The sequence below is a fragment of the Clostridium sp. FP1 genome (genome assembly GCF_011065975.2).
Taxonomy (GTDB): domain Bacteria; phylum Bacillota; class Clostridia; order Clostridiales; family Clostridiaceae; genus Clostridium_AD; species Clostridium_AD tagluense.
Map to the genome: position 1 here is coordinate 3887502 of NZ_JAAMNJ020000001.1, position 57671 is coordinate 3945172.

The 57671-nt window shown below is 32.9% G+C and carries 51 protein-coding genes, 3 rRNA genes and 1 pseudogene (2 of these 55 cut by a window edge); 14 read left to right on the top strand and 41 right to left on the bottom strand.

What is annotated here, in order from left to right; all coding sequences use genetic code 11:
- A pseudogene (locus G9F70_RS18865) lies at positions 1-115 on the top strand (peptide ABC transporter ATP-binding protein) (its annotated part extends 133 nt beyond the left edge of the window); the annotation flags it as partial.
- Positions 116-254: 139 nt separating this feature from the next.
- On the opposite strand, the gene rrf reads toward G9F70_RS18865, so the two are convergent.
- From rrf to G9F70_RS18895, 5 genes are all read right to left on the bottom strand, one after another.
- Positions 255-371, bottom strand: a 5S ribosomal RNA gene (gene rrf / locus G9F70_RS18875).
- Between the two features lie 114 nt (positions 372-485).
- Positions 486-3427, bottom strand: a 23S ribosomal RNA gene (locus G9F70_RS18880).
- 310 nt (positions 3428-3737) lie between these two features.
- Positions 3738-5256, bottom strand: a 16S ribosomal RNA gene (locus G9F70_RS18885).
- The 16S, 23S and 5S rRNA genes sit together here, the layout of an rRNA operon.
- 554 nt (positions 5257-5810) lie before the next feature.
- Entirely contained in the window at positions 5811-6608 is a 798-nt protein-coding gene (locus G9F70_RS18890; protein ID WP_164947604.1) for an endonuclease/exonuclease/phosphatase family protein, read from the bottom strand.
- 1 nt (position 6609) lies between these two features.
- Positions 6610-8277, bottom strand: a complete 1668-nt coding sequence (locus G9F70_RS18895; RefSeq protein ID WP_164947605.1) for a PTS transporter subunit IIBC — start codon at positions 8275-8277, stop codon at positions 6610-6612.
- Positions 8278-8701: 424 nt separating this feature from the next.
- Here G9F70_RS18895 and G9F70_RS27330 point away from each other — a divergent pair, with 424 nt between their 5' ends.
- Complete coding sequence (locus G9F70_RS27330) at positions 8702-9172, top strand: GreA/GreB family elongation factor (RefSeq protein WP_224617870.1); 471 nt, start codon at positions 8702-8704, stop codon at positions 9170-9172.
- Between the two features lie 169 nt (positions 9173-9341).
- On the opposite strand, the gene G9F70_RS18905 is transcribed toward G9F70_RS27330, so the two are convergent.
- Entirely contained in the window at positions 9342-9542 is a 201-nt protein-coding gene (locus G9F70_RS18905; RefSeq protein ID WP_125004432.1) for a cold-shock protein, read from the bottom strand.
- 235 nt (positions 9543-9777) lie between these two features.
- Complete coding sequence (locus G9F70_RS18910; RefSeq protein ID WP_224617686.1) at positions 9778-9969, bottom strand: hypothetical protein; 192 nt, start codon at positions 9967-9969, stop codon at positions 9778-9780.
- A 227-nt stretch (positions 9970-10196) separates the two neighbouring features.
- On the opposite strand from G9F70_RS18910, the gene G9F70_RS18915 reads away from it, so the two are divergent.
- Positions 10197-11330: an aldo/keto reductase gene (locus G9F70_RS18915; protein WP_164947607.1), complete on the top strand. Its 1134-nt coding sequence runs from the start codon at positions 10197-10199 to the stop codon at positions 11328-11330.
- Positions 11331-11446: 116 nt separating this feature from the next.
- Here G9F70_RS18915 and G9F70_RS18920 read toward each other — a convergent pair whose 3' ends face one another.
- Positions 11447-13174: an oleate hydratase gene (locus G9F70_RS18920; protein WP_164947608.1), complete on the bottom strand. Its 1728-nt coding sequence runs from the start codon at positions 13172-13174 to the stop codon at positions 11447-11449.
- A 332-nt stretch (positions 13175-13506) separates the two neighbouring features.
- Here G9F70_RS18920 and G9F70_RS18925 point away from each other — a divergent pair, with 332 nt between their 5' ends.
- A complete protein-coding gene (locus tag G9F70_RS18925) occupies positions 13507-14100 on the top strand; it encodes an HAD family hydrolase (protein ID WP_164947609.1) in 594 nt (197 codons plus the stop codon).
- Between the two features lie 108 nt (positions 14101-14208).
- Here the strand turns inward: G9F70_RS18925 and G9F70_RS18930 are convergent, their stop codons facing one another.
- The gene (locus G9F70_RS18930) at positions 14209-14457 is read right to left on the bottom strand and encodes a hypothetical protein (protein WP_125004424.1); all 249 of its coding nucleotides are present in this window, start codon (positions 14455-14457) and stop codon (positions 14209-14211) included.
- Between the two features lie 427 nt (positions 14458-14884).
- Here G9F70_RS18930 and G9F70_RS27095 point away from each other — a divergent pair, with 427 nt between their 5' ends.
- Together G9F70_RS27095 and G9F70_RS18935 are read left to right on the top strand one after the other, a co-directional pair.
- Positions 14885-15007, top strand: a complete 123-nt coding sequence (locus G9F70_RS27095) for a hypothetical protein (protein WP_258881004.1) — start codon at positions 14885-14887, stop codon at positions 15005-15007.
- 139 nt (positions 15008-15146) lie between these two features.
- Positions 15147-15413, top strand: a complete 267-nt coding sequence (locus G9F70_RS18935; protein WP_164947610.1) for a hypothetical protein — start codon at positions 15147-15149, stop codon at positions 15411-15413.
- A gap of 138 nt (positions 15414-15551) precedes the next feature.
- Here the strand turns inward: G9F70_RS18935 and G9F70_RS18940 are convergent, their stop codons facing one another.
- Positions 15552-15818, bottom strand: coding sequence for a hypothetical protein (locus G9F70_RS18940; RefSeq protein ID WP_164947611.1), 267 nt, complete (start codon positions 15816-15818; stop codon positions 15552-15554).
- Positions 15819-15969: 151 nt separating this feature from the next.
- Here G9F70_RS18940 and G9F70_RS18945 point away from each other — a divergent pair, with 151 nt between their 5' ends.
- Genes G9F70_RS18945 through G9F70_RS18960 form a run of 4 tightly spaced genes read left to right on the top strand, consistent with a single transcriptional unit; the run spans position 15970 to position 18735 of the window.
- Positions 15970-16356, top strand: coding sequence for a GntR family transcriptional regulator (locus G9F70_RS18945; RefSeq protein ID WP_202882664.1), 387 nt, complete (start codon positions 15970-15972; stop codon positions 16354-16356).
- On the top strand, positions 16346-17200 hold the full coding sequence (locus G9F70_RS18950) for an ABC transporter ATP-binding protein (protein ID WP_164947613.1): 855 nt from the start codon (positions 16346-16348) through the stop codon (positions 17198-17200). Before G9F70_RS18945 ends, G9F70_RS18950 begins: the two co-directional genes overlap by 11 nt.
- Positions 17201-17248: 48 nt before the next feature.
- A complete protein-coding gene (locus G9F70_RS18955) occupies positions 17249-17971 on the top strand; it encodes a hypothetical protein (protein ID WP_164947614.1) in 723 nt (240 codons plus the stop codon).
- The gene (locus G9F70_RS18960; RefSeq protein WP_164947615.1) at positions 17965-18735 is read left to right on the top strand and encodes a hypothetical protein; all 771 of its coding nucleotides are present in this window, start codon (positions 17965-17967) and stop codon (positions 18733-18735) included. Before G9F70_RS18955 ends, G9F70_RS18960 begins: the two co-directional genes overlap by 7 nt.
- 56 nt (positions 18736-18791) lie before the next feature.
- On the opposite strand, the gene G9F70_RS18965 is transcribed toward G9F70_RS18960, so the two are convergent.
- The 4 genes from G9F70_RS18965 to G9F70_RS18980 form a co-directional block, all read right to left on the bottom strand.
- Positions 18792-19625 carry a deoxyribonuclease IV gene (locus tag G9F70_RS18965; RefSeq protein ID WP_164947616.1) on the bottom strand — a complete coding sequence of 278 codons (834 nt, stop codon included), beginning with the start codon at positions 19623-19625 and terminating at the stop codon, positions 18792-18794.
- Between the two features lie 45 nt (positions 19626-19670).
- Positions 19671-21089 (bottom strand): glycoside hydrolase family 1 protein, encoded by a 1419-nt coding sequence (locus G9F70_RS18970; protein WP_164947617.1) that lies wholly within the window; start codon positions 21087-21089, stop codon positions 19671-19673.
- A gap of 350 nt (positions 21090-21439) precedes the next feature.
- Positions 21440-22516 (bottom strand): M24 family metallopeptidase, encoded by a 1077-nt coding sequence (locus tag G9F70_RS18975; protein WP_164947618.1) that lies wholly within the window; start codon positions 22514-22516, stop codon positions 21440-21442.
- 65 nt (positions 22517-22581) lie between these two features.
- Complete coding sequence (locus tag G9F70_RS18980; RefSeq protein WP_164947621.1) at positions 22582-23991, bottom strand: APC family permease; 1410 nt, start codon at positions 23989-23991, stop codon at positions 22582-22584.
- Between the two features lie 359 nt (positions 23992-24350).
- Between G9F70_RS18980 and G9F70_RS18985 the strand changes: the two genes are divergently transcribed.
- Positions 24351-24896, top strand: coding sequence for a helix-turn-helix domain-containing protein (locus G9F70_RS18985; RefSeq protein WP_164947619.1), 546 nt, complete (start codon positions 24351-24353; stop codon positions 24894-24896).
- 44 nt (positions 24897-24940) lie between these two features.
- Here the strand turns inward: G9F70_RS18985 and G9F70_RS18990 are convergent, their stop codons facing one another.
- The 6 genes from G9F70_RS18990 to G9F70_RS19015 all read right to left on the bottom strand — a co-directional run bounded on the left by G9F70_RS18990 (position 24941) and on the right by G9F70_RS19015 (position 30592).
- Complete coding sequence (locus G9F70_RS18990) at positions 24941-25351, bottom strand: DUF6465 family protein (protein WP_224617873.1); 411 nt, start codon at positions 25349-25351, stop codon at positions 24941-24943.
- Between the two features lie 268 nt (positions 25352-25619).
- Entirely contained in the window at positions 25620-25874 is a 255-nt protein-coding gene (locus G9F70_RS18995; protein ID WP_224617360.1) for a hypothetical protein, read from the bottom strand.
- Positions 25843-27066, bottom strand: a complete 1224-nt coding sequence (locus tag G9F70_RS19000; protein WP_224617359.1) for a transposase — start codon at positions 27064-27066, stop codon at positions 25843-25845. Before G9F70_RS19000 ends, G9F70_RS18995 begins: the two co-directional genes overlap by 32 nt.
- A 206-nt stretch (positions 27067-27272) precedes the next feature.
- The gene (locus tag G9F70_RS19005; RefSeq protein WP_164946504.1) at positions 27273-29729 is read right to left on the bottom strand and encodes a heavy metal translocating P-type ATPase; all 2457 of its coding nucleotides are present in this window, start codon (positions 29727-29729) and stop codon (positions 27273-27275) included.
- A 35-nt stretch (positions 29730-29764) separates the two neighbouring features.
- Positions 29765-30031 (bottom strand): metal-sensing transcriptional repressor, encoded by a 267-nt coding sequence (locus G9F70_RS19010; RefSeq protein ID WP_164946505.1) that lies wholly within the window; start codon positions 30029-30031, stop codon positions 29765-29767.
- 93 nt (positions 30032-30124) lie between these two features.
- Positions 30125-30592 carry a hypothetical protein gene (locus G9F70_RS19015; protein ID WP_164946506.1) on the bottom strand — a complete coding sequence of 156 codons (468 nt, stop codon included), beginning with the start codon at positions 30590-30592 and terminating at the stop codon, positions 30125-30127.
- Positions 30593-30989: 397 nt separating this feature from the next.
- Here G9F70_RS19015 and G9F70_RS19020 point away from each other — a divergent pair, with 397 nt between their 5' ends.
- Entirely contained in the window at positions 30990-31244 is a 255-nt protein-coding gene (locus G9F70_RS19020) for a ground-like protein (RefSeq protein ID WP_164946507.1), read from the top strand.
- Positions 31245-31293: 49 nt separating this feature from the next.
- On the opposite strand, the gene G9F70_RS19025 is transcribed toward G9F70_RS19020, so the two are convergent.
- The 6 genes from G9F70_RS19025 to G9F70_RS19050 form a co-directional block, all read right to left on the bottom strand.
- On the bottom strand, positions 31294-32910 hold the full coding sequence (locus G9F70_RS19025) for an ABC-F family ATP-binding cassette domain-containing protein (protein ID WP_164946508.1): 1617 nt from the start codon (positions 32908-32910) through the stop codon (positions 31294-31296).
- A 103-nt stretch (positions 32911-33013) separates the two neighbouring features.
- Positions 33014-34231, bottom strand: a complete 1218-nt coding sequence (locus G9F70_RS19030) for a DEAD/DEAH box helicase (protein WP_164946509.1) — start codon at positions 34229-34231, stop codon at positions 33014-33016.
- Between the two features lie 15 nt (positions 34232-34246).
- Complete coding sequence (recQ, locus tag G9F70_RS19035) at positions 34247-36421, bottom strand: DNA helicase RecQ (RefSeq protein WP_164946510.1); 2175 nt, start codon at positions 36419-36421, stop codon at positions 34247-34249.
- 258 nt (positions 36422-36679) lie between these two features.
- Complete coding sequence (locus G9F70_RS19040) at positions 36680-37063, bottom strand: response regulator (protein WP_202882649.1); 384 nt, start codon at positions 37061-37063, stop codon at positions 36680-36682.
- Between the two features lie 21 nt (positions 37064-37084).
- Positions 37085-37843, bottom strand: coding sequence for a LytR/AlgR family response regulator transcription factor (locus tag G9F70_RS19045; RefSeq protein ID WP_164946512.1), 759 nt, complete (start codon positions 37841-37843; stop codon positions 37085-37087).
- A 47-nt stretch (positions 37844-37890) separates the two neighbouring features.
- Positions 37891-38538 carry a sensor histidine kinase gene (locus G9F70_RS19050; RefSeq protein WP_164946513.1) on the bottom strand — a complete coding sequence of 216 codons (648 nt, stop codon included), beginning with the start codon at positions 38536-38538 and terminating at the stop codon, positions 37891-37893.
- A gap of 251 nt (positions 38539-38789) precedes the next feature.
- On the opposite strand from G9F70_RS19050, the gene G9F70_RS19055 reads away from it, so the two are divergent.
- Positions 38790-39281: a YajQ family cyclic di-GMP-binding protein gene (locus G9F70_RS19055; protein ID WP_125004373.1), complete on the top strand. Its 492-nt coding sequence runs from the start codon at positions 38790-38792 to the stop codon at positions 39279-39281.
- 325 nt (positions 39282-39606) lie between these two features.
- On the top strand, positions 39607-39852 hold the full coding sequence (locus tag G9F70_RS19060; RefSeq protein ID WP_125004371.1) for an AbrB/MazE/SpoVT family DNA-binding domain-containing protein: 246 nt from the start codon (positions 39607-39609) through the stop codon (positions 39850-39852).
- A gap of 94 nt (positions 39853-39946) precedes the next feature.
- Here the strand turns inward: G9F70_RS19060 and G9F70_RS19065 are convergent, their stop codons facing one another.
- The 15 genes from G9F70_RS19065 to pheT all read right to left on the bottom strand — a co-directional run.
- On the bottom strand, positions 39947-40390 hold the full coding sequence (locus G9F70_RS19065; protein ID WP_164946514.1) for a hypothetical protein: 444 nt from the start codon (positions 40388-40390) through the stop codon (positions 39947-39949).
- A 607-nt stretch (positions 40391-40997) separates the two neighbouring features.
- The gene (locus G9F70_RS19070; RefSeq protein ID WP_164946515.1) at positions 40998-43364 is read right to left on the bottom strand and encodes an ATP-dependent DNA helicase; all 2367 of its coding nucleotides are present in this window, start codon (positions 43362-43364) and stop codon (positions 40998-41000) included.
- A 23-nt stretch (positions 43365-43387) separates the two neighbouring features.
- Positions 43388-45319, bottom strand: coding sequence for an ABC-F family ATP-binding cassette domain-containing protein (locus G9F70_RS19075; protein WP_164946516.1), 1932 nt, complete (start codon positions 45317-45319; stop codon positions 43388-43390).
- 158 nt (positions 45320-45477) lie between these two features.
- Complete coding sequence (locus G9F70_RS19080) at positions 45478-45681, bottom strand: hypothetical protein (protein WP_164946517.1); 204 nt, start codon at positions 45679-45681, stop codon at positions 45478-45480.
- Between the two features lie 23 nt (positions 45682-45704).
- Entirely contained in the window at positions 45705-46670 is a 966-nt protein-coding gene (locus tag G9F70_RS19085; RefSeq protein WP_164946518.1) for an ABC transporter ATP-binding protein, read from the bottom strand.
- A complete protein-coding gene (locus G9F70_RS19090; RefSeq protein WP_125004360.1) occupies positions 46671-47648 on the bottom strand; it encodes an ABC transporter ATP-binding protein in 978 nt (325 codons plus the stop codon).
- Between the two features lie 10 nt (positions 47649-47658).
- Positions 47659-48576 carry an oligopeptide ABC transporter permease gene (opp4C, locus tag G9F70_RS19095; RefSeq protein WP_164946519.1) on the bottom strand — a complete coding sequence of 306 codons (918 nt, stop codon included), beginning with the start codon at positions 48574-48576 and terminating at the stop codon, positions 47659-47661.
- 11 nt (positions 48577-48587) lie between these two features.
- Positions 48588-49550, bottom strand: coding sequence for an ABC transporter permease (locus tag G9F70_RS19100; protein WP_164946520.1), 963 nt, complete (start codon positions 49548-49550; stop codon positions 48588-48590).
- Between the two features lie 70 nt (positions 49551-49620).
- Positions 49621-51336 carry an ABC transporter substrate-binding protein gene (locus tag G9F70_RS19105; protein WP_164946521.1) on the bottom strand — a complete coding sequence of 572 codons (1716 nt, stop codon included), beginning with the start codon at positions 51334-51336 and terminating at the stop codon, positions 49621-49623.
- Positions 51337-51989: 653 nt separating this feature from the next.
- Positions 51990-53624 carry a S41 family peptidase gene (locus tag G9F70_RS19110; protein WP_164946522.1) on the bottom strand — a complete coding sequence of 545 codons (1635 nt, stop codon included), beginning with the start codon at positions 53622-53624 and terminating at the stop codon, positions 51990-51992.
- Positions 53625-53884: 260 nt separating this feature from the next.
- A complete protein-coding gene (locus G9F70_RS19115) occupies positions 53885-54607 on the bottom strand; it encodes an amino acid ABC transporter ATP-binding protein (protein ID WP_164946523.1) in 723 nt (240 codons plus the stop codon).
- The gene (locus G9F70_RS19120) at positions 54600-55250 is read right to left on the bottom strand and encodes an amino acid ABC transporter permease (RefSeq protein WP_164946524.1); all 651 of its coding nucleotides are present in this window, start codon (positions 55248-55250) and stop codon (positions 54600-54602) included. Before G9F70_RS19120 ends, G9F70_RS19115 begins: the two co-directional genes overlap by 8 nt.
- Before the next feature lie 34 nt (positions 55251-55284).
- The gene (locus G9F70_RS19125; protein ID WP_164946525.1) at positions 55285-56103 is read right to left on the bottom strand and encodes a transporter substrate-binding domain-containing protein; all 819 of its coding nucleotides are present in this window, start codon (positions 56101-56103) and stop codon (positions 55285-55287) included.
- 255 nt (positions 56104-56358) lie between these two features.
- Positions 56359-56958, bottom strand: coding sequence for a cell division protein ZapA (locus G9F70_RS19130; RefSeq protein WP_164946526.1), 600 nt, complete (start codon positions 56956-56958; stop codon positions 56359-56361).
- Positions 56959-57115: 157 nt separating this feature from the next.
- Positions 57116-57671, bottom strand: the end of a protein-coding gene (gene pheT / locus G9F70_RS19135) for a phenylalanine--tRNA ligase subunit beta (RefSeq protein ID WP_164946527.1). Its footprint extends 1823 nt past the window's final position; the window shows 556 of its 2379 coding nt (coding positions 1824-2379); the start codon falls outside the window, past its right edge; it ends in the stop codon at positions 57116-57118.

Sequence of the window (57671 nt, forward strand, 5' to 3'; positions counted from 1 at the left end):
CTATACTTATTAATAAGTAACAAGTTAAAAAACTTCTATTATATTTATAACTCACGATTTAGATGTAATAGCGGAAATAGCCGATAAAGTGGCTGTAGGTTTCGTGCAAGATGTTCCTATGCTAAGCCTATATGCAGTGAACAAGTTCCAGAATATAAAGAGATATGTACAAACCACTTTGTAGCTTGCCATTTAAACTAATTATATTTACGCAAAATAAAAACCTCTAAGTTAGACTTAGTGGTTTTTTGTTTACCTGGCGACGACCTACTCTCCCACAAAGTTACCCCTGCAGTACCATTGGCGCATTGAAGCTTAACCGACCTGTTCGGTATGGGAAGGGGTGTTACCTTCATGCCATAATCACCAGATTGAGAAAATATATATTCTCTCAAAATTGCACAGTGAAATAGTCTTTTCGCTTACGCTCAAAGCCTTCGCTTCTTTTTACAAAAGAAGTATATCGCATTATTTTTACTTATATTAAGGTCAAGCCCTCGACTTATTAGTATTAGTCAGCTGAACATGTTACCATGCTTACACCTCTAACCTATCAACCTGGTGTTCTTCCAGGAGTCTTACTAACACCGTGCTTACGCACGAGTTATGGGAAATCTCATCTCAGGGTGGGCTTCACGCTTAGATGCTTTCAGCGTTTATCCCTTCCAAACATAGCTACCCAGCGATGCCACTGGCGTGACAACTGGTGCACCAGAGGTTTGTCCATCCCGGTCCTCTCGTACTAAGGACAGCTCCCTTCAAATTTCCTACGCCCGCGACGGATAGGGACCGAACTGTCTCACGACGTTCTGAACCCAGCTCGCGTGCCGCTTTAATGGGCGAACAGCCCAACCCTTGGGACCTACTTCAGCCCCAGGATGCGACGAGCCGACATCGAGGTGCCAAACCTCCCCGTCGATGTGGACTCTTGGGGGAGATCAGCCTGTTATCCCCGAGGTAGCTTTTATCCGTTGAGCGATGGCCCTCCCACGAGGTACCACCGGATCACTAAGTCCGACTTTCGTCCCTGCTCCACTTGTAGGTGTCGCAGTCAGGCTCCCTTCTGCCTTTGCACTCTTCGCGCGATTTCCAACCGCGCTGAGGGAACCTTTGAGCGCCTCCGTTACTTTTTTGGAGGCGACCGCCCCAGTCAAACTGCCCACCTAACAATGTCCTGTGACCAGATTCATGGCCTCCAGTTAGAACCTCAGTACTGTCAGGGTGGTATCCCAAGGATGACTCCACACAGGCTGACGCCCATGTTTCTCAGTCTCCCACCTATCCTGTACAGACAATACCGAAATTCAATGCTAAGCTACAGTAAAGCTCTACGGGGTCTTTCCGTCCAATCGCGGGTAGCCAGCATCTTCACTGGCACTACAATTTCGCCGGATGTGCTGTTGAGACAGTGCCCAAATCATTACGCCATTCGTGCGGGTCGGAACTTACCCGACAAGGAATTTCGCTACCTTAGGACCGTTATAGTTACGGCCGCCGTTTACTGGGGCTTAAGTTCATACCTTCGCTTGCGCTAAGTAATCCCCTTAACCTTCCAGCACCGGGCAGGCGTCAGCCCCTATACATCAGCTTTCGCTTTAGCAGAGACCTGTGTTTTTGCTAAACAGTTGCTTGGGCCTATTCTCTGCGACCTACTTTCGTAGGCACCCCTTCTCCCGAAGTTACGGGGTCAATTTGCCGAGTTCCTTAACAGCAATTCTTCCGATGGTCTTAGGATTCTCTCCTCACCTACCTGTGTCGGTTTGCGGTACGGGCACCAATATCCTCGATAGAGACTTTTCTTGGCAGCGTGGAATCAGATACTTCAGGAATAAATTCCCTTCCCCATAACATCTCAACGTTCCGAGCAAACGGATTTGCCTGCTTGCTCCGCCTAAATGCTTAGACACACATCCAATAGTGTGCACATCTTATCCTCCTGCGTCATCCCATTTCTAATAACGTCCATTGGTGGTATCGGAATATCAACCGATTGTCCATCACCTACGCCTTTCGGCCTCGGCTTAGGTCCCGACTAACCCTGAGAGGACGAGCCTTCCTCAGGAAACCTTAGGTTTTCGACCGTTAAGATTCTCACTTAACTCTCGCTACTTATGCCAACATTCTCACTTCTGTACCGTCCACCACTCCTTACGGTATGACTTCAGCCAGTACAGAAAGCTCCTCTACCGCGTACACATAGTGTACACCCATAGCTTCGGTGGTAAGTTTTAGCCCCGGACATCTTCGGCGCAGGATCTCTTGACTAGTGAGCTATTACGCACTCTTTGAATGAGTGGCTGCTTCTGAGCCAACATCCTAGTTGTCTTAGAAATCCCACATCCTTTTCCACTTAACTTACACTTTGGGACCTTAGCTGATGGTCTGGGCTGTTTCCCTTTTGACTACGGATCTTATCATTCGCAGTCTGACTGCCGAAATAAAAGTATATGGCATTCGGAGTTTGATAGGGTTCAGTAACTGTTGTCAGCCCCTAGCCCATTCAGTGCTCTACCTCCATTACTCAATTAATCGACGCTAGCCCTAAAGCTATTTCGAGGAGAACCAGCTATCTCCGAGTTCGATTGGAATTTCTCCGCTATCCACAGCTCATCCCATGGTTTTTCAACACCAACGTGGTTCGGACCTCCACGGAATTTTACTTCCGCTTCATCCTGGCCATGGATAGGTCACCCGGTTTCGGGTCTACGACATGCAACTTCGTGAACTTACGTTCACAGCGCCCTATTCAGACTTGGTTTCCCTTCGGCTCCGTACCTTAAGTACTTAACCTTGCTACATATCGTAACTCGTTGGCTCGTTCTACAAAAAGCACGCCGTCACACATAAAAAGTGCTCCGACCGGTTGTAGGCACACGGTTTCAGGTTCTATTTCACTCCCCTTCCGGGGTTCTTTTCACCTTTCCCTCACGGTACTTCTTCACTATCGGTCACTAGGTAGTATTTAGCCTTGGGAGGTGGTCCTCCCTGCTTCCCACAAGGTTTCACGTGTCTCGTGGTACTCTGGATTAGATCTGACTGTTTTTCCTTTTCATTTACAGGCCTATTACCTTCTGCGGAGCAGCTTTCCAGCTATCTTCAATTAAGGAATTGCAGTATTTATGATCTATCCTCAACCCCTAGGTCAAAGACCTAGGTTTGGGCTCTTTCCCTTTCGCTCGCCGCTACTTAGGAAATCGATGTTTCTTTCTCTTCCTCCGGGTACTTAGATGTTTCAGTTCCCCGGGTCTACCTCTGCATACCTATTTATTCAGTATGCAGTACATAGTTGTTACTATGTGGGTTCCCCCATTCGGAAATCTTTGGATCACTGGCTATTTGCGCCTACCCAAAGCTTATCGCAGCTTAACGCGTCCTTCTTCGGCTCCTAGTGCCAAGGCATTCGCCATGCGCCCTTTGTAGCTTAACCTTTATCTTTATCTACTTGCGTAGATAATTTCGTCTATTTACATAAACGTTTTAATTCATTTTGCGAAATTGTATTAAATTCATCTATACACCACTTACATGGCTTTAACTTATTAAAACAACTTTAATTTCACTGTGCAATTTTCAAAGAACATTTTTAGAAAAACTATCTATTAGTCAACTCCAAAGAGTTAACTAAAATTAGTCTCTCAAAATTAAACAGAGAATAGGTTACGAGTAATTACAGTAGACATTTTGAAGAATAAATTCTTCTTGTTGCATTGACCGAAGTCTTTGCATCTACTCCCTAGAAAGGAGGTGATCCAGCCGCAGGTTCTCCTACGGCTACCTTGTTACGACTTCACCCCAATCATCAATCCCACCTTCGGCCGCTGGCTCCTTACGGTTACCTCACGGACTTCGGGTGTTACCAACTCTCATGGTGTGACGGGCGGTGTGTACAAGGCCCGGGAACGTATTCACCGCGACATGCTGATTCGCGATTACTAGCAACTCCGGCTTCATGTAGGCGAGTTGCAGCCTACAATCCGAACTGGGATGAGTTTTTGAGTTTGGCTCCACCTTGCGGTCTTGCATCTCTTTGTACTCACCATTGTAGCACGTGTGTAGCCCTAGACATAAGGGGCATGATGATTTGACGTCATCCCCACCTTCCTCCCGGTTAACCCGGGCAGTCTCACTAGAGTGCTCAACTAAATGGTAGCAACTAATGATAAGGGTTGCGCTCGTTGCGGGACTTAACCCAACATCTCACGACACGAGCTGACGACAACCATGCACCACCTGTCACCCTGTCCCGAAGGACTTCGCCCATCTCTGGGTTATGCAGGGGATGTCAAGTCTAGGTAAGGTTCTTCGCGTTGCTTCGAATTAAACCACATGCTCCGCTGCTTGTGCGGGCCCCCGTCAATTCCTTTGAGTTTTAATCTTGCGATCGTACTCCCCAGGCGGAATACTTATTGTGTTAACTGCGGCACCGAGGTTCGACCCCCGACACCTAGTATTCATCGTTTACGGCGTGGACTACCAGGGTATCTAATCCTGTTTGCTCCCCACGCTTTCATGCCTCAGCGTCAGTTACAGTCCAGTAAGTCGCCTTCGCCACTGGTGTTCTTCCTAATCTCTACGCATTTCACCGCTACACTAGGAATTCCACTTACCTCTCCTGCACTCTAGACACCCAGTTTCAAATGCAGCACCCAAGTTAAGCTCGGGTATTTCACATCTGACTTAAATGTCCGCCTACGCATCCTTTACGCCCAGTAAATCCGGACAACGCTTGCCACCTACGTATTACCGCGGCTGCTGGCACGTAGTTAGCCGTGGCTTCCTCCTCTGGTACCGTCATTATCGTCCCAGAAGACAGAACTTTACAACCCGAAGGCCTTCATCATTCACGCGGCGTTGCTGCGTCAGGGTTTCCCCCATTGCGCAATATTCCCCACTGCTGCCTCCCGTAGGAGTCTGGACCGTGTCTCAGTTCCAATGTGGCCGATCACCCTCTCAGGTCGGCTACGCATCGTTGCCTTGGTGGGCCGTTACCTCACCAACTAGCTAATGCGCCGCGGGTCCATCTCAAAGTGGAATTTTCTAAAAGAAAAATCCTTTGATGTTTCAATCATGCGACCAAAACATATTATGCGGTATTAATCTCCCTTTCGGGAGGCTATTCCCCTCTTTGAGGCAGGTTACCCACGTGTTACTCACCCGTCCGCCGCTAATCCACCCCGAAGGGTTTCATCGCTCGACTTGCATGTGTTAGGCACGCCGCCAGCGTTCGTCCTGAGCCAGGATCAAACTCTCAATTTAAAAGTTTACACTTTTTATTTGAAATGAATAATCTGCGACAACTGTTAAGTTGTTACGCAAGCTCATTACATACTTTTTTATCTAAAGTAATTAACTGGTCAAGCGAAATATTATTTCGCTATTTTACCTATTTCTCTGTTTAATTTTCAAAGACCAATTTGCTTTGTCATCATGTGACGACTTCTACTACTTTACTTTGTATTGCTTGCTTTGTCAATAACTTTTTAAAATTAATTTTCATATAAAAATTTATTAAATTGCAATTAACATTTAGCTTTTTGCGCCACTGCTTCGTGACTACAAGGAGTATTCTATCACATAAATAAGTGCACAATTCCAGCGAATATACACTCTAGCTAGATTATCTTCATAATCCTACCTATATGTTTCATTGATTCAATATATCTCATTCCGATACGCATGGCTAATTATCATTATTGCTTTCATACATATTTAGTTTAGCCTTAGAAGTACCACAATGGTTTTATACTTTCAGAGCTATATAATGAAAAAATAAGAATACCAAATTAGGTATTCTTATTTTTGGAATTTTCCTATAAGGACGAATCTATTTCCACTCCATAATGATCTGATACTACTGAACCATTTTCGTCGTTAAATATTACTTTAGAATATTTAACATCTACATCTTTATTTGCTAAAATGAGGTCTAGTCTTAAATCATTTTTATTTAAATCCCATCCATCTATTTTACCCTTTACAGTTACCCCACAATCTTTTTCACTAGCAAGTGTAAAAGTATCTCTTATTCCTTTTCCCATTAAATAATCATAGCCCTCATTTCTTATAAAAGCATTATTATTAAAATCTCCCATAAAAAACGTTAGTCTATCTTTTTTTATATTATTAAGTAATTTACCTGCTTGTTCTCTAAAAGGTTCCTCTTCATCCTGCCACCATCCTAAATGACAGGAGTAAAAATCTACTATTTCACTATTTATTTTAATTGAGGCTCCTACAACCACTCTAGTTTTCCAGAACTCCCGATTCTTGCTGTTACTTATAAAAATTGAGTGTGCACCACCTTCTTCTATTTTATGTTTAGTTATAATGCTTACTCCTTCTTCGTATATGTCATAACCTATATGTGAAAATCCCCACAACATTGCGTATTCTTTACATCCTAATTTCTCTAACTCTTTTAGCAAAATCAAAGCAAAGTTATCTTTTTTTATGTTATCATAAGCTAACTTTTCGTTTATAGATTGACTTACTTCCTGTAGTGCAATTACATCATATTTTTTTTCTTTTATGGTATTTGCAATAATTTTTATCTTTTCATATTGATTTTCTTCCATCCAGGAATGACAATTCAAAGTTAATAATTTCATATTAAACTCCTAGTATATCTATAATATCTGATTTTAAAACGTCTGCCTTTGGTCCATATATAGCCTGTACACCATTTCCTTTAATTATTAAAGCTAATGCTTGGTTGTTTTTCCATTCCTTTTCTTCCTTTACCAATAAGCTATCTTTAACCGTTACGCGAAGACGGGTCATACATGCATCTACATCTACAATATTCTCTTTCCCGCCAAGTAATTCAATAATAGCTACAGCTTGACTCCCTTTTTTACTAGCATTAACCTCTTGATTTTCAGTTGACTCTGTTGAATTTTCTCCCATGTCAATTTCATTTCCATTACGACCCGGAGTTGCTATATTAAATTTACTAATCATAAATTTAAATACGAAATAGTTTATGCAGAAAAATATAGCTGTAACTAATACATATCTTATCAAATCACCTATAATTCCTGCTTTTACAATCATAGGTATACGTGCCACAAGCTCTATAACACCAAAACTATGAACTCTTAAATTAAATATATCTGCGCACATAAATGCAAATCCTTGTATAACTGCATAAGTGGCATATAATATTGGTGAAACAAACATAAACATAAATTCTAAAGGTTCAGTTACACCTGTTAAGAAAACTGCGATGGCTGCTGAAAAAAACACTGATTTATATTTTGCTCGTTTTTCCTTAGCTACACTTTTATACATAGCAAGCGCAACACCCATTAATGATCCAGCTCCTCCAATCATTTGTCCAACCTTGAACCTTGCTGGATGAACTGTTGCAAGTAAGTTACTATATGTGCTCATATCTCCAGCCGCTTTTAAGTTACCTAAGTCAGTAACCCAAGCAAGCCAAAGTGGATCTTGTCCAAGTATATGCTTACCTATATTAGCACCAGTTAATACTTTATATGACCCACCAAGATCTGTATAATTTATTGGTATTGTAATCATATGATGAAGCCCAAAAGGTAATAATAGACGCTCAAGTGTACCATATATAAATGGTGAAATAAATGGTGCAGTATCTTGTGATGTTGCAATCCACATGCCAAATCCATTTATAACTGATTGAGCAAATGGCCAAATTATAACAAATGCAAATGCAGTAACTGCGGATCCTGCAATAACCACAAATGGTACAAAACGTTTACCATTAAAAAATGCAAGCGCATTTGGTAATTTATTATAATTATAATATTTATTAAATAAAATCGCCCCAAGAAAACCTGAAATAATACCAACAAATACTCCCATATTTAATGCTGGAGATCCAAGAACAGAAATAAAGTAATCCTTAACCAAAAGTTGTTGACCGGTTAACGAGGTTACCGTTGCATGTACATCTGTGAGCATCTCATTTGTAATATTAAATACATTGCCAGTAATTTTATTTATTAAAATGAATGCAATAAGTGCTGCAAACGCTCCACCAGCACGTTCTTTAGCCCAAGATCCACCGATAGCTACAGCAAATAATAGGCCCAAATTAACTATTATTGCCCAACCTATACCTCCTACAACTTGTGATAAGGTTTGCATAAATGAGGAATTAGGTGCCACTATTCCTATAACTGCTCCTAATGAAATCATTAATCCACCTGCTGGCATAACTGCAACTACTACTAATAGTGCCTTACCAAATTTTTGCCAAAAATCAAACGAAATTATTTTTGATTTACTCTTAACCATATTTGAATTACCTCCATTATTAATTTAACAGTTCTTTATCACTTCAATTTTTAAATTTATAATCATAAAACATATATTTTAAATATATTGTATGATGATTTTACTCAACTATGAAGCAATGCATCTATATTAAATTTTCTTTAGTTAAAAATGATTCATTGGATAATTTTATACTTATTTTAGTTTATGCAAACGTTTGCCCTGATAATTAAATTATATTTCATAGTTAAAATATTGTCAAGGCAATAAATTTATCTAATGCTGGTGTAGCTATAAATTAGTACTACATGGAATATAAATATGACTTGTTTTACACTTAGTAATGGTCTAATATTATAATAAAACTTATTTTCATATAGTGGCATGATTCAAAGATTATCTAATAACTAACTCGGTAATACTATAAATAAAAGGTGGTGATAAAATTAATAATAAGCTTACTAAAAAAGATGTTGAAGAACTTCAAAAAGAATTTGATTATCGCAAAGGTCCTTTAACAATGGAAATTGCCCATGAAAAAATGATAGCTGCAGCTCATGGTGATAGAAGTGAAAATGCTGAATATAAAGCTGCCAAAACAAATATGTACGAGAACTACAGAAGAATGGGCTACTTAATAAAAATGATTAGAACTGCTGAAATTATAGATGATGTTATTGTTAATACTAGCGGTGCAAATGTAGGTGATAAATTACTGATAAAATTTGTTGGCACTGATGACATAGAAGAAATTGAACTTGTAACAACATTGCAAGTGGATATAGCAAATGGAAAGTTTAGTATAGAGTCTCCAATAGGGCGAGTATTGTTTGGGATGTCCATTGGAGCTATAGTGGAGGTAGACTCTCCTGATGAAAATTACAAAATAGAGTTACTAAACATAACTAAAGTTTAATTGCATTCTTATTGACCTCTAGTATTTTAAAGTTTAAGAAATAACCACTTTATTAACTTGCCCCCTTCTGCATTTTTTAGGTATTTGCAATATTACTAACAATTATAATCTAATTCCCTTTAATAAAAAAAAACACCAAGTAGCTAAGCTACTTGGTGTTTAAATATTATTATTTTACAATAGTAATATTTTCTGCTTGTGGTCCTTTTGGTCCTTCAACGATGCTGTAAGAAACCTTTTGTCCTTCTTCAAGTGATTTATAACCATCTGAATTTATTTGAGAGAAATGTGCGAAAACATCTACTCCGTCTTCTCCTGTAATAAAACCAAATCCTTTTTCTGAATTAAACCATTTAACTGTACCATTCATATATGTGTACCTCCGAAATTTTATTCTTAAACACTTTGTAATACCACACCTATAAAATTTCGATATAAAAATACTATATTTAAAGAGTACTAATTAATTGAAATATATCTGTGTTGCTTTATTTACTATTCATTTAAGTTATGGCTTAATAATATCACAGTTTATTATATAATGCAATAGCTACTCTCATATTAATATCTATATCCTTATTAATTTATAGCATAAGCCCTATCAATTAAGACTTTTTCCTTTCAAAATCATCTTTGGATTTAATACTTATTTGTAAATATCCGGTCCCAAGATGCCCTATACCACGTATAAACCCTTCTTCCACAAGGACAATATCAATGTCTACTCCTAAGCGAAATAAAATTTGCTTTTGATATATTTCTACACAAACTATATTTTTTATTTTCCTAAAAGCCACATATAACTTTGATTGATCTTCAACAATACTAGTACATTTTATATAATATTACAAATAGAATTAAATTTCATCCACTTTACTTTTAGTATTATAACCCATAAAAACATTTTTTTAGGTCATAATAAAATAGCTTTTCTTTTAGATAAACAGTATAATTATACCTATATAGTAAAAAACACAGCTCTAATTTCAACAAATATTACTGGCTATAAAGGAGGATGAAAATAATGAAGTATCGAAATTATGGTAATACAGGAGAAATGGTTTCAACTTTAGGCTTTGGTTGTATGAGGTTACCTGAGGTCGAAATAAATGGAAAATGGTATATTGATGAGGAAAAAGCTTTACCTATGCTTTTTAGTGGTTACGCAAGTGGTATAAATTACTTTGACTCAGCACCCTATTACTGTCACAAAAATAGTGAGCATGCAGTTGGGAAAGCTTTAAAAAGTGTCCGAGATAGAGTTAAGCTAACTACAAAATTACCTTTAGATGATGTTAAAAAGCCTTCTGATATGAGGAGAATTCTTGAGAACAGTTTAAAAAACATGGATACACCTTATATAGATTTCTACCATTTTTGGGGAATAAACAAAGGTTCTCTTGAGAATATTAAAACCAATGACCTTTTTAATGAAGCACGAAAAGCAAAAGAAGAAGGATTAATAAGACATTTGAGCTTTTCTTTCCATGATGATTCTGAAAATATGATTGATATTATAGATGCTGGTGACGGAATCTTTGAATCTGTTTTGTGCCAATATAATCTTCTTGACAGGGCAAATGAAAAGTCTATTGCCTATGCCAGAAAAAAAGGGCTAGGAGTAGCAGCTATGGGCCCTGTAGCAGGTGGTAGACTTGCCTCACCTACAGAACTTTATAAAAAGCTTACTGGTAAAGAATCTATAGCCACCTATGAGCTTGCATTAAGATTTGTTTTAGGAAACGAGGATATAAGTCTTGCTCTATCAGGCATGGAGAATATGGATATGTTAGAAAAAAATCTTGCTATAGCAAATGTTGAGACTTATATGAATAATTCAGAAAGATACAAAGTTGGTATAGCTATGGAAGAGATTAAGCAGTTTTCAGAATTATATTGCACTGGATGCAATTACTGCCAACCATGTCCTAAGAACATAATTATCCCTAAGATATTTAATATGTATACTTACCACAATGTTTATGGCTTAACAGAAGTAGCTAAGAAGGATTTTGAAGCCTATAAAAAGAACCCAGAAAAGGGTGCAATGCCAGAATCCTGCATAGATTGTGGTATCTGCGAATCAAAATGTCCACAACACCTTAAAATTAGGGAAGAATTAAAGAGAGTAGTTAATGTTTTAGAACAAATAAAATAACCACCGATGCTGCCTTCAGGAGGATATATATATAAAAACAGTGGATAGCTTTCCTATATAAGGATGCTATCCACTGTTTTTTTATTTGATTACAATATTTATAACAATTAAATTTTTTATCTAAATGAAGTTTTTAATGCTTCTTTTATTATCCTAGGCTTCTTTTTATAAGGAGTTACAGGACAAATTTCCTTATCTTTTACATTAAATAGATTATATATAGCAATTTTTGCTCCTCGAACAGAATACTCTTCGGTAAATACCATATCCTCTGGGATTTCAACAAACTGGCTAACCATAGCAAAGTTTGTGGAGTTCTCTGGTACAACACTCGGACGATCAGTCATCTTACGTGGCTGAAACTGTGAATCTATATAAGGCATCATACATGGAATTACATTAATTACTGTATCCATAATTTCCTCTTTTTTGTCTAGCATATGCATATGGTATAAAAGTTCCATTAACATTTCCTCTCCTGTACAATCACGCATTGCTTTCTTTACAAAATCACCAATTTTATCAGTATATATGCTATATCCCCAAAACATAGTTGTATCAATTGGCTGATTTTTAAAGTGTGGTTGAGCTGCAACAACTATGCTCATCAACCAATTTGAATCCTTAAATGTCATCAAGGCTCCACTGCCTGGAATATTAGTGGAGAACTTTTCTATTAAACTCAAGAATTTATTGCCCGTACAAGTCACTGTAAAACTTTCCCAATTAGTTTCATTTGCATGTCCAAAGAAAGGTTCCGGATTTCCAAGGCCTCTTTTCTTTTCAGCTATTTTTGCCCAAAGCTCAGCTGAGATTGGCTTTTCAGGATTATATGCTGCAGGTGTGTACATATCACCAAGTGTTGCACAATCAGTCATACAACCATTTGTCATAATGCAAACGTCATTAGGGTTTAATGTAATAACTCTAGATGCTTCATCTTCTTCAATGTGAAGGGCGGTTACTGTAATTTCCTCTCCTGACTTAAAATCTAAATCAGTTACAGTTGCATTTATACTAAAATCAACTCCAAAATTATCTAAATAAGCCTTTAATGGAAGAATTACTGATTCATATTGATTATAAGGCGTACGTGTAACACCCTCTAAAGTTTCAATACGTGAAAATTCAAAAATCATACGTTCCATGTAACGCTTAAATTCAAAAAGACTGGACCATTTTTGGAAAGCAAAGGTTGTTTGCCACATATACCAGAAATTAGTTTCAAAGAAATGTGGCGTATGATTAAACCACTCCTCAATAGTCTTATAATCTAGTTTTTCTTCTGGTGTAATCATCAATTTGCCAAGAGCCATCCGATCCGCATTATTAAATCCCATGCTAGTCACATCAAGAATTACTCCATCTTTATCAATTAATCGTGCTTGTGCATGGGTTGGATGCAAATGATCAAAATTAAGAATTTCTTCTTTAACACTCTTACCTGGCATATCTAGAGATGGTATATCTGAAAATAACTCCCAAAAATTCTCATATGTTTCTTCATTTAACATTCTACCACCACGACATACATATCCATTTATGGCATCTCCTGCACCATCATTACTGCCTCCTAGAATGTTCATCGCTTCAATGATATGAATATTTTTGCCTTTAAAATTACAATCTCTCAGGAGATAAGCAGCACCTGCCAGGGAAGCTAATCCACCACCAATGAAGTAAACTTGCCTATGATCATTATCTTTATTCTCAGGTAAACTTTTTGCTTTTTTATGTTTTTTATTAAACTCCTTTACACTAATAGTTGCTACAGCAGCGGCTCCAGCAATTGCACCTAGTGTAAGTAATATATTTATATTATTCTTGTTTGATTTTTTAGACATAAAAATTACCTCCATTTTATATTTCATTAATAATAAATACCTTATTCATTATTATAACGCAATTAAAATTAATTGTATTTATACACTTTCCAGTATTTGTCCAAAAAACACTGAATTCATGCTTTATTCATGATTTATTTATGTTAATATTTATTTAACGACATTTCAGAAGGAAGTCTCCCACTTCTATAAGTGGGGGTCACACACTATAATAAAAGGAAAACTTCAGTGGGAGTCTAAATCTCCTTCTGAAGTCGTTAATTACAGCTCCGCAGGAGATGATTTAATAGTTATATTATAAATATAATCACAATTTATTACGGAGGACAATAATGATTAAAAATGTAATCTTCGATATTGGAAATGTATTACTAGAATTTAAACCACTAGATTATCTTAAAAGAACCTTCAACGATGATAACATTGAAAAATTTCTATACAAAGAAATATTTCAAAGTGAAGAATGGCTTGACCTAGATAGAGGAACCTTAACTCAAGAGGAGGCGATAAAAATAATATCTTTAAGAAACCCTAATTATGAGATGCATATTAAGAAGTGCATGCATAATTGGATTGACATATTGATACCTATTGAAGGCACAGTAAAAATACTCAATAAACTAAAAGAAAAGGATTATAAACTATATCTCCTTTCAAATTTTCATTTATTAGCTTTTGAAACTATTTGTTCTAAATATGATTTTTTCAAACATTTTGATGGAGGCATAGTCTCCTATAAAGAAAATCTTTTAAAGCCTGAAGCTGAAATTTACACTAAACTTTTAGATACTTATAAGTTAAATGCACCAGAATGCTTATTTATTGATGATACCTTAGTTAATATTGAAGCTGCCCATAGACTTGGTATTAAAACACTTCATTTTGAAAGTGCCACTCAGATGGCACATAGCATAATTAAATTGTAATACACGCAATCATTACAATTAAAACATTGCCAATACTTACAAGAAGACAAGCCCATAAATAATGACTTGTCTTTTTGTCTATATATAATGAAGCTGTTAATTATATATTCATATTAACATTGTGTTTACTTTTATATCTTCAATCTTACTTAGGTCTTCTTTTAAAGCAGCTATTTCTGTTTCTTCACCACAAAGTTGTAATAAAATTAACCCTCTTTCTGCACATAAATCTTTGGACGTTTCGTGTAGTCCGAGTCTCATGCTAATAATGCAACCATGTTTTGTTAATATTTCTTGTAAATTTGGAGCAAACCTATTTCTTTTTTCTAAGGCAATAGCCATAATTGTAGTATTCATTTTTAATACCTCCTAAATTATTTTATTTTTTAATTTGGTAGATCTTACCCCTTTATAAACTTAAAAGTATACTTTACTATTTGATTTTTATTACAATTCTATACCTTTTTATTCATTATGTATAGTGATACAATTATAAATAATATTCTAGTTTTAATTAATAATAAAACAGATAGATCCTCTCATAACTACAAAGGGTGTTTCAAATAAGTGGAATAAAAAAAATAATGTTTGACTATCCATAGAAGACATCGTAGTCTATTTACCCTAACAGTTATAATTTATTTACACTATTGACACGTAATTTCAACAATTATTTAGTATTATATTAATTGAAGATATTAGTTTCACAAAAAAATCCATTAAGTAAGTCTTAGATTAAATTTTATAGTATGGCCTTTAAAGGCAGAAATGGAGACTGTTTATTATGAAATCTGAATACGGAAATGTTCCTGAAATGTCGAGATTATCTTCTATCTTAATTGCTTTGTGTGTTGGTGCTTCAGTACTATCGTTGGTTGGAATTAAAATACTTTTAACAGCTATGTAACCTATTGATATAAAGTAATATCATCATTTCCTATTGCAGTAGAAGCTGTACATGGTGTGTTTTTTATTTCCACAAAATTTTACATTTGCTAAAACATAGTGTTTAAGTTATAATTATCATTAATAATGGAGGTGTTTTTATGAACGTTGATTTTTCTAATATTAATCTAAATACCATTATTATGTTTGCATTAGCTATATTACTTGCTTATCTTGGTATTGCTGTATTTAAAATGATTGGAAGAATACTAAGTATTTCAGTTGGTATATTCCTTTTAATATATGTCCTTCAACAAATAGGCATTACAATACCTATATTAACGGATATTCTTAGCGCTATTTTACAGCTAATAAAGCCAATTATCGATATTGTAACAAATTTATTTAATTCTACAAAAATTAAATAGTCATAGACTTTTTTATGTTGCAAAAAACACTATACATTTATTATTGTATAGTGTTTTTTTCGTCATAAAAGATTCGTCTTTTACTTTAATAGCATTAACTTTCTTATTTACTAACAATATTATCATTACCACATAAAGCTAATAGTAACTGTGAAGGCTCCACCTTGAAGATTTAAGTTCAAATTTTATTTCATATATTTTTTCAATAGCATCAATACTACTTTGACAAGTAAAAACCTGCATATAATTGCCAGTAAGTTTTTCTAAATCTATTTTTAAAACCCTTCCTATAACTATAGTTTCAAAGCTATTATCATCATTCTCAATTCTAAATCTAACTGGGTGAATTTTGCCTGATTTACCAAACCAAGCTACCACCTCTATTGGTTTTGCAACTACCTTCATTTTAATTCACCTCTAATTATTAATGATATGATTAATTGTACGAATATATGTTCTCATTGTCAAATTAAAAAGAATTAATTGTAATCCAAAGAAATCATTGACAAGCTACTGTGTCTATTGTATAGTAACAGTAGATAAGGAGGTGATGTGCTTGAATATTCTTATATCAACCCTTTCCCAAACCCCCATATATGAACAAATACAAACCCAAATAAAAGAAATGGTACTCAAAGGAAAGTTAAAATCCCAAGAACAACTGCCTTCAATAAGGCTTATGGCAAAGGATTTAAAAGTTGGCATCATAACCGTAAAACGGGCTTATGAAGAACTTGAAAAAGAGGGTATCATCATCAATTTACAAGGACGAGGATGCTTTGTAGCAGATATCGACAAAAATAAAATTAAGGCAATACACATTGATATACTTAGGGAACGGCTTCTTGAAATCAAAGAATTTGCAGACACAACAGATATATCATCTATAGAAATGTTTGAAGTTCTAAATGAAATATACGGAGGTAGTGAAAATGACAAATAAGGCTTTAGAAATCAAAAACTTGAAGGTCAGTATCGGTAATTTTTCTTTAAATGATGTGAGTTTTTCAATAGAAAAAGGAACTATTATGGGGTTTATAGGAAGAAACGGCTCAGGCAAAACCACCCTTATCAACTCAATACTTAATATGATCCCACAAACAAGCGGAAATGTGTTATTCGACGGTATCAGCATGTACGGAAATGAAGACATAGTTAAAGCAACAATAGGGGTCGTATTTGATAGTTTAATCTATCCTCTTAACCTCAAACCTACTAAAATAAAAAATATGATATCACCTTTTTATAAAACCTTTGATCCTAAACGGTTTGAGGAACTTATGAAACGCTTTGAACTTGATAAGAATAAAAAGCTTTCCGCCTATTCAAAGGGTATGCAGATGAAATTTGGAGTTGTAATGGCACTATGTCATAATCCTGATTTAATCATACTTGATGAACCCACAGCAGGACTTGACCCTATTGCAAGAGCTGATGTTATGGATTTACTTTTAGACCTTATGCAAAATGAGCAAAGGTCTATACTGTTCTCAACACATATTACAAGTGACCTTGAAAAAATTGCTGATTATATAACAATGATTGATGATGGTAAAATTGTTTTTTCTAAGGGCAAAGATGAAATGCTTGATATGTACGCCTTGGCACATGTTGATAGAGATGCTATGACAGATACAATTAAATCTGAACTTATAGGAGTAAAAGAAACAACTTTTGGCTATGAGGGATTATGCAAGAAAAATTTAAAGCTTCAAAATGCAGAAGGAGTTAAAATTGCCAGACCTACCATTGAGGACATTATGCTTTATATGGGTGCAAAAAAATGAAGCTGACTGGAAACTACAGCATAATAAATTTTACAGGGAGGCGAAAAAATGTTAAATAGATTTTGGAATTACCAACTACTTTTAAGTGGTTCACTTGGCTTTGTTAATGCAAAAAAAACTTCAAAATTGCATTTTTTTATTCTATTTATTAGTATATTATTTATGGGCATTTTCACTGGTATGCTTGATGGAGGCGGAGTAATATTTTATCCCATAGTTTTTACTTTGTATGCGGATTATCACATTATAAATTCACAAAATAGATTGTTTGAAATTGTACCAGTTTCAAAGTTATATGTGCTTATAAACATTTATTTATATGTCTTTGTCATGAGTTTGTTTTTTACCGGTGGAGCTATAATCGGATTAGTGCCCTTTAAAATTTTGACACTGTTTACTTCTACCTTCACTTTAGTTGATACTATTATAAGTTTATTAGTAAATAATTGGAGAGCTATATTAGTAGCAGGTTGTATATCAACTATAATAGTAAGCATTTTATTGCCCATATTTTTTATAAAGCCTAATTTACTTAGAAAAGCCCTTACAATATCAGCAGTTGCACTTGTTACAATAGCACTTCTATTATTTAGGAACACCTTGCCTGTTATAACTGAACTTGGTGAAATAAACTTTTTAGAAAGCATTACAATAATGCCTCATTATAATGAAATTTTATTGATATTATGCTGTGTATGCATAGTAATAATCCCTATTTCAATATTCATATCCTACAAACTATATAAAGGAAAGAGGTGCTTAGTATGTTAAAAAAATTTATTGCTTATCAAAAACTATTGCTAAATTCAATACCACCAATTGGTATAATACCTGAAAATCCTTCCAAGATGTTATTTTGTTGTTTCGTAATAGTATTTATGGATATACTTATATTTTCCGGAAATAAAATATCTACAAATAGTATTTTACTCATTGGTTTGCCTATTGGAAGTGTATGGATGATTAACAGAATGCTTTACAATGATCACCATCACAAACTATTTCAAAATGTTCCTGTAAGCAGAAAATATACAGTATTAAATATATTCTTACTGTCAATAGTATCTATCTTTATAGTGTATTTACTATATTTGTTATCTGTTACAGCATTAATAGGTATTACCTTTGGGATTATATATCTTGCAAATCCTAAGAGTTTTAGTAATTCACCTCCAGAATCTGCGGTTCATCAAGTAATAGACACAACAAAAGGTAATATGTTAATGTTATGTATATTAGTAATAATCCTTTTTATTGGCGTTGCAATTACTCTTATAAAAAATAAAAAACTCAGACTTTCCAGCTTTGCAGGATTTGCTACTATTGGTTATGTACTTCTATTTTTCCTAAAGTTTAATATGCCAATATCGCCCAGTTCTGACAAGGTTGAATTTCTTGAAAGTTTCTCTGTCATGCCTCAGGGAAATACAATTCTACTTTGTGTAACTATTGCCACAGTTATAATATGCATTGCTTCAGTTTTTGCGGGGTATAAGCTTTATGTTGGTAAATCAAATGATTCCAAGTACTATTAGTTCTCATTAAATAAACAGCTATTTATCTCATAGCTGTTTATTTATTCTTCACCATATTATTCTATATATGCTTCTCGCAATATCTTAATTTCCTGCGCATAACCAGACAACTCATTTGGAGTTTCTAAAAAGAATGGTAAGTGACGTAGTTTTGGGTGATTAATAACTTTAATAATCACATCTTTTCCAATAGAACCTTCACCTATTTTTTCATGACGATCCTTATGGCTTTCAAATGGATTTTTGCTATCATTTAAGTGAATTGCATATAGTTTATCAAGACCGATAATTCTATCAAATTCATCTACGACACCATCTAAATCATTGACAATATCATAACCTGCATCATAAATATGACAAGTATCAAGACATACACCCATTTTGCCTGAAAGTGTAACCCCATCAAGAATTTGTTTTAATTCTTCAAAAGTTCGACCAACCTCCGTTCCCTTACCTGACATTGTTTCAAGAAGTACTGTAGTGGTTTGTTCTGGTTTTAGCACAGCGTTTAGCATATTTATAATATAATCTATCCCCACCTGAGCCCCTTGCTTTACATGACTACCTGGATGGAAGTTATAAAGACTATTAGGCATGTATTCCATTCTTTTCAAATCATCTTTCATAACATTAATTGCAAATTCTCTTGTGTGCTCATCGGCAGAACAAGCATTTAATGTATATGGAGCATGTGCTAAAATTATAGCAAATTTGTTTTCTTTTGTTATTTGTAAAAGTGCTTCTACATCTTTCGGGTCAATTTCTTTTGCTTTACTCCCTCTAGGATTACGGGTGAAAAACTGGAATGTATTTGCTCCTATTTTAAGAGCTTCTTCGCCCATAGCTTTGTAGCCTTTTGATACTGATAAATGACAACCTATATTTAACATAATTTTTCCTCCAATATTGTAGAGATAATGTAAACACTATCGTTTTTATTTTTTTATTAAACTTTCCCCATTTGTTGAAATTACTTCTTTATACCAATTGAAGCTTTTTTTCTTATATCTTTCTAAAGTACCAGTTCCATCATCATTACGATCAACATATATAAATCCATAACGCTTTCTAAGTTCTGCAGTTGTTGCACTAACAAGATCAATACACCCCCAGGAAGTATATCCCATTATATCTACACCGTCTTCTATGGCCTCAGCTACTTGAACCAAATGATCATTTAAATAATTAATTCTATAATCGTCAATTACTGTCTTATTTCCATTTTCATCTGTTATTAATTCATCCACAGCACCTAAACCATTTTCCACAATGAATAGTGGTTTTTCATAACGATCATAGAAAAGATTAAGAATATAACGTAACCCTTGTGGATCTATTTGCCATCCCCACTGAGAAGCTTCTAAATATGGATTTGCAACGCCAGAAATAATATTCCCCTTGGAAATTTTTTTCTTCTTTGGATCTGCTGTTGCACAGGAACTCATATAATAGCTAAAAGAAATAAAGTCCACTGTATTTTTAAGTATCTCTTTATCCCCCGGTTCCCTATGAATTTTAATATTATTATCTTTAAAGTACCTATCCATATATTTAGGATACGCCCCTCTTGCATGAATATCTGCAAAATACAAATTTTCTCTATCTTGCTTCATTGCTTCCATTACATCGCTTGGATGGGGAGTTAATGGATAATTTGGAACACCAAGAATCATACATCCAAATTTTGCACCAGGTATCATTTCATGACCAATTTTAACTGCCATTGCACTTGCTACTAATTCATGATGAATTGCCTGGTACAGATCTTGTTTTGTTAATTTTTCTTTGTCTTTGAATATACCACCACTCATATAGGGTGCATTTAATACTGAATTAATTTCGTTAAATGTAAGCCAATATTTTACCTTATTTTTATATCTGGCAAAAATTGTTCTTACATAATTCTCGAAAAATCCTATTAACTTGCGGTTTACCCAGCCATCGTAGTTCTTAGCAAGAGCAAGTGGAGTCTCATAATGTGAAATTGTAACAAGTGGCTGCATTCCATATTTTAAACATTCATCGAATAAATCATCATAAAACTGTAAGCCTTTCTCATTTGGCTTTGCATCATCGCCATTTGGAAATATTCTAGACCATGCAATAGATGTTCTAAATACTTTAAATCCCATTTCAGCAAATAATTTAATATCTTCTTTATATCTATGGTAAAAATCAATACCTATTAATTTCATATTATCTTTTGTGGGCTCTTCTGTAACTCCCCCCATTATACCTTTTGGTGCAATATCTTGTGTTGACAAGCCTTTGCCATCCTGATTATACGCACCTTCACACTGGTTGGCCGCTACAGCTCCTCCCCATAGAAATCCTTTCGGAAAACCTTTTGTCATTTTACATCGCTCCTTAGTATATCTCGCGCAACATACGCTAAACGAATTAATTTTACTTATTTACTATTTGTGTACCTGAATTTTTTCATCAATCATTTTATTTTGCTTCCACTTAATAAATTCAATTTTGTGGGGTACTAATCCTGCCTATGAATACTTAAACACCGTTAAATTTAAATTTGTAGAATATATTATCAATAACTAGTGTATCCGAAACTTATATATTAATATGTATAAGAGCTTCCATAAAAATTAATTTTATGGAAGCTCTTTAATTTACTGAAATAAGAAAATGGAAGTCTCATTTTTAACTTATGAAACTCCCACTTTATTTAAAATGCATTTTTATGCTATTCTACTATTATTAAATCCTTTGTATAGTGGTTTAATACTTCGCAACCATCCTGTGTCACTATTACTAAATCTTCTATACGTACACCAACATCCCCTGGTATGTATATACCTGGTTCTATTGAGAAACACATTCCTACTTCTACTTTATCTGTATTAACAGAAGAAACATCTCCAAACTCATGATCTTCAATTCCTATAGAATGTCCTAATCTATGAGTAAAGTATTTTCCATAACCTTTTTCTGTAATATAGTCTCTTGCTGCAGCATCAATGTCACAAAATCTAACTCCTGGTTTAACTTTTTCAATGCCTCTTTTATTAGCTTCTCTAACTATGTTGTAAACTTCTCTGCTATGTTCTGATACACTTTTATAAAAAACTGTTCTAGTCATATCTGAGCAATATGAGTCTTTTATACAACCAATATCAATAACTACACTGTCGCCTTCTTTAACAGTTGAGTTATCCATAACATGATGAGGATCTGCTGCATTAGCACCATAACCTACGATTGGGTCAAAGGAATGTCCTTCAGCTCCCATTTCCTCCCACATATCACCAAGTAGTTTCCCCATTTTCTTTTCAGTATATTTTTTAGTAACAAGTTTTATCATCTTTTCAACGGCAATATCATTAAGTTTTGATGATGCCCTCAAAAATTCTTTTTCTTTTTCATCCTTTGAACTTCTTACTTCATCAATAATGCTAGAACCATTAACAAATGCGCTACCACCTTTTAGCTCCATTAATCTTAATAAGAAATGGGCAGCCCAGTTTTTATCTATACCCATTGGCACATCTTTATTAACATGTGTTGAAAGAATCTCTACTGGTTTGTCCGTATCGCTATACCATACCATTTCCAAGCCTAAATCTTCACTTATAGGGAATAATTCATTAATAAATAACTTATTATGCCCATTTGTGTTGATATACAATGCAAGCATTCTCTCACCAGGTAATATCCATTTGCCCGTAAGATAGAAAATAGCATTCGAATCAGAAACTATCATTTGAGGTATCTTCTTATCTCCCATAATTTTTAAAACTTTATTAAGTCTTTCCTGTATCATTAAAAATCCCTCCTAAAATATTATGATTATATTTTGATTCTCTGCCTTTGGCAGGGAACTATAAACTATTTTTTTTCTTCTTTAAATCCCGTTTTCTTTACAAAATTTTCCCAAATGATATTTCCACTAATTATAACAACTAATGCTCCACCAATCATCTGCACCTCGTATATTATATTTTCTTTCAAACTTGGCATTACTGGTGCTGCTGATAGAACTATACCAAGTACGACTACAACTAATACCATTTGTGCAATTCTAATTGAAATATTGTTATTTTTTGAAAGTTCATATGGTCTTACTTCATTTGGTCTTGTTTTTCTAAGTTTTATATAAGCTGCAAATAGTAATATATAAGGGAACAGCGCTGTAAGTGCTGTCATTGTAATAAGTACATTATATATCGTATCAACTGAAGGTAGCAAATTTATGGCAAGCAAAATTACCGATACTATTATTGCTTGAAGATAAACTGCTTTTACTGGTATATTATTCTCATTAACTTTTGTAAATTTTTCTGAGAATATACCCTTATGAACACTTCCAAAAAGCATTTTTATTGGTGATGCAATATAAAGTATTATTGCTCCAAACACTGAAAGTGATATTCCAAAAGCAACAATTTTTATAAACCAAGTTCCAATTCCAAGACTTGCAGCAACTGTTGAAAGTGCTACTAAAATTCCCTGTGAAGCTGTTATCTTGCTAGCTGGTAAAATAAGTGTAATAGCAATTGAACCTAAAACATAAAGACCTGCAACTAAGGAAGCTGCAATTAATATTGCTTTAGGTAAATCTTTTTTAGGGTTATCCATCTCTGTTACAAAGTTTGCAGTTGTCTCTGCCCCAGATAGTGCAAACATTACGCTTGAAATCGCTGCAAATGAGTCCATATTTAATTTAGGAGTAAGCGTTTTCACTGTATAAACAGATGCTGGCTCATTACCAAAAACGTATACAGAAACAATACCCATAACTATTAGTAATACTGCAGGTACAGTTGAACCTAAAGCTCCGATGTTTGTAAATAGTTTTGCAAACCCCATCCCTCTTGTACTTATATATGATAGAATCCAGAAAATTATTAAAGATAATATCATTACAAACATCTTATTGCTAGCAAGCTCAGGCTTACCAATAGTATAAGATATATTTACAATTAAGAATGTCAAAAATGAAGTATACCAAAATAATTTTGCAGTCCAATTCAGCCATGAAACCAAGAACCCTTGTTTTTCACCATAAGCTTCCTTTACCCACTCGTAAAGACCACCATCTCTTGGATAGGTTGCTGCAAGCTCAGCACAAATAAGTGCACCTGGTACAAAGAATACAAATGTGAAAACTATCCATGTTGGAATAGCTCCTAGTCCTAGCCCAAAGCTCGATGCCGTTGACTTTGCAATCCACCTAATTCCAAAGAGTGCTGATACATTCATAAATACTAAATCCCATAAACCAATTTTTCCTTTAATTAAACCAGTTTTTTCTTTCATTTTTTCCCCCCTGCTTTCTTTTCAGTGTTTTATTAATATTCAGTATATTGTGCTATTTATACTTTTACTCTACCATAATAATTTAACAATGTACAGAATTATTTAAGTATTGCAATAATGTTTTCAATTCTACAGTAATTCATTAAATAATTTTTTTCTTATAAATATCACAATTCATTAAATATTGTAATAACTATGCCGTTTGGTATATTGAATAATTATTTTTAGTATGGTACTATGTTGAATAATAGATGTAATCACTGTAGTAAAAAAAATGAGAAGTTTTTTTAAAAAAACTATTATGCACTGTAACAATTGATTAGACTTGGAGGAAAATAATGTTAACTGAAATAGCAGGAAAAATTCGTAATTTAAGAAAAGAAAAAGACTTAACGTTAAAAGATTTGAGCATAAAGACTGGCCTTTCAGTAAGCTTTCTATCTCAGGTAGAAAACGGCTATTCTTCACTTGCAATAACTTCACTAAAGAAAATTGCAGAAGCGTTGAATGTTCCAATGAACTATTTCTTCAAGCCTCCTGAAATACACAATTTTTTAGTTAAGGCGCAAGAAGAAAAAGCATTTAAAATAGAAGGATCAAATTCAGAATTTATTAGAATTAGCGGAGATTTTACTGGAAGAAAAATTGAGTCATTGATAATCATTATTCCTCCGGGGCAAATGCATGGAAGCAAATCTAGTCATCCCGGTGAAGAATTTGTTTATCTACTTGAAGGAGCACTAATTGTAAATCTTGCCGGAACCGATTATTTATTAAAAGCAGGCGATTCAATACAATATCCCTCAACCACTGATCATTCATGGACAAATCCACTTAATCAGAAAACAAAATTGATTAGCATTGTTACTCCATTAATTTTCTAATTCAATTAAAAAAGAAGGCCATAAGCCTTCTTTTTCAATTTATCTTAAGATAATTTCAAGTCTATGTTGATTTTCCCATTTACTAAACAATAAGCCGTATCATCTTCAACCTTTAGATATACATCTAAAGTCTTAAGTTCTGAAAGTTTATGAGATTTAACCCACTCATCATGAATTTTTTCTAGTATTGTATGTTTGCTAACCTCTTTCCCCTGATATTGAACGTAAAATGAAACATCGACTTTCTTAGCTATTGTTTTTTTTGCAGCAGTTGTCGCAACGGTGGCTGCTTTAGTAGCCTTTGCTTTAACATTTTTAGCAGTATCTTTCACTGCATTAATAGTCTTTTCCACATTTTCTTTTTTCACAACGTCAGAAGCCACTTTTATTGCAGTTTCTTCCGTAGACTTTATAACTTTTTCTGCTTTTGACTTTACAGACTCTTTAGCAGATATTAAATTACTATTTTTTTATATTTTTTACCTCACTTATAATTTTTCTTTATTTTGTTATTATATTCTATATATTTTTTAAAAATCCTTTTTTGTAGGACTAAAATGATTATAATATTTATTTTCAATAATATACTATTTATAATTGCATTCTACAAAAATTATAATACAAATTTACAATAAATATATTATAATTATTAGCTATGTAACGCAAGAACAAAATCTCCCTACGGTCGAGTAAAAACCCTTATGCCAAGCAAATATGATAATTTCATCGTCCTTTAATTATCATATTTGCATCACATTCTGGGCATAGAACAATAGGACTACCACTCTTCTTGTCAAATTCCTCAGGTGTATAACATTCAAACGCAACAAATTCTGGTACCTCTTCTTCATACCCACATTTCTTACATTTAAAAAGTATCATCTTATCGGGCCCCTCTGTTTGAAATGGTATCTCCCTTTCATCCATTTTAATTTTAAAAATCCTTTTAATACGTTCCCATATCATAAATATACCCATACTTTCTGTGCCAAATTTGGAATAACTCCATTAGCTGACCGCATTTTGAACATTTCCCTGGATCTTTAGAAAAATTAATAATCATTAATTCTCTATACTTCATTTTTCTTATTTCCTTTTTCCAATTTATTTTTAATGTGTACTGAATTGCTTTAAGCCCACTTTTTATGTATTGCAATAAACCAAAACATTTTCTAATCTTTATACTTATACTTCCAGCATATACTCCATATAATCTAACCATTTTAAAATATTTAGGCGATATATGCATTAGTAACCTGCCTATAAACACTTGTGCCGTAACTGTTTCTTCTACTCTCTCATTAGTTTCATGACTCTTATACCAAAACGTTACATTTTTCCCATCATAGCTAAGTATTCTATATTCTGCTATCGCAGGTCTTGCTAAATATCTACCGATATATCTTGCTGCACCTCTTGCACTTTTCATTCTTGATTTGGCATTTATGTAAAATCCGTTAGGATAATCTTTGAACATTTTTAAGTACTCTGCTTTTTTATCTGGGTTTTTACTAACCATATAATTTATTAATTTGTACTGCCAAACTTTTCTAAAATATTTATAGTCAAAGAATTCCATATCCTTAACTTCATTATCCCTTGTTTTTATTTCTGGAACCAATGCATGCACATGTGGGTTAAACCCTATATTCCTTCCAAAAGTATGCACTACGCCAATCATTCCACTTTGCCAAAGCACTCCACCTTTTTTGCTTCTTTTCTTCTTTTTATATTCTTCTCTATTTTTATAGTTTACACCATTTGCAAACTCATTTATAACCTCATATACCATGTCTTGCAGGTCTTTCAGACTCTCTCTATTCCAAAAAAAATATTTTCTGTACTCAGTCGGTATCGTAAAAACACAATGCCTATGTGGAACATCCAAGATTTTACTTACTTGTTTCTCTACCCATTCGCTTATGTATTTTTTACCACATTTACTACAAAACCTACTTTTACATGTAAATCCTATTTTAAATACTTCCAGACATTTTAAACATATGTACGCAACAAAACCTAATGAAATATCTCCACATCCTATCATTTTCATTACTTCGATATTCATATGTTCTCTCATCTTTTCAGGATACTTTTCTTTATTCAATTTCCAAAACTTTGAATAATTATCTTCAAATATTTGTTTTATGGTAATCTTATTTTTTCTCATGATTTAATCATCTCATATTTATCTGATTTTTTCTATATATCTTTTAGCTAGAATGTTATCCACAGCGGCTTCCGCAAGCTGTTTCCTATATAACAAAAAAGTGGAATTCCAATGGTATTCCACTTTTCATAAAATATATTAAAAGCACATGTAATTCCATGTGCTTTTAATATTTAGTACTAATTTGCCACCTTGGTGGCACCTTTTTATCTAACGGGTTTAAATCCCTTTAATCTTAGTGCATTTAATAATACAGATACTGAACTAAAACTCATGGCTGTAGCTGCTATAATTGGACTAAGTAGTGGTCCGTTAAAGACATATAGAACTCCCATAGCAACTGGGATACCTAAGGTGTTATATCCAAAGGCCCAGAATAGATTTTCTTTGATGTTTTTTATAGTCTTTTTACTTAATTCTATTGCAGTTGCAACATCCCTTAAATCACTTCTCATAAGAACTATATCTGCGGATTCAATTGCAACATCTGTACCTGATCCTATAGCTATACCTATATCTGCTTGTGCTAGTGCTGGAGCATCATTTATACCATCACCAACCATAGCAACTTTTTTACCTGTGGCTTGAAGTTTTTTAACCTCATTTGCCTTATCTTCTGGAAGAACTTCTGCAAGAATTCTATCTATACCTACTTGCCTCGCTATAGCCTCTGCAGTTATCTTATTATCTCCAGTTATCATTGCTACTTCAATTCCCATTTCATGAAGTTTTTCAATTGCTTTTTTACTACTTTCTTTAACAGTATCAGCAACAGCTATGATTCCTGCCATTTTGCTTTCTACAGCTATATACATTGGAGTTTTTCCTTCTCCTGCTAAATTATGAGAAGTTTGTTCTAGGTTATCTAGATCTATATTGCTTTCTACCATAAGTTTTCTATTTCCAAGTAAAATATTTTTACCATCTATTTTAACCTCAATTCCATGTCCTGGTATTGCTTTAAAAAAATCAAGTGTCTTAAATTCTACTTTATTTTCCTCTGCAGCTTTTACAATTGCTTCACCAAGAGGATGTTCTGAACCCTTTTCTGCTGAGGCTGCTATTTGCAATAAGTGTTCTTGCGTTATATTGTTTGTAGCAATTATATCTGTAACCTTTGGTTTCCCTTCTGTTATAGTTCCTGTTTTATCAAAAACTATAGTTTCAATTTTATGCGCTGTTTCTAGGGCAACTCCACTTTTTATTAAAACTCCATATTCCGCACCTTTACCTGTACCAACCATTATTGCTGTTGGAGTCGCAAGGCCTAATGCACAAGGGCAAGCAATTACAAGCACAGATATAAATATAGTTAAAGAAAATACTGCAGTTTCACCTGATAGGTACCAACTTACGCTAGATAAAAGTGCGAGACCCATAACAACTGGAACGAAATATCCTGAAATTATATCAGCCATTTTCGCAATTGGGGCTTTCGATCCTTGGGCATCCTCTACTAGTTTTATAATTTGAGCCAAGGCTGTATCTTTTCCAACCCTTGTTGCCTTATATTTTATAGTGCCGTTCTTATTAATACTAGCTCCTATGATTTTATCACCAACAGTTTTTTCTACTGGCATACTTTCACCAGTAATCATAGCTTCATCTACAGCAGTAATTCCTTCAACAACTTCACCATCTACAGGCATTTTTTCACCAGGCCTCACAAAAATTATATCTCCTACTTCAACTTCTTCCATAGGCATCTCAATTTCTTTTCCATCTCTTATTATAATAGCTGTTTTAGGAGCAAGCCCCATAAGTTTCTTTATAGCTTCGGAAGTCTTTCCTTTTGTAACCGACTCTAAGTATTTACCTAGTGTAATAAGAGTTATAATAACCGCTGCTGACTCAAAATATAAGTCATAGGCATAATCTACATTTCCATCGAAAATTTGCATTATAGCAAATATTCCATAGAAAAACGCTGCTGAAGTGCCCATTGCAATTAATGTATCCATGTTAGGGCTTCTTCTTATTAAAGACTTAAACCCTACCCTAAAGAATCTATTACCTGCAATCATAACTGGTATAACTAAAACTAATTGCAGAATTGCAAAAAACCTTGGACTGCTCATAGGGTCTATAATTTCAGGAAGATGGTATCCAAATTTTTCAGCTATCATATGTCCCATGGATATAAATAGTAACGGAATCGTGAACATTACAGAGATAATGAATTTATTCCATAATAATTTTATTTCCTCTTCTTTTCTCTCTTTATCAATATCCACAGTAGTTTCACCATCGAAAATTTTGTAACCCGCTTTTTCTACCGCTTTTTTTATATCTGATATTCTAACCTTTGATTGTTCATAGCTTATATTCAGTTTTTCTGTTGCATAATTTACATTTGCCTCTATTACGCCATCCAGCTTTTTAATAACCCTTTCAATGGATTTAACACAAGCCGCGCAAGTCATACCTTCAATTTTAAAAGTCTTGCTAGTTGAATCAATTAAGGCCTTATACCCTGCCTTTTCTACAGTTGCTTGAATATCTGGTACAGATATTTTTGCTTCATCATAGTTTATAGTAAGTTTTTCTGTTGCAAAATTTACATTTGACTCTATTACTCCATCTAGCTTTTTAGTAACTCTTTCAACTGCTTTAGCACAAGCGGAGCAGGTCATTCCATCTATTTTTAATGACTTTGTTGTCATAACTTTCCCTCCTCGTATAATTCAACATTTAAATTCTATTTATCCATTATTTTAGATAAAAGTTCTATAATTTCATCTATTTTTTCATCTCCATTATCCTGCTTAACTGCCTCTACAACACAATGATGCATATGTTGTTTTAAAATTAGAAGATTTGCTTTTTTTAAAAGGGCTTGGGCTGCAATGATTTGATTAGATATATCAACACAGTATCTCCCATCTTCCATCATTTTTATTATTCCCTCTATTTGTCCTTTAGAAGTTTTTAATGCTTGTAACGCCTTAATTTTTTCTACATTCATTTAACCCTCTCCTTATTACCCCCCTATGGGGGGGTGTCTTATAATTACATTATACACTCAAAAGTGTATAATGCAAGAGGAGTTTACTTTAGATTATTTTAATTTGAAACCTTTAACTAATTGGTCATCTTTACTTTCCATATTATCTTTTCCAGCTACTTCTAATTTATATCCTGAACCTTCAAGTTTTTTAACATCCAAACCTGCTTTAATTAGTGGTTCTGCCTTTAGTGCAAATTCCATATCCTCCTCAGATGATCCCAAAACCTCTGCAAAGTGAACTGCATAACCTTCTCCAAGCATTACCATGGCAAAATCCGCTTTATTTGCTGAAGTGTCCTTAGTCCATTCAAACTTTTCGTAAGTGGATAGCTTAAATCCAAAGTGTTGTAGTGCATTATGGAAACCTTTATTTGCTGGGTAGGTCTTAGCAATGGTATTAAAAGCTTTAAAACCATTATCTACATCCACATTTCCTGTTGCTACTCTGCCACATCCGACAAAGGATAACACTATCACGCAAAAAATAACTACAGCTAATACTTTTTTTATATTTTTCATTTAATTACAACTCCTCACATCTATTCATCTATAAATATATAATAAATAAATCTTATGAAGACAATGTGAAGAAATAAAAGAATTTGGCAATTTTTTATTTTAGATCTTTGCTTTATTTCATATTCACACTTAGTGAAACTCAGAATATATTAAAGTACCACCTATAATTTTTTTTATTTAATGATTTTAAAGTGGAACTCCATCACCTAGATGTGCTGGTATTAATACCAAAGTAACTACAATACTTAAGTTAAAGTGTAAAATTTCTTCCTAAAGTAGCGGGTTAATCACTTTAGTTGATTTTTAAACTTTTAACTTAGGCACAGGAAAATAAATAGCAAGCATGCTTATCTGTTATTTATTTGACTGTACCGAAATATAAAAGGAGGGTTTTTATATGAGTCATAGACATAAAAACTGTTGTTGTAGTAATAATTGTTGCTGCAAACCTGTTTGTAGATGTGAAAACATTTGTGGAAACAGCTGTGGAAATGGCTGCGGAAATGGTTGTGGAGGCGGCTTTGGGAATGGTTGTGGTTGTGGCGGTGGCAGTGGTATTTGGCTAGCTCTTTTACTTTTAGGCATTGGTGGACGTGGTGGTTGCGGTGGTTGCGGTGGTTGCGGCGGTGGATTTGGTGGCTGCGGCTTTTAATTAATTTAAAAAGCACTTCTAATAAAATTTTTATTAGAAGTGCTTTTCTTTATTTGTACATAAGTTCTAATTCTTTTTGAATATCATCACTTTCTTGGAATTCATCATAAGACATTTGTTTATCCATTATACCCTTAGGTGTAATTTCTATTATTCTATTTGCAACTGTTTGAACTAGCTGATAATCATGGGATGTAAGTAGCATCGTTCCAGTAAAGCTAGTTAACCCGTTGTTTAAAGCAGTAATAGACTCTAGGTCTAAATGATTAGTAGGCTCGTCTAATATTAATACATTAGCATTACTAAGCATCATCTTAGAAAGCATACATCTAACCTTTTCTCCACCAGACAAGACACTAGATTGTTTAAGAGCTTCTTCTCCTGAGAAAAGCATTCTTCCTAAAAAGCCTCTAATAAAGCTCTCTGCCTTTTCCTCTGAAAATTGTCTAAGCCAATCAACTAAGCTACAATCTACATCATTAAAATATTCTGAGTTATCCTTTGGTAAATAAGCCTTAGAAGTAGTAACTCCCCATTTAAATTCACCACTATCTGGCTCCATTTCACCCATTAAAATCTTAAATAATGTAGTTTTAGCTATTTCATCTGCACCTGTAAAAGCAATCTTATCTCCCTTGTTAACTATAAAAGACAAATTTTCAAGAATTTTTACTCCATCTATAGTTTTACTTAGATTTTCAACTACTACTAAATCATTTCCAGCTTCTCTTTCTGGTTTAAAACCAACAAAAGGATATTTACGTGAAGAAGGTTTTATATCATCTAAAGTCAATTTATCTAATTGCTTTTTACGAGAAGTAGCTTGTTTTGCTTTAGAAGCATTAGAACTAAATCTAGCAATAAAGTTTTGAAGCTCTGCAATTTTTTCTTCTTTTTTCTTATTTGAATCTTTAGCCATTTGAAGAGCCAACTGACTAGACTCATACCAAAAATCATAATTTCCAACAAATAATTGAATTTTACTAAAGTCTATATCTGCAACATGAGTACATATTTTATTTAAAAAGTGTCTATCATGAGAGACAACTATAACAGTATTTTCAAAATTTAATAAGAAATTTTCAAGCCACTTTTTAGATTTTGCATCTAAATTGTTTGTAGGCTCATCCAGTAATAAAATATCTGGCTTACCAAATAGTGTTTGTGCAAGGAGTACCTTAACCTTTTCTGATCCTGTTAGTTCCTTCATTTTTTTGCTTTGAAGTTCTTCAGTTATGCCAAGGCCCATTAAAAGAATTGAAGCTTCTGATTCCGCTTCCCATCCATTAAGTTCCGCAAATTCACCTTCTAGTTCTGAAGCTCTAATTCCGTCTTCATCCGTAAAATCTGATTTTGCATATAATTCATCTTTTTCTTTCATTATTTCAAAAAGTCTTACATGTCCCATCATTACAGTATTAATAACTTCATGTTCATCAAACTCAAAATGATCCTGCTTTAAAACTGCTAGTCTTTCTCCTGGTGTAATTATAACTTCTCCTGTATTAGACTCAATTTCACCTGATAATATTTTAAGAAAAGTTGATTTACCAGAACCATTTGCACCAATTAACCCATAACAATTACCAGGTGTAAATTTTATATTAACATTATCGAATAGTTTACGTGCACCATATCTTAAACTTATATTATTTGTACTAATCATATATTTATAAATACCTCCATACATTAAGTGATTCCATTATAGTCAAACTACTGCCCATTATACCACAGCTCAGGAAAGTAGGCTAATGAAATTTATTCCTAATTTATTTATTTTTATTGAATTTATTAGTGTTTGATGTTTTATTTTGGAGCCTTTCTGCGCGCTTCGCTTTAGGGGCATCCTCTGGCTCAATAATTCTTCCCATGTAGATATCTTTTTGCAAAATTTCTATATTAAAATCTTTTTCATAAGTTTTAATAAGATCAAGTTCCCTCTCTTCTGCTATGGATAGTGCTAGCCCGCGCTGACCCATTCTTGCTGTTCTTCCCACTCTATGTAAATAGTCCTTAGAGTTCTCTGGTATATCAAGGTTGAATATATGTGTTACTCCTCCTATATCAAGTCCTCTAGCTGCTAAATCAGAAGCTACCAAAAGCTGGATTTTCCCTGCATTGAAATCCTCAATAGCTTTCTTTCTATTTTCTTTTTCAGACGTTCCATGAATTCCTTCTGCACTTAATCCATGATATCTAAGCTTTGAAGTTGTAATTTCTACCTCATCACTTTTATTTATAAATATTATTGCTTTTTCAGGGTTCGTAGCACTTATAAGTTTCCTTAAAAGAATCAATTTTTCTCTTCTTTCAACCAGGAAATACATATGTTCTATGTTAGGGTTTACAACGCTTTTATCCCCTACTTTAATAACCTCTGCGTCCTTCATTAGTGTTTTTGAAATTTCTACGGCTTTAAGTGATACTGTAGCTGAGAATAACATGATTTGTCTATCCCTAAGGGTAGTTTTTATTATTGCCTTTACTCCCTCTATGTTATTTTCATCTATCATTCTATCACCTTCGTCAATTACTATAGTCTTTACAAAGTGTGATTTTAGTTTTTTCATAGTTATAAGTTCTAAAATTCTTCCTGCAGATCCAACTACTATATGTGGTTTTTCCTTAAGAGACTCTAGCTGTCTTTTGATATTAACATTGCCTATTATGCTAGTGGATTTTACTTGCGAAGCTGAGTTCTCTGATAGAAGTTCTATCTGCTTATGTATTTGCATTGCAAGCTCATGAGTAGGTGCAAGAATAATTGCTTGGATATCCTTTGATGTTATATCTATTTTTTGGAATATAGGCAGTAAATATGCTAATGTTTTACCTGTACCCGTTTCTGATTCTCCTATTATGTCTTTGTTTTCAAGTCCTAGAGGAATAGCCTTTGCTTGGATTTCTGTAGGGCTTTCGATTCCTTGTTTTTTTAAACCTTCTATAAGGTTTTCTTGTAATCCTAATTCAACAAATGATTTATCCATATTTTCTCCTTTTTTCTAAGAAATCTTATTGTTCGCGTGCTTAAATATAGCCGCTTTTATAGCTAAATAATCTATTTCCTTTGGCAGCGCGTCTTTAATAGGTTTTAATTTTGAAGCTCCGATTTTTTCTATGACCTCTATAATAAGTGCTTCATGATCTTTCGGAATAAAATCATCTAAATTCACTTCAAATCCCTCATAAGCACATTTTAATATATGCTCTTGTACTGTAAGACTTTTTAATTGTCTCTCAGAAATTATATCTTCTATGCGCATGCCTTCTTTATACATATTATAAGTAATAACATAGCTAGGCAGCTTATCTTCATTTTCGCCCTTCTGTTCTACTGCCGCTTCATTTAAAGCCGTAATATCAACTTCTTCATTATATAGTATTTCTTCCTTAAATTCTATATTATTTTCATTCATATATTTTTTTATAACCTGAATAAATTCTTCTCCATACTTATTAAGTTTAGATTCTCCTACCCCTTTGATACTTAACAACTCACTCTTATTTACTGGGAAATATTCGCTCATTTCTCTTAGGGCACTATCTGCAAAAACAATATATGGTGGAACTTTTTCCCGCTCAGAAATCTCTTTTCGAAGTGAGCGCAGTATTTCAAATAAACCATTACCTCCAGCTGCCTTAGCTTTTCTTTTCTCAACCTTCTGATAGACTTTTTCCTGGTTTTTGAGTACTGCCACAGCTTTCTCTTTTAAACGAACCACCGGAAATTGACCATCTGCAAGAGATAAATAGTCTTCTGCCGTAAGCACATTTATAAGGTCTCTTATCTCTTTAACAGTATATTGCTTTATTATTCCGTAGGTAGATAGTTTTTCAAATCCAAGGTCCAAAACTTTTTTATTCTTAGAACCTCGAAGCACCTCTGCAATTAAGGTAGTACCAAATCTCTCCTTCATCCTAAGGATGCAAGAAAATATTTTTTGTGCCTCAATAGTTATATCTACTAGCTCACTTTCATCATTGCAAGTACTACAATTGTCGCATTTATCTCTAGTATTTTCTTCACCAAAATATTCTAAAATAAACTGCCTAAGGCATCTAGTTGTATGCGCGTAATCCACCATAGCTTGAAGTTTCTTATATTCGCTTATCTTTCTTTCAGGAGACACGGTGCTTTGTTCTATAAAGAATTTTTGAAGTAGTACGTCTGCTGCAGAAAATAATAATATGCATTCACTAGGCTCTCCATCACGGCCTCCACGCCCTGCCTCTTGATAATAAGCCTCCATGCTCTTTGTTAAATTATAATGAATTACATATCGAACATTTGATTTGTCTATTCCCATTCCAAAGGCATTTGTAGCAATAATAATATTTATATCATCATACAAAAATTTTTCTTGGTTTTCCCGCCTCTGCGAGTCACCTAGTCCTGCATGATATTTTCCAACATTGTATCCCTTTTTATGCAAAAGCTCATAAAGATTATCCGTTTCCTTTCTTGTAGCGGTATAGATTATCCCTACTTTGTCTTTATTATCTTCAATATATTTCAAAACAAAATCTCTTTTGTTTTCTCCACGAATAACAGTAAAGCTTAAATTTTCTCTATTAAACCCAGTTACATAAATATCTGGCGCCCTTAATTCTAGTAACTTTATAACGTCGAACCTTACAGCCTGCGTTGCAGTTGCAGTGAAAGCTGCTATAATTGGTCTTACATGTAATTTTCTTATCAAACTAGAAATTGCTGAATAACTAGGTCTAAAATCATGTCCCCATTGAGATACACAATGAGCTTCATCCACCGCTAAAAGCGATATTGTTAATCTATTTAGCATGTTACAGAAAGATTCTGATTCTAGTCTTTCAGGTGCAACATAAAGAAGCTTAAACTCTCCCTTAGAAGTCTTATCAATTCTTTCATTAACTTCATTAATGCTGAGTGAGCTATTTATATATGTTGCCGCTATACCTACACTATTTAAGGTATCTACCTGATCCTTCATAAGAGATATAAGTGGTGATATTACAAGAGTTACTCCTGGTAGAAGTAGTGCCGGTATCTGATAACAAACTGATTTTCCTGCACCTGTAGGCATTACAGCAAAGGTATCCTTCCCATTTATAATACTCTTAATTACACTCTCTTGTCCTTTTCTAAAACTATCATATCCATAATACTTCTTTAATTTTTCTTGTGCTTTACGTAACATACATCTCTACCTCTCATCCGTAATAATTTCTTATAATAGTATAACATTATTTAAAAAACTTTGTACCCTTATGGTGTCAAACTTTATTTTGTTTTAAAGTCAAAACAAAGATTTTTAAGTATAACGCTTTAAAAAAAAGCCTGCTATTATTTATTTTTGTCAATTTTATCATATTTAAAACATAAAAAAATAGATTTATTCTTTCATTTTTTCAATGCGAAAAAACTAAAAGAATAAATCTAAAAATCTATAGTGATCCTAATTAAGTTTCAATCCCAGTACCTCTGCAGCTATGGCTAAAACTTCACCAAAATAAAAAGGCTTGGTAATGTATTTATCACATAATACAACCTTACCCCTATTTTTATCTTCTGCTTGTCCCTTTGCAGTTAGAAGTACTATATAGGTATTGATTAGGTTTAATTCCTTTTTCACTATATTACATACCTCATAACCATTTATTTCAGGCATCATAATATCTAAAAACACTAAATTTGGTTTCTCCCTTAGGATTATATCCAGACCTTGCTTTCCATCTTCCGCAAGAAATATCTCTACCCCTTGCTCTTTAAACTCTTCAAGTATTTCATCTAATAATAATCTATTATTAACTTCATCGTCTACTATTAATATTTTTTTCACTTGCATCCCTCACCTTTAGCATTACATATTAATTATTTTTTTGAATTCTTTAACATAGTGTCTACTTACAGGCACTTCCTCTTTCCATCCTTCTATTTTTAGTACAAAGGTACTATTAAACCAGGGAACTATTTTATGAATTTTATCTAAATTAACTAAATAACTTTTATGACTCCTAAAAAAATTATAATTGCTTAATTTATTTCCTAATTGATTTAAAGTGTATTGTGTTGTAAAATTGCCATCTTTCGTTAAAACAAGCACCTCTTTATTTAACACGGTACAATATAATATATCTTGTGGATTCACAAGATATATGCATTCCTCTTTCCAAAGTGGTAGCTTTTTCATGCCCGTAATTTCTTGTTTTTCAGGAAATATATTATTATAGCTAAATGGAGGTATATTTTCATTACAATTATATCTTTCATTTATTTTATCCATGGTAATCTGAAGCCTTTCCTCGGAAAATGGCTTCAAAACATAATCAATAGCATTAATTTCAAAAGCCTTTACAGCATATTTATCAAATACTGTTGCAAATACAATGTTTACTGGGAAATCCATCTTACATATCTCTTCGGCTAAAGTAAACCCATCAATCTCTGGCATTTCTATATCTAGAAATACAATTTCAGGTTTAGCTTTTTTTATAAACTCTAAAGCGGTTAATGAATCCACATATTTGCCTATAATTTCTACCCCACTGTTTTTACTTAAAATAAAACTTAGTTCATTCAAAGACAATTTTTCATCATCTACTAATACTACTCTTAACATATAAATCCCACCCATATTTAAATTTCATCATACTAATAAAATGGAAGCTATTCATATTTTATATTCTCTACTGGTATATATAATGTTATACAAGTCCCCATATTAAATTTACTAACTACTTCTACTTCCGCATTATATAACTCTTTATATTGAGAATTTAAAGTTGAAATTGAGCCCCCACTTTCATCTTTAAATAGCCCCCTTATTTGCACATCCTCCATACCAACTCCATCATCTTTGACTTTTATTACTATTTTTTCACCCTTAATCACAACCATAAAGGTTATTGTTCCTCCATGATTTTTTTTTAAAATTCCATGTATAATTGCATTTTCAATTAAATTGTATATTGAATTTTTAGGGATTAAAAAATTTATATCTCCTTGAATATCGTACACAATATTTAATCTATGGTCAAACCTAACCTTTTGAATATACAAATAAGATTTTATACACTCTATTTCCTTATGCAAAAAAACGACTCCACTCGTTACATCAAATTTAAATCTTAGATAGCTACTAAGTTCTAAAATAACTTTTCTAGCTTCCTTCGAATTTTCCCTACACAATGATAATATGCTATTTAATGTATTAAAGAGGAAATGTTGATTTATGTCAGTTAACATTTGTTTAGGTTCTTTATTAATCTCAATGTTGTTTATATTTTTTAATTTGTTTTTTTCATATACTTTCACTTATTTTTCTCCTTACAAACATTTTTGTTTTACATTATTTAACATAGTGCTTATTATATATACTATGCAATTTTAAAAACATCTTATTTTTATCTCTAGTAAGTATATCGTTAAATCATGTAAATACCTTAGAAAAAAATTATACCCTTTATTAATTAACTCCTTTACATTTTCATATTATTAATTTACTATTAATTAATAGAATTCTATTAATAGTAAATTCTATTAAAGTATAGAGGAGGTTTTTAATTATGGCAGCTGCACATTCGTTTGACATAGTATCAGATGTAGATTTGCAAGAAGTAGACAATGCAATAAACCAAGCATTGAAAGAAATCAAACAAAGATATGATTTTAAAAACACTATTACTGAAATCAACCTAGTTAAGGAAGATATCAAAATAGTATCTGATGATGATTTTAAATTGAAATCAGTTATAGAGGTTCTTGTAAGTAAATTAATTAAAAGAGGTATATCTGGAAAAGCATTAGATCTAGGTAAACAAGATGTTGCTACATTAGGTTCTGCAAGACAAACCGCTAAAATTGTAAAAGGTATTTCCACAGAAAAAGCAAAAAAAATAATTGCAGAAATTAAATCTAGTAAAATTAAAGTTCAAGCTCAAATTATGGATAACCAATTAAGAATTACCGGTAAAGACCTTGATGATTTGCAAGAAGTAATGGCACTTGTAAAATCAAAAGATTTTGATATTGCTCTGCAGTTCACTAATTATAGATAGTCACCTGCTCAAAGGCTAGTACCCATGGTACTAGCTTTTTTTGCTATTTATTTTAAACACGTTTTTACTTTATACCCTATAATCTTTTACACTAATTACAATTCATTATAGATATTGTATTTATATAAAAAATTATGTATAATGTAGAGGGCATTATAATACTGTTTAAAATGACAGACTATTATGACCTTTTTGCATAATACGTAAAACTTTATTAATTTTTATTATTATTATTAAATATTTTCATAAACCTATTGACGTTTTATGTTATTTTTGCTACAATTTAATTATAAATAAGTCGAAAGATGTTCGAGGAGGAAATTATATGAAATCAACAGGTATAGTAAGAAAAGTGGACGAACTTGGAAGAATTGTTATTCCTATAGAATTAAGAAGAACTTTGGATATAGATATCAAAGACGCTTTAGAAATCTATGTAGATGGTGAACAAATCATCCTAAAAAAATATGAGCCAGCTTGTATTTTCTGTCAAAACGCAAGAGATGTTGTAAACTACAAAGGTAAAAACATTTGTAAAGATTGTCTTGCTGAATTAGGATCAGGAAAATAATTTAAGATTTTTTTAAATAAGCCCTTAGCTTGAATAAGCCATGGTCTCAAAAAATAAACGAGATTTCCTTTATTGGGATATCTCGTTTATTTTTTTATGTTTTTAGTCTAAACTCGCTACAACACTTAGAACAAGTTACAATGATTTTACCCTTCCCCTTTGGAAGTCTTAATTTTTGCCCACATTTAGGACAAATGGTAACTATATATTTTCTTCTTTCTTTTAATCTTTCCATAAGTTTATATTTCTTGATTTTAGCATTAAGCATTTCCATATCTTTCTTAATATTAATTAAGTTCATGTTTTTCTTGAAATTATCCATTTTATAATTAAAACTTCTTTTTGTGGTTTCAAAAACAAATTTTTTATTATTTCTACCATGTACTTTAATTGATTTGCTCCTCCAAATTGAATAGATAATAATTGCTGTTCCTAAAATCCATGCATACCCAGTTACAAACAAAAATACTCCTATCAATAAGATTATTTTTGAAAACCTATCCCAGCCATAAAATTCTCTAGCAAAGTTAACAGACATTTATACTATTCCTCCTATTATCCTCTGGAGTAATTAACAATTCACAATTGTTACTACCCTTCTTATTCTTACTTTCATTTTATCACTATAACACCTAAATCATTATTAATTTTCTGTAAAAAATATCCCTGAAAAGTTCATAAAATTTTGTAATAATTTTTATTTAATTGCATATTTTATACTTTTTGTCGAATGTATTTGCATTTTTCATTTTTAGTCTTTATCATATTAACTTTTTAAAAATTCTATTGACTATTTGTGTTAATCATGCTATTCTTAAAATAGGAAATAAGTCGAATAACAACAATAGTAAGCCACTAAAGATAAAACTTATTTCGATATAAACTTACAAATATTAAAATCCCCCAAAAACAAAAGATAAATGGAAACTACTTATTTTTTATATTTAACAATGATGGTGATTATTTGTTCTAATATTTAAACTAACAAACAAAAAAAAATATTATCGTATTCGTAGTTGTAAATATCTTATATTGATGTAGATATATTTGTAGCAGTTATAAATATTTAGTTTCCTTTTCTTTATCCCCCCCATGTACTCAGTAAATTAAAAAGAACTTGAGCAAATGCTCAAGTTCTTTTTAATTTACTCCCAAAATTCACAAACCTTTTTTCTTGCATCTTCACTACTATTTATTTTGATAAAACCATCCCATTGCTTCGGAAACAGTCGTCTATATCTCTGCTCTAGAAATCTATCATCTATTAAAAGAACCGTACCTCTATCTTCCTCCGTTCTAATTACCCTTCCTGCTGCCTGTAGTACTTTATTCATTCCTGGATACATATAGGAATATTCATATCCGCAATTGCTTTTTTTATCATAGTATTCCACAATAATTTCTTTTTCAAAGCAAATCATAGGGAGTCCTACCCCAATTACTATTGCACCAATCAGCCTGTCACCTTTTAAATCAATTCCTTCCGAAAATATACCACCTAAAACTCCAAAGCCTAAAATATTTTCAGAGTCCACATTATTAAAATTTTGGAGAAAAGCTTCTCTTGCATCTTCAGTCATAAAATTAGTTTGAATCCTTACTTTAATTTGTGGATATTTCAGAACAAACATATCACTCACGACCTCCATATACTTATAAGAAGGAAAAAACACCATATAATTCCCATTTTTAGCGCTTATTACAGCATATATGTATTCTACTATTTTGGAGTAACTATTTTCTCTATATTTATATTTAGTAGAAATATTCTTAGCTATCATTACTTTAAGGTTTTTTTTATGGAATGGAGAATCTAAAGTTAGATGGTAATCTTCCTTTTCTCCACCCAAAATTTCTTTAAAGTATAATAAGGGTAGCAGAGTTGCAGAGAAAAACACCACTGATTTCCCTCTTTTCGCTGCCTCTCTTAAAAGCTTGGATGGATCGAGGCAAAACATCTTTAACACTACATCATCTTCAGTACACTCTACATAGGTTATATACTTATCATCATAAAGTTCAGATATGCGAATAAAGCTCAAGGAATTAAAATACAAATCCAAAAATTTATCATACACTTCAGACTTTTCATTTTTTGTCAGCCATATTTCTAGTATTTTAGTAAGTTTATTAAGAAGATTATATATATCCTCAGGCTGAGAATTTTGTTTATAATATCCATCTTCATTGCACATTTTTTTCATACTAAGCATAAGTGCATTTAACTTGTTCAAAACTTTATATAAGTTATCCTGGCGACCTTTTATTTCTTTTTTTAACTCTAGAAGTGGCTTTTTATGAAACTCGCAAGAAAACATTTCACGAGCCCTATCCACTAGGTTATGAGCTTCATCAACCAAAATAGTATAATCTCCGCTATTATCCATAAAGAATCTCTTTAAATAAACTCTAGGGTCAAACACATAATTATAATCGCATATAACACAATCAGACCATATTGTTAGATCCAATGAAAATTCAAAGGGACAAATATTATATTTATTTGAATAAATCTCAATTACCTCTCTACTAAATGTATTTTCATTCTCTAGAATGTCCTGTAGAGCCTCATTAACTCTGTCAAAATGCCCTTTTGCAAATTTACATTGCTCAGGATTACAGGCACTCCCCTTACTAAAACATATCTTATCCTTTGCTGTTATTGTAATAGTCTTGAATTTAAGTCCATTATCCTTCATTTTATGAAAGGCATCCTGGGCAACTTGCCTTGTTATAGTTTTGGCTGTTAAGTAAAAAATTTTTGAAGTATATCCTTCTCCCATGGCTTTAACCGCTGGAAACAGAGTAGATATAGTTTTACCTACTCCAGTGGGGGCTTGCAAAAACATTTTCTTGTGTTCTACCACTGTCTTATATACAGAAACAGCCAGTTCCCTCTGACCTTCCCTGTAAGTATCAAAAGGAAATTTCAAATCTTTTATGCCGATGTCTCTCGCCTTATTCCAATCACTAGTAATATTTGCCCATATAAAATAGCTAGAAATAATTTCATTAAAGAATTCTTGGAGTTCTTTAATTGAAAAGGCTTTAATAAATCTCTTGATTTTTTCACTATCTATTTCATAATATGTTAATTGCACATACATATCCTTACGGTTATTTTGAATCCCATATATATATGCATAGCACTTTGCTTGAGCCCAATGAAGACTATTGTAATCCTCATGGAGCAATTCTAAATCTTTAGTAACTGTTTTGATTTCATCTATAGTAACCTCATTATCTTTTATTAGAATACCATCAGCACGCCCATCAATTATAATATTGCCACCATTGTATGGTACAATATGCTTTAAGCTTACTTCAGAGGAATATTCTTCTCCAAGAAATACAGAATATTTTTCTCTATTTTCCTTCTGAATTTTCTGGTGTGCTTTAGTACCCTCTACAGCTCGACTGCTGCCCATAAACCTCATATCTAAATCCCCTGCACGCATTACAAACTCTACTAAATTGCGCACTGATATTTTTATATCTCTATTTTTCTCCATAAGTTTTACCTTCTTAATAACTTTTAGTTGTTTTTCTGCGCCTCTATTTCCTCATCTAATTCATTTAGATATGTCCATCTTGTAATGTAGTGTTCAATTTCAGCTTCTATATTCTTTTGCTGCTCAACTAGTTTCTGCAAAAATTCAAAATCACTACTTCCAGCATTGATTTTTTTATTAACTTCTTCTAGCTGCTTTTCTTTTTCCTCAATTCTATCGTCAATTTCATCAAATTCCTTCTGCTGCTTAAAAGTAAACTTCAAAAGCTTATTTTCTTTAATTTCCTCAGTTTTACTGCTTTCCGTCCCTACACTTATACTTTTTTGCTCTTCTTTATCTTCGTCTATTAAATTCGGATTTTTTTCTATATATTCTTTATACTCAGAATAATTGCCTACAAATTGAATTATCTTTTCATTTCCCTCAAAGCTGAATATTTTATCAGAAACTCTATCTAAAAAGTATCTATCATGAGATACAGTTATAACCACACCATTAAATCCATCTAAATAATCTTCAAGTACTGCTAGAGTTTGAATATCGAAGTCATTAGTTGGCTCATCTAAGAACAGTACATTTGGAGCTTCCATAAGAATTCTTAATAAGTATAATCTTCTTTTTTCCCCACCAGATAAACTTGAAATAAAAGAGTGCTTTGTAGTTCCATCAAATAAAAATCTCTCAAGCATTTGAGAAGCTGTAATTTGCTCTCCATCGCCTGTAGTTATATATTCTGCCCCTTCGCGAATGTACTCTATAGCACGCAGTTTCTCATTCATCTCACCATTTTCTTGATGGAAGAAGCCAATTTTCAATGTTTCGCCCCATTCCACAACCCCTGAATCCTGACTTATGATTCCACTTAGAATATTCATAAGCGTAGACTTCCCTATACCATTAGGTCCTATAATACCTACTTTATCTCTCCTTGTAAAAATATGACTAAAATTACTAATTAATTTCTTGTCACCATAGGCTTTATAAATATTTTCTACATTAATAATCTTTTTCCCAAGCCTAGTGGATGCTGAAGATAATTCTAACTTTTCGTTTGTTACCTCAACTTTTCCATCGCGAAGCTCATCAAAACGGTCAATTCTTGCCTTTTGCTTAGTAGTTCTAGCTTTTGCTCCACGCCTTATCCAAGCTAGTTCCTTTTTAAATAAACTCTGTCTTTTCCTCTCTAGTGAATCCATTAAAGCCATTCTTTCAACTTTCTTTTCCAAAAACACACTATAATTCCCCTGGTAACTATATAGATTTCCCGCGTCCAGTTCAATAATTTTATTTGTAATTCTATCTAAAAAATATCTATCATGAGTAATCATAAGTAATGCACCTTTTCTACTATTTAAAAATTTCTCAAGCCAATCTATTATTTTATTATCCATATGATTGGTAGGCTCATCTAAAATTAATAAATCCGAGGGAGTAATTAGAGCACTACATAGAGCCACTCTTTTTCTTTGTCCCCCTGAAAGGTTGCCTATCCGCTGCTTAAAATCGGTTATTCCAAGCTTTGTAAGTATTATTTTAGCTTCATTTTGAACCTCCCATCCATTACATGCATCCATCTTAGTGTTAAGGTTCATCAAAACATTTTGAACGGACTCATCCTCTGGATTTTCCTCCATTTTTTCTATAGCTACTTCATATTCGCGTATAACCTTCATAACATCAGTTTCACTTTTAAAAATTTGCTCAAGCACTGTAGCCTCTGGGTCAAATTCAGGATTTTGAGGTAAATATTCTATATTTACCTTATTTCCCTTTAAAATTCTTCCGGCGCCCGGAACTTCAAGTCCAGCTATTATTTTTAGAAATGTGGATTTTCCCGTACCATTTACTCCGATTAATCCAATTTTATCGCCATCGCTTATACCAAGTGATGCTTTATTAATGAGTACTCTCTCACTATAACTTTTACTCACTTCTTCTATTGTTAATATATTCATATAAGTACCACCCTTTTCATGTTATAACTTTATACCTTAATTATAACCAAATAAACACCCCAGTGATAGTGTAAATTTGCAGATGGCAAATTTACACTACTACTGGGGTCTATTCCTTTAAAATCTAGAGTTTTTTATGGATTCAAAGTTACCTATTATTAATTTCGAATCCATACTTTCATTATAATAAATAACAATAGACTCATAACTAATGCAGCCACAAGCATTATAGGCATCAATATCTGAAATTGTGCTATAACAATGGCTACAATGTCCCTCCAACCTACAGCTTGATTTTTCTCCAAATCATTACATCGTAAATCATCAGCTTTTATCCTTTCTATTTCTGTTCCCTTTGTCATACATTTATCCCCCTTGTTAAATTTTACAGTAAATGACAAGCTACAAAGTGTTCTCCCCCTACATTTTTATATTGTGGGCATTCTTCACTACATTTTTTCATAGCATAAGAGCAGCGGGTATGAAATTTGCAGCCTGATGGTGGATTTGCGGGGCTTGGTATATCACCCTTCAGTATAATTCTTTCTCTCTTTAATGTTGGATCAGGCAATGGTACAGCAGATAATAATGCCTTTGTGTATGGATGAAGCGGATTATTGTACAATTCATTTTTTGGTGCGAGTTCCACCAAAGAACCTAGGTACATGACCCCTATTCTGTTACTAATATGTTTTACTACACTTAAATCGTGTGAAATAAACAAATATGAAAATCCCATTTTTTCTTGAAGATCACACATTAAATTTACTATTTGAGATTGAATAGACACATCTAGTGCAGATACAGGTTCATCTGCAACTATAAATTCAGGATTTAATATAAGAGCTCTTGCTATTCCTATTCTTTGCCTTTGGCCACCTGAAAATTCATGGGGATATCTTCTTATATGATAAGGCGCAAGGCCACAAATTTCTAGTACCTCTTGAACTCTAGCAGTGATTTCACTCTTAGGTAATATTGCATGATCTATTAGTGCTTCTCCAACTATTTGCCCTATAGTAAGTCTTGGATTAAGAGAACTATATGGGTCTTGGAAAATTATTTGCATCTTAGGTCTTATATTTCTTAAATCTTTTTTTGAAAGTTCAAATACATTTTTATCTTTAAAATATACATCCCCTTCTGTTTTATTTAGAAGTCTCAACATAGTTCTGCCAACTGTAGTTTTACCACAGCCAGATTCCCCAACTAGGCCCAAGGTTTCTCCTTTATTTATATATAGAGATACTCCATCTACAGCTTTAACAAAGCCCACAGTCTTTTGAAGTATTCCACCTCGAATGGGAAAATATGTTTTTAAATTTTCTACTCTAACTATTGCCTCGCCCACTTACTTCCCCTCCTCATATAAAAAACAAGCTACCTTATGTCCTGGTGTTATCTCTTTAATAGGTGGTTGCTGCTTTCTACAAATATCCATAGTTTTCGAACACCTTGCACAAAAATAACATTCTTCTGGCATATTAATTGGGTTTGGAACTTGTCCAGGTATTGAATATAATCTATCCACATCTTCATTCAGCGAAGGTTTAGATTTCATTAATCCTTCAGTATATGGATGCATGGGATTCTTAAATAACTCAATTACAGGTGCTTCCTCAATAACCTTACCAGCATACATAACCACTACATATTCTGCCATTTCAGCTATTACTCCAAGGTCGTGAGTAATGAGCATTATTGAAGTATTAAGTTTTTTCTTTAAATCCTTCATAATATCAAGTATTTGTGCTTGAATTGTTACATCTAATGCAGTTGTTGGCTCATCTGCTATTAAAAGTTTTGGATTGCAAGACACTGCCATTGCAATCATTGCCCTTTGGCGCATACCTCCGCTAAGCTCATGGGGATAGCACTCAACTATTTCTTCTGCTCTTGGTACTCCAACTAGCTTTAACATTTCTATTGCCTTTTCCTTAGCTTGTATCTTATTCAACTTTTGATGAAGCAGAATTACTTCTTCTATTTGATACCCTATAGTAAATATAGGGTTTAAGGAGGTCATAGGTTCTTGAAATATTACCGCTATATCATTGCCCCTAATTGCCCTCATTTCATCATCTTTAAGCTCTAATATCTTTTTATCTTCAAATATAATTTCGCCCCCAACTATTTTCCCTGGTGGAGAAGAAACTAATCTCATTATAGACATTGCTGTAACGCTTTTACCACAACCTGATTCTCCAACAACTCCTATTATTTCACCTTTCTTAATATTAAAACTAACATCGTCAACGGCTTTTACAATACCATCCTCTGTATAAAAATAAGTTTTCAGATTTTTTATTTCAACTAAATTATTACCCATTATATGCCTCCTAAACTTTTAGTTTTGGATCGATGGCATCCCGAAGTCCATCTCCAAATAAATTTATACCCATTACTGTTAAGAAAATGCATATACCAGGAGGCGCCCAAATCCAAGGTTTAAATTGTAATATATATGAGTTATTAACTGCTTGAACCATTTGACCCCACGATGGTGTTGGTGGCGTAACCCCAAGTCCTAGAAAACTCAATGTTGATTCTGTTAAAATTGCACCACCGATACCCAAAGTAGCTGAAACTATAATAGACGCAAAGGTATTGGGTAATAAATGACTAAATATTTTTCGCCTATCCTTAAGGCCTAAAGCTTCTGCAGCCTGCATAAATTCCTGTTCCCTAAGGGATAATATTTGGCCACGAACAATACGACAAAGACCCGGCCATCCAATGAATCCTATAATAAACATAACTACGTACATCCTATACTCTGGGGGAACTTTTAAATCTGACATTACTGCTGCCAGCATTATAAGTAGTGGAAGTCCTGGAAAACATAAAAATATATCAACTATTCTCATTATTATCCCATCCACTATCCCACCATAAAAACCTGCTATTCCGCCTAATACACTTCCAATTAGCACTTCAACAAACACAGCAAGTATTCCTACAGAAAGAGAGATTCTACCTCCATACATTACTCTTACTAAAACATCTCTTCCTACATCATCCGTACCCAATAAATGTTTGAAAGATGGGTTGGCTGATACATTAAATAAATCTATACTTTCCATTTTATAAGATGATATTAACGGTCCAATGAAAGACATAAGTATCATAAAAGTCAGTATATACATTCCAAACATAGCTAGTTTATTTTTCTTTAATCTTTTCTTTATTATCTTCCAAGGGCTCAAAATTTCTTCTTTTTTTACTTGTTTAACTTCTGGTTTCAATTCTAGTTGCATTTTGACACCTCCTATTTAAGCCTTATTCTCGGATCCACTACGGCATACGTAACATCTGCAATTAAATTTCCAAACAAAGTTAATATTGCAAATAAGATATTTATCCCCATCATCAGTGGATAATCCCGTCCACTTACTGCACCGATATCTATAGGTCCTATGCCTGGCCAGCCAAAAATGCTTTCTGTAATAAATGCTCCAGAAAATAATGCTGGAAGCCAAAATCCAAGTAGTGTAATAACAGGAATCATCCCATTTTTAAGAGCATGTTTATATATAACAACTTTTTCCTTAAGGCCTTTAGCTCTAGCAGTCCTTATGTAATCCTGCCTTATTACCTCTAGCATACTAGATCTTGTGTATCTCATAAGCCCTGCAACACTCCCTAAGGTAAGCACAATTAGTGGCAGTATCATATGACGAGCTATATCTAGGGCATGGGTTATACCTACTGCGGTACTTCCGGCTGTGCTCATACCCGAAACTGGTAACACTAACAAATCCACCGCAAAGACTTTGATAAGAAGCATTCCAAAAAAGAAGGAGGGCATTGAAATGCCTATCAGGGCAAATATGGTGAAAAATCCATCAAACTTGGAATACTGTTTAGTAGCAGAAATTACTCCAATTGGAATTGAAATTAATACACTTAATATTAATGAGAGTATAGATAGATAAAAGGTATTCCAAATATATGTGTTCATAACTTTTCCTACTGGTTGTTTAAATGTGGTAGATTCGCCCAAATCACCATGGAGCATTCCACCTGCCCACCTAAGATATTGCTTGTACACTGGTAGATCTAGTCCCATTTGGTGTCTTAATTCTTGTTTTCTTTCTGGTGTTAAATGTCCATCCATTTTCCCTGTTAATGCATCACCTGGTGCCAACTGCAATATGAAAAATATTACTATAGATACCCCTATTAAAACAGGTATCATTTGCAGCAATCTTCTGGTTATATACTGCCTCATGATAATCCCCCTTTATAAACTATGCTTGGATTTAACCAAGCATAGTAAAATATATTAATAATTTTTTTACCTATTTAGCCTTAGGCACAATTAATTCTGCCTTTGCAATTTGATGTGTAAACTTAATATATGGGGATAAGTCCATACCTTTAACTCTTGAACTTACAGCCCACATTTCTTTACTTTGATCCATAAAAATGTATGGGAGCTCTTCATTAACAATTTTTAGCCATTCTCCATATAATTTTTTTCTTTCTTTCAAGTCTGTAGTTTTAAGAGCTTCACTCATCAATTTATCACTTTCTGCATTTTTCCAACTTCCAGCATTATATCCACCTAATTCTGCTTGTTTAGAAGCAAATATTCCTGATGGGTCAGGATCAATACTTAAACTCCAGGACATATTATACATTTCAAATTTTTGTTCATCAAAAACCTTTGTACTCAAAGTGTTGAATTCCATTAATTCAGGAATAACATCTATTCCTATAGCCTTCCAATTGTCTTTTACTATTGGAATTAACATTTCAACGTATTTACTTCCTTGATAAGTCATCCAATGAATTTCAAATTTTTTGCCATCCTTATATCTAAAGCCATCATCTTTTTTAAGCCATCCTGCAGCTTCTAATAATTGATTTGCTTTTTCAGGATTATATTCATATTTGTTTATATCCTCAGTATATGCCCAAGAAACTCTTGACATAGGCACATTGCACACATCAGCATAACCCTTATATCTAGCATCTATAAATCCTTTTCTATTAAGTCCATAAGCAAGTGCTTGACGTACTTTCTTATCTTTGAATTTTTCATTTTTAAGGTTTAAACCTATAAACCCATATCCATTTTCAGGATAAAGTTGCATATTTATAAATCCTTTACCTTGAAGCATTTGAATATTTTCTGGTGCAGCTGGAATTCTATCCATATCTACTTCACCAGCAGATAACCCTTGAATATTAGTTTGGGCAGTAGTAACCTTTAAGATTACCTTGTCAATCTTAGCTACGCCATCCCAATAGCTTGGATTTTTTTCAAAGTCAGCTTCTTGTCCTGCCTTATAATTTTTAAAAACATATGGACCACATCCCATAGGTTTTAAGAATAAATCCTTTATTTTTTTAATATCACCTTTTTCAAAGTTGTAGTAGCTCTTGCACATAATTCCTGTTCCAAAATCTGAACTAAGTGCTGGAGCTTTTACTTCAGTTTCAGTGAAGGAAATTGTATAATCGTCTATAATCTTTATACCTTCAACAGTTTTAGCCTCTCCCTTATGATACTCTTTATATCCAACTAATTTGTCTACAGAGTCTGACCTTGAGCCATCATACTTTGGGTCACAAATAGATGTAAAAGTAAATTCAACATCCCTCGCCGTTAATTTTTCTCCATTACTAAATTTAATGTCTTTGTTTAAATGGAAAGTATAGGTTTTACTATCTTTTGAAATCTCCCATTTTTTAGCTACTTTCCCTATAGGATTTCCTTGAACATCATTTGACATTAACCCATCAAACACCATATCAGTAACATAACTATCATCTACTGTACTTGCATATATTGGATTGAATTTCCCTTCTGGTGCTGCAAAACCAATAATTAAAGTATCTTTTCTGTCTCTTGCTGTAGGTGGCAATTTTTCTGGATTTGTAGCAGCTAAAACTTCTGATGCTTTTAAATCCTTTCCCGCTCCTGCAGAACTGCTTTTACCACAACCTGAAAGTATTAGAGTCATTGACATGGCTAAACTTAAAAATCCAGCAACTTTTCTTTTCAACATTTTTTCCCCCTTTTATTTTATAAACTTTTGAGGTTTTAATATAACCCCTTTATATTTGCAAGTATATTTCTAATATTTTTTTCCAATATATTTACTATCTTTTACGTGAACTTTTTTGGAAATAAAACATATTAAAAATATAACTTAAGGCAAATCATTAAAAATATAGTAAAGTACCTTAATTAAGGACTTCAGAATGATGCTTATACACCACTAAATTTTCCCTACCCATATAATTATATGGGTTAGAGTTAATTTAATGTTATGGTTTTCTAATTTAAATAAATTATAGTATCTTTCCTATAAAATGGCAATATTTTTTGTTCGACTTATATTTCTTCTTGTTTTTTTTATATTTTTTTGCAAAATAATAGTCTTTTATACAAAATTTAGTCACAGTATTGTATAAATAATAAATTTGCAAATAGAAGTTATATTCTTACAAATTCGCTTGTTAAATTTCTTTTTTTTAACTACCTATCAATAAAGCCTTGTAACATCTATCCTGGCATAGGTTTTAGCAAAATTGACTAATAAAAAAAAGACTCACAATTTTTTTAAAATTGTGAGTCTTTCTGGAATATATCCTCGGCCTTATATTTTTTGTTTGTTAAAGTTTTAAATCTTATACTCTTTTTTTTAAAAATTCTATTTTAAGGTACTATATATTTAATTACAGTACCTTGTTTTATTTTTTTTCCACTTATATCCCGTACACTATCATTGACTACTAGATAATATGTTTGTCCTTTTTTTAATTGTTCATTAGGCGTTACTATTACTGTATTATTATTAATATCTAATTTTATTGGAATTCTTTTTCCTGTAATCTCATCCATAAGCTCAATTCCTTGTGACTTTATACTATCAACCTCTATAGGCATATTAAAATTAATGGTAAAATGCTTATCTACATTTATGTCCTTTTTTAAGTGACTTAATATTTTATAATTTGAAAAACCAGAGAGAATTTTATTACTTGACTGTTCACTCGTAATTTTTTCCCAACCTGCAATAGTTCCCAGGTAATTATTATTTAGTGAATTCTTACTTAGTATGTAAGTAAATGCAGTCCAATATTCCTCACTTCTAGCCATTTTAAGATCAATATAAAACTTTTTGCTATCAATATCAATTCTCATATATCCACTTTTGTCTTCTGGCACAGTTGTACTACTTAGTAGTAAATTTGCTACCTTCAAAGAGTCGACCTTTTCATCCTTTACTTCAAAATCTGGAGATACTCCAGTCTTATGAATTATATTTCCATAAGGTGAGTAAAACTTTTCCACAGTAAGCTTAAGGACGCTACCATCAGACAATGGAAACATTTGTTGAGCAACTCCTTTTCCATAGGTTGTTGTGCCTATAAAAACAGCCTTGTCATAATCCTTAACAGCAGCTGCTAATATTTCTGATGCACTAGCCGAATATTGATTTATTAAAAAAATAACAGGCTTTTCTATTAGTTTTCCATGACCTTTAGCTTTGTATTTATATTTGCCTCCAAGTTTATCCTCTATAATAATTGCGGGTGCACCCCCAATAAAATGACCTGCTATATCTAGCGCTGTGCCCATATAGCCACCACCATTATACCTTAGGTCTATAATGTAGCTGCTGGCTCCCAGCTGGCTCATTTTATTTACGGCTGCTGAAAACAAATCACCAGTATCCTGTCCAAAAGACACAATAGATATATATGCTACCTTACCTGGTAGCATTCCACTACTTACAGTTGGTGACTTTATTTCTCTACGCTGAATGTTAAAATTTAGTGCTGTGCCATCTCTTTGCACTACTAACTTCACATAAGTACCGGTTTCACCCTTTATATATTTTATTGCTTCCTCAGCAGACGGAATTCCGACTAAATTGTTGTTATCTGCTTGTACTATAATATCTCCCACCTTAAGTCCCGCCTCTATTGCTGGAGAATTCTCAATAACCCTAGACACTCTTATTCCTTGTGGCAGCATATCAATTCCAACACCTATTCCACTAAATGTATTGTTTATGCTCCCTACAAACTCAGAATACTCCTTCTTTGCAAAGTAATCAGAATAGGGATCATTAAGTCTCTTCACCATTTCAGTTAAATCTGGTGCATCTAATACGTAATCTGATACTGTATTTACATAGTTCGTTTCTAATACTTTTTTACCTTCTTCTAGTACTGTAGGTTGAGCTAGTACTTTTGCATAAATGGGGTTTAGAAATAATATTATTAGGAATACACTTAATACCTTTTGAAACTTTTTCATATTTATAAACGATTGCTTTTTCATATCCTCTCTCCTGTCAAATAATGATTTTACCTTTGGTGCTGTAATATTAATTGTCTTTATAATCCAATGAATAGTTACAAATCTATAATACTACAATATAGATTAAGTGGCTATAAGTAATAAATTATAATCTTCAAGGTTAAATCATATAGAAGTCTGTCCAATAGCATATATTGAATTCTACAGGATCTTACTTTATATAATAAAAATTAAAAAAAGAGAACTATCTCTAGTTCCCTTTAATATATGAAGCTTTAAAACTATAAAATTTTTGCTAAAAACTCTTTTGTCCGCTGATTTGTTGGATTATTAAAAACTTCCTCAGGAGTTCCATCTTCAACAATATATCCATTGTCCATAAATAGCACCCTACTTCCCACTTCTTTCGCAAATCCCATTTCATGAGTTACAACTATCATAGTCATACCCTCCACAGCGAGACTCTTCATAACCTCAAGCACTTCTCCTACCATTTCAGGATCTAGAGAAGATGTTGGCTCATCAAATAGCATTACATCTGGCTTCATAGCAAGAGCTCTAACAATTGCTATTCTTTGTTTTTGCCCTCCTGATAATTGAGCTGGGTAACTACTCGACTTATCTTCCAGTCCAACTTTTTCAAGCAGTTCAAAAGCTAATTTTTCTGCACTTTGTTTTGAAAATTTTTTAACCTTAATAGGTGAAAAAGCTATGTTATCTAGTATTGTCATATGGGGAAAAAGATTAAACCCTTGAAAAACCATACCCATCTTCTGCCTTTGGATATCAACATTATTATGTTTACTTATTATCGAAACCTCTTGAAAATATATTTCACCAGAAGTTGGCTGTTCAAGTAAATTCAAGCATCTTAAAAAAGTGCTTTTACCTGAACCGCTTGGACCAATAACTACCACAACTTCTCCTTTTTTAACATGAATATCAATACCCTTAAGCACTTGCAATTTTCCAAAATCTTTCTTTAAGTTACAAACTTTAATCACTGATTTTCAACCTCGCTTCCACACGCTTCATGAATTTAGAAAGTGTAAATGTCATAACAAAATACATAAAAGCTGAAATTAGCAATGGCTCAAAAGGCTTAAATATATTTCCTCTTACAGTATCTGCGTTATAAGATAACTCATGAATTCCTATTATGGAAACTATAGAAGATTCCTTAATAATTACTATAAATTCATTTCCTAGCACTGGTATTATAGTCTTAACGGCTTGTGGAATTATAATATTTACCATAGCCATATTATAAGACATGCCCAGTGACCTAGCCGCTTCCATTTGTCCCTTATCAATAGAATTTATTCCTCCACGAATAATTTCTGCTACATAAGCAGAACTATTTATAGAAAGAGCAATAATACCCGCTACCATATCTGGTAATTCTACACCAACATAAGGCAAGCCATAAAAAATTATATATAACTGCACTAAAACTGGTGTTCCGCGAATAATCTCAATATATGTGGATGCAATCATGTTTAAAATCACACTTTTAGATATTTTCATTAGTGCAAAAATAGTCCCACCTATAACTCCAAGTAACACAGAAAAAAATGCAATTATTAACGTAAATTTAGCACCATTTATAAAAAACATGTAGTATTCACTTAAAAATGAAAAATCCATATAATCCTCTTCTCCTATAATTCATATAATTTTTTTAATATTCTGCACCTTTATTAGCATCTTCAACTAATTTATCAATGGTTTTATCCTTAATTAACTTAGTAATAGTAGTATTTATTGAACCTACTAACTCTTCATTACCTTTTTTTACTGCCACTGCGGAGCCCTCTTCTTTTGTTTTAAGCTGTACTTTTGATAATGTTAGAGAAGAATTTTGATTCACGTATGCTTTTGCAACAGGAATCTCAACAATTACAGCATCTACTTTTTTAGTATTTAAAGACAGTATAAGGTCTGATACCTTCCCAAGTGGTTTTATCTCGGAAGTTGTAAGTTGCTCCTTTGCTAATTGTTCTTGCACTGCTCCCTTTTGAACTCCTACTTTTTTACTTTTTAAATCTCCTAAAGATTTAACGCTGCCAGCATCTTCACTTCTTATAACAACACATTGAATTGCTGTATAATAGGTCTTAGAGAAATCTACATTCTTCTTTCTCTCTTCTGTAGGCGTCATACCTGCCGCAACAAAATCTATGTTTCCTGTTTCTAAGGCAGCAAGCAGGCCATCAAACTTCATATCCTTTATTTCAAGCTTTACTCCTAAATCCTTTGCTACTTCTTTTGCTATTTCTATATCAAAACCCACAATTGTATCCTTGCCCTGGATTGATTTATGAAATTCATAGGGTGGATAATCTGCACTTGTACCAATTACTATTTTACCTTTTTCTTTAATGTTGTCTATCTTGGAAACCGCAGCTGATTGTTTTCCTTGTGAGCACGCAGATAAACTAAAGGCTATTAAAATTGTTACTATCATACTAATTATTTTTTTACTATTAATATTCTTCATATGTTATTCCCCCTTGTATATATATTACCTCTATAATAATACATTGTATTGCATAAATATGCAATATTTTTTTTAAACATTTATAAATTATCCGCATCACAAAGCACCCTAATCCTTTAAATTGTAAATATTTTATGAGTTTACACACAGTTTTTATAAGTTTTTTATTTGTTTATATCTTGTATATTTGTGTATATTATCACATAAAAAAAACCGCCTTTCGGCGATAATTTAACTGTATTATATGAAATTAATTTACTCTTTGTCCCTAGTTAAAAGCGGATTACTAATTTTTCTTTGTTTAGCTAAATTAATTTGGTATTCTATCAATTTGTTTTGCAAATCAATTATTTTGTACTTAGAAGATTGGAGCTTAAATCTCATGTCCTTGTTTTCCACTTTTATCTTTCTGTTTTCTTCAATACAAACCTTCGTAGACTCTTTCATTACTTGTAATTCTTGCCCAATCCTTATATTTTCTTGCTCTAAGGTTTTTACATACTCACCATTTTCTATATTTTTAAATTTATTGCACAATTCTTGATTATATGCTTCCATATGATTTAATTGTTTTTTAAAATCTTCTAATTGTGCAATAGATTCTTTATCATGTTTTTCTAAAGATTCGTTTTTATTTGAAAGTTCCTTGCAAAGTGAATGACTTTTAAACATATCATCGCCTAAATTTAAAGCAGTTAAAATTGCTGCTGAGGAAGTGCTAAGCTTTTCATTGTTACCGATTATGCTCTTTATTTTCTTATCCACATAGCTAGCTACCATATGTAAATATTCTTCTCTTTCGTCACCTTTTAAATTATATTCATTGCCGTTTATTTTTATTGTTACAACGTTCATCTAAAACACCCTCTTAGACAGATTAGTTATATTCATTGTACCACAATATATCTTTTAATAAAACCAATATTTTCAAATTAATTCACAGAATATTTCTTTAATGTTCCCACCAATGATAAAACCCCCTTATTTCTAAGAGGGTCTTAATCTAAGATTATTATCTAAGCTGCGCACCTAATTTATGTTCTAGAGTTCTTAATATTTTTTCGTGCACCTTGTTTACTTCTTCATCTGTTAAAGTCTTATCAACACGTCTATATACTATAGCATAGGCTATACTTTTTTTACCTTCAGCTATTTGTTTGCCCTTATACACATCAAATAACTTAGTACTTTCCAAAATATTTCCACCTTGCTTTACAATTATATCTTCAATGTCTTGAACTAGAACTTCCTCATCAACTATAAGTGCAATATCTCTTGTTACAGCAGGAAATTTTGGTAGTGCATTATATTTCTTATTTAAGTCAGCATATTTATATAGTATATCTAAGTTTAATTCTGCTATATAGCACCTTTGTTCCACTTCATAGTTCTCTGAAACGCTAGGATGAATTTCTCCAAGCACGCCTACAAGTTCTCTCTTTACATATAAATTTGAAGTTTTTCCAGGGTGATAAGTTGGATTCTCACTTTCTCTTTTAAATGAGATATTTTTTAATCCCAAACTATCTATTACATTTTCCACTACACCTTTTAAATCTAAATAATCA

Coding starts and splice junctions, on each gene's coding strand:
- G9F70_RS19105 (WP_164946521.1), bottom strand. CDS start 51,336: ATGTTGAAAAGAAAAGTTGCTGGATTTTTAAGTTTAGCCATGTCAATG.
- G9F70_RS19125 (WP_164946525.1), bottom strand. CDS start 56,103: ATGAAGAATATTAATAGTAAAAAAATAATTAGTATGATAGTAACAATT.
- G9F70_RS19120 (WP_164946524.1), bottom strand. CDS start 55,250: ATGGATTTTTCATTTTTAAGTGAATACTACATGTTTTTTATAAATGGT.
- G9F70_RS18995 (WP_224617360.1), bottom strand. CDS start 25,874: ATGGGTATATTTATGATATGGGAACGTATTAAAAGGATTTTTAAAATT.
- G9F70_RS18940 (WP_164947611.1), bottom strand. CDS start 15,818: ATGAAGGTAGTTGCAAAACCAATAGAGGTGGTAGCTTGGTTTGGTAAA.
- G9F70_RS18975 (WP_164947618.1), bottom strand. CDS start 22,516: ATGATACAGGAAAGACTTAATAAAGTTTTAAAAATTATGGGAGATAAG.
- G9F70_RS19030 (WP_164946509.1), bottom strand. CDS start 34,231: ATGGATAAATCATTTGTTGAATTAGGATTACAAGAAAACCTTATAGAA.
- G9F70_RS18970 (WP_164947617.1), bottom strand. CDS start 21,089: ATGACAAAAGGTTTTCCGAAAGGATTTCTATGGGGAGGAGCTGTAGCG.
- G9F70_RS18960 (WP_164947615.1), top strand. CDS start 17,965: ATGTTAAAAAAATTTATTGCTTATCAAAAACTATTGCTAAATTCAATA.
- G9F70_RS18965 (WP_164947616.1), bottom strand. CDS start 19,625: ATGTTAAATATAGGTTGTCATTTATCAGTATCAAAAGGCTACAAAGCT.
- G9F70_RS19025 (WP_164946508.1), bottom strand. CDS start 32,910: ATGATTAGTACAAATAATATAAGTTTAAGATATGGTGCACGTAAACTA.
- G9F70_RS18890 (WP_164947604.1), bottom strand. CDS start 6,608: ATGAAATTATTAACTTTGAATTGTCATTCCTGGATGGAAGAAAATCAA.
- G9F70_RS18925 (WP_164947609.1), top strand. CDS start 13,507: ATGATTAAAAATGTAATCTTCGATATTGGAAATGTATTACTAGAATTT.
- G9F70_RS19000 (WP_224617359.1), bottom strand. CDS start 27,066: ATGAGAAAAAATAAGATTACCATAAAACAAATATTTGAAGATAATTAT.
- G9F70_RS18895 (WP_164947605.1), bottom strand. CDS start 8,277: ATGGTTAAGAGTAAATCAAAAATAATTTCGTTTGATTTTTGGCAAAAA.
- G9F70_RS19005 (WP_164946504.1), bottom strand. CDS start 29,729: ATGACAACAAAGTCATTAAAAATAGATGGAATGACCTGCTCCGCTTGT.
- G9F70_RS19020 (WP_164946507.1), top strand. CDS start 30,990: ATGAGTCATAGACATAAAAACTGTTGTTGTAGTAATAATTGTTGCTGC.
- G9F70_RS18935 (WP_164947610.1), top strand. CDS start 15,147: ATGAACGTTGATTTTTCTAATATTAATCTAAATACCATTATTATGTTT.
- G9F70_RS19045 (WP_164946512.1), bottom strand. CDS start 37,843: ATGTTAAGAGTAGTATTAGTAGATGATGAAAAATTGTCTTTGAATGAA.
- G9F70_RS19065 (WP_164946514.1), bottom strand. CDS start 40,390: ATGTCTGTTAACTTTGCTAGAGAATTTTATGGCTGGGATAGGTTTTCA.
- G9F70_RS19070 (WP_164946515.1), bottom strand. CDS start 43,364: ATGGAGAAAAATAGAGATATAAAAATATCAGTGCGCAATTTAGTAGAG.
- G9F70_RS19055 (WP_125004373.1), top strand. CDS start 38,790: ATGGCAGCTGCACATTCGTTTGACATAGTATCAGATGTAGATTTGCAA.
- G9F70_RS18915 (WP_164947607.1), top strand. CDS start 10,197: ATGAAGTATCGAAATTATGGTAATACAGGAGAAATGGTTTCAACTTTA.
- G9F70_RS19080 (WP_164946517.1), bottom strand. CDS start 45,681: ATGACAAAGGGAACAGAAATAGAAAGGATAAAAGCTGATGATTTACGA.
- G9F70_RS18920 (WP_164947608.1), bottom strand. CDS start 13,174: ATGTCTAAAAAATCAAACAAGAATAATATAAATATATTACTTACACTA.
- G9F70_RS19100 (WP_164946520.1), bottom strand. CDS start 49,550: ATGAGGCAGTATATAACCAGAAGATTGCTGCAAATGATACCTGTTTTA.
- G9F70_RS19010 (WP_164946505.1), bottom strand. CDS start 30,031: ATGAATGTAGAAAAAATTAAGGCGTTACAAGCATTAAAAACTTCTAAA.
- G9F70_RS19130 (WP_164946526.1), bottom strand. CDS start 56,958: ATGAACGTTGTAACAATAAAAATAAACGGCAATGAATATAATTTAAAA.
- G9F70_RS19090 (WP_125004360.1), bottom strand. CDS start 47,648: ATGGGTAATAATTTAGTTGAAATAAAAAATCTGAAAACTTATTTTTAT.
- G9F70_RS19075 (WP_164946516.1), bottom strand. CDS start 45,319: ATGAATATATTAACAATAGAAGAAGTGAGTAAAAGTTATAGTGAGAGA.
- recQ (WP_164946510.1), bottom strand. CDS start 36,421: ATGTTACGTAAAGCACAAGAAAAATTAAAGAAGTATTATGGATATGAT.
- G9F70_RS18905 (WP_125004432.1), bottom strand. CDS start 9,542: ATGAATGGTACAGTTAAATGGTTTAATTCAGAAAAAGGATTTGGTTTT.
- G9F70_RS18950 (WP_164947613.1), top strand. CDS start 16,346: ATGACAAATAAGGCTTTAGAAATCAAAAACTTGAAGGTCAGTATCGGT.
- G9F70_RS18930 (WP_125004424.1), bottom strand. CDS start 14,457: ATGAATACTACAATTATGGCTATTGCCTTAGAAAAAAGAAATAGGTTT.
- G9F70_RS27095 (WP_258881004.1), top strand. CDS start 14,885: ATGAAATCTGAATACGGAAATGTTCCTGAAATGTCGAGATTATCTTCT.
- G9F70_RS19060 (WP_125004371.1), top strand. CDS start 39,607: ATGAAATCAACAGGTATAGTAAGAAAAGTGGACGAACTTGGAAGAATT.
- G9F70_RS18985 (WP_164947619.1), top strand. CDS start 24,351: ATGTTAACTGAAATAGCAGGAAAAATTCGTAATTTAAGAAAAGAAAAA.
- G9F70_RS19110 (WP_164946522.1), bottom strand. CDS start 53,624: ATGAAAAAGCAATCGTTTATAAATATGAAAAAGTTTCAAAAGGTATTA.
- opp4C (WP_164946519.1), bottom strand. CDS start 48,576: ATGCAACTAGAATTGAAACCAGAAGTTAAACAAGTAAAAAAAGAAGAA.
- G9F70_RS18955 (WP_164947614.1), top strand. CDS start 17,249: ATGTTAAATAGATTTTGGAATTACCAACTACTTTTAAGTGGTTCACTT.
- G9F70_RS19015 (WP_164946506.1), bottom strand. CDS start 30,592: ATGAAAAATATAAAAAAAGTATTAGCTGTAGTTATTTTTTGCGTGATA.